49 protein-coding genes (2 of these 49 only partly in view) are annotated in these 56,963 nt (G+C 66.7%); 20 read left to right on the forward strand and 29 right to left on the reverse strand.

What is annotated here, in order from left to right; all coding sequences use genetic code 11:
* Positions 1–790, forward strand: the 3' portion of a protein-coding gene (locus WKW79_RS08450) for a sigma 54-interacting transcriptional regulator (RefSeq protein ID WP_340334695.1). The gene continues 620 nt to the left of window position 1, outside the view; only the last 790 of its 1,410 coding nucleotides appear in the window; its start codon lies beyond the left edge, outside the window; it ends in the stop codon at positions 788–790.
* Positions 791–1,183: 393 nt separating this feature from the next.
* Complete coding sequence (gene mdoH, locus WKW79_RS08455; protein ID WP_340334696.1) at positions 1,184–3,196, forward strand: glucans biosynthesis glucosyltransferase MdoH; 2,013 nt, start codon at positions 1,184–1,186, stop codon at positions 3,194–3,196.
* Between the two features lie 102 nt (positions 3,197–3,298).
* Here mdoH and WKW79_RS08460 read toward each other — a convergent pair whose 3' ends face one another.
* From WKW79_RS08460 to ffh, 3 genes are all read right to left on the reverse strand, one after another.
* Positions 3,299–4,048: a sterol desaturase family protein gene (locus WKW79_RS08460; protein WP_340334697.1), complete on the reverse strand. Its 750-nt coding sequence runs from the start codon at positions 4,046–4,048 to the stop codon at positions 3,299–3,301.
* A 124-nt stretch (positions 4,049–4,172) separates the two neighbouring features.
* Positions 4,173–4,919: a sterol desaturase family protein gene (locus tag WKW79_RS08465; protein WP_340334698.1), complete on the reverse strand. Its 747-nt coding sequence runs from the start codon at positions 4,917–4,919 to the stop codon at positions 4,173–4,175.
* Positions 4,920–5,130: 211 nt separating this feature from the next.
* Complete coding sequence (gene ffh / locus WKW79_RS08470) at positions 5,131–6,519, reverse strand: signal recognition particle protein (protein ID WP_340334699.1); 1,389 nt, start codon at positions 6,517–6,519, stop codon at positions 5,131–5,133.
* Positions 6,520–6,714: 195 nt separating this feature from the next.
* Here ffh and WKW79_RS08475 point away from each other — a divergent pair, with 195 nt between their 5' ends.
* The 8 genes from WKW79_RS08475 to WKW79_RS08510 all read left to right on the forward strand — a co-directional run bounded on the left by WKW79_RS08475 (position 6,715) and on the right by WKW79_RS08510 (position 17,011).
* Positions 6,715–7,512 (forward strand): cytochrome C assembly family protein, encoded by a 798-nt coding sequence (locus WKW79_RS08475; RefSeq protein ID WP_340334700.1) that lies wholly within the window; start codon positions 6,715–6,717, stop codon positions 7,510–7,512.
* Positions 7,509–7,757, forward strand: a complete 249-nt coding sequence (locus WKW79_RS08480) for a PP0621 family protein (protein WP_340334701.1) — start codon at positions 7,509–7,511, stop codon at positions 7,755–7,757. Before WKW79_RS08475 ends, WKW79_RS08480 begins: the two co-directional genes overlap by 4 nt.
* The gene (locus WKW79_RS08485; RefSeq protein WP_340334702.1) at positions 7,754–9,454 is read left to right on the forward strand and encodes a two-component system sensor histidine kinase NtrB; all 1,701 of its coding nucleotides are present in this window, start codon (positions 7,754–7,756) and stop codon (positions 9,452–9,454) included. Before WKW79_RS08480 ends, WKW79_RS08485 begins: the two co-directional genes overlap by 4 nt.
* 4 nt (positions 9,455–9,458) lie before the next feature.
* Positions 9,459–10,994 (forward strand): sigma-54-dependent transcriptional regulator, encoded by a 1,536-nt coding sequence (locus WKW79_RS08490; RefSeq protein WP_340334703.1) that lies wholly within the window; start codon positions 9,459–9,461, stop codon positions 10,992–10,994.
* Complete coding sequence (gene ampD / locus WKW79_RS08495) at positions 10,991–11,626, forward strand: 1,6-anhydro-N-acetylmuramyl-L-alanine amidase AmpD (protein ID WP_340334704.1); 636 nt, start codon at positions 10,991–10,993, stop codon at positions 11,624–11,626. The genes WKW79_RS08490 and ampD overlap by 4 nt, the downstream gene beginning before the upstream one ends.
* A gap of 432 nt (positions 11,627–12,058) precedes the next feature.
* A complete protein-coding gene (locus WKW79_RS08500; protein WP_340334705.1) occupies positions 12,059–14,983 on the forward strand; it encodes a ribonucleoside-diphosphate reductase subunit alpha in 2,925 nt (974 codons plus the stop codon).
* 141 nt (positions 14,984–15,124) lie between these two features.
* Positions 15,125–16,363 (forward strand): ribonucleotide-diphosphate reductase subunit beta, encoded by a 1,239-nt coding sequence (locus WKW79_RS08505; RefSeq protein ID WP_340334706.1) that lies wholly within the window; start codon positions 15,125–15,127, stop codon positions 16,361–16,363.
* A 192-nt stretch (positions 16,364–16,555) separates the two neighbouring features.
* The gene (locus WKW79_RS08510; protein ID WP_340334707.1) at positions 16,556–17,011 is read left to right on the forward strand and encodes a histone H1-like DNA-binding protein; all 456 of its coding nucleotides are present in this window, start codon (positions 16,556–16,558) and stop codon (positions 17,009–17,011) included.
* A 69-nt stretch (positions 17,012–17,080) separates the two neighbouring features.
* Here WKW79_RS08510 and WKW79_RS08515 read toward each other — a convergent pair whose 3' ends face one another.
* The 7 genes from WKW79_RS08515 to WKW79_RS08545 all read right to left on the reverse strand — a co-directional run bounded on the left by WKW79_RS08515 (position 17,081) and on the right by WKW79_RS08545 (position 23,401).
* The gene (locus WKW79_RS08515; RefSeq protein ID WP_340334708.1) at positions 17,081–17,983 is read right to left on the reverse strand and encodes a carbohydrate kinase family protein; all 903 of its coding nucleotides are present in this window, start codon (positions 17,981–17,983) and stop codon (positions 17,081–17,083) included.
* A 50-nt stretch (positions 17,984–18,033) separates the two neighbouring features.
* On the reverse strand, positions 18,034–19,374 hold the full coding sequence (locus tag WKW79_RS08520) for a DUF3426 domain-containing protein (RefSeq protein WP_340334709.1): 1,341 nt from the start codon (positions 19,372–19,374) through the stop codon (positions 18,034–18,036).
* Between the two features lie 61 nt (positions 19,375–19,435).
* The gene (prmA, locus tag WKW79_RS08525) at positions 19,436–20,317 is read right to left on the reverse strand and encodes a 50S ribosomal protein L11 methyltransferase (RefSeq protein WP_340334710.1); all 882 of its coding nucleotides are present in this window, start codon (positions 20,315–20,317) and stop codon (positions 19,436–19,438) included.
* 12 nt (positions 20,318–20,329) lie between these two features.
* On the reverse strand, positions 20,330–21,679 hold the full coding sequence (gene accC, locus WKW79_RS08530; RefSeq protein ID WP_340334711.1) for an acetyl-CoA carboxylase biotin carboxylase subunit: 1,350 nt from the start codon (positions 21,677–21,679) through the stop codon (positions 20,330–20,332).
* A 6-nt stretch (positions 21,680–21,685) separates the two neighbouring features.
* Positions 21,686–22,147, reverse strand: a complete 462-nt coding sequence (accB, locus tag WKW79_RS08535; RefSeq protein WP_340335172.1) for an acetyl-CoA carboxylase biotin carboxyl carrier protein — start codon at positions 22,145–22,147, stop codon at positions 21,686–21,688.
* 100 nt (positions 22,148–22,247) lie between these two features.
* Positions 22,248–22,802, reverse strand: a complete 555-nt coding sequence (locus tag WKW79_RS08540; protein WP_340334712.1) for a TlpA family protein disulfide reductase — start codon at positions 22,800–22,802, stop codon at positions 22,248–22,250.
* Positions 22,799–23,401: a hypothetical protein gene (locus WKW79_RS08545; protein ID WP_340334713.1), complete on the reverse strand. Its 603-nt coding sequence runs from the start codon at positions 23,399–23,401 to the stop codon at positions 22,799–22,801. Before WKW79_RS08545 ends, WKW79_RS08540 begins: the two co-directional genes overlap by 4 nt.
* A 69-nt stretch (positions 23,402–23,470) precedes the next feature.
* Between WKW79_RS08545 and mpl the strand changes: the two genes are divergently transcribed.
* Together mpl and WKW79_RS08555 are read left to right on the forward strand one after the other, a co-directional pair.
* Positions 23,471–24,952, forward strand: a complete 1,482-nt coding sequence (gene mpl, locus WKW79_RS08550) for a UDP-N-acetylmuramate:L-alanyl-gamma-D-glutamyl-meso-diaminopimelate ligase (RefSeq protein ID WP_340334714.1) — start codon at positions 23,471–23,473, stop codon at positions 24,950–24,952.
* 5 nt (positions 24,953–24,957) lie between these two features.
* Complete coding sequence (locus tag WKW79_RS08555; protein ID WP_340334715.1) at positions 24,958–25,458, forward strand: cupin domain-containing protein; 501 nt, start codon at positions 24,958–24,960, stop codon at positions 25,456–25,458.
* A 42-nt stretch (positions 25,459–25,500) separates the two neighbouring features.
* Here WKW79_RS08555 and WKW79_RS08560 read toward each other — a convergent pair whose 3' ends face one another.
* The 6 genes from WKW79_RS08560 to WKW79_RS08585 form a co-directional block, all read right to left on the reverse strand.
* The gene (locus WKW79_RS08560; protein ID WP_340334716.1) at positions 25,501–26,622 is read right to left on the reverse strand and encodes a 3-deoxy-7-phosphoheptulonate synthase; all 1,122 of its coding nucleotides are present in this window, start codon (positions 26,620–26,622) and stop codon (positions 25,501–25,503) included.
* Positions 26,623–26,827: 205 nt separating this feature from the next.
* On the reverse strand, positions 26,828–28,288 hold the full coding sequence (tldD, locus tag WKW79_RS08565) for a metalloprotease TldD (RefSeq protein WP_340334717.1): 1,461 nt from the start codon (positions 28,286–28,288) through the stop codon (positions 26,828–26,830).
* Positions 28,289–28,333: 45 nt separating this feature from the next.
* Positions 28,334–29,644, reverse strand: coding sequence for a serine hydrolase domain-containing protein (locus WKW79_RS08570; protein WP_340334718.1), 1,311 nt, complete (start codon positions 29,642–29,644; stop codon positions 28,334–28,336).
* Positions 29,645–29,737: 93 nt separating this feature from the next.
* On the reverse strand, positions 29,738–30,892 hold the full coding sequence (gene rodA, locus WKW79_RS08575; RefSeq protein WP_340334719.1) for a rod shape-determining protein RodA: 1,155 nt from the start codon (positions 30,890–30,892) through the stop codon (positions 29,738–29,740).
* A gap of 40 nt (positions 30,893–30,932) precedes the next feature.
* Positions 30,933–32,759, reverse strand: coding sequence for a sensor histidine kinase (locus tag WKW79_RS08580; RefSeq protein WP_340334720.1), 1,827 nt, complete (start codon positions 32,757–32,759; stop codon positions 30,933–30,935).
* Positions 32,759–33,502 carry a response regulator gene (locus WKW79_RS08585; protein ID WP_340334721.1) on the reverse strand — a complete coding sequence of 248 codons (744 nt, stop codon included), beginning with the start codon at positions 33,500–33,502 and terminating at the stop codon, positions 32,759–32,761. Before WKW79_RS08585 ends, WKW79_RS08580 begins: the two co-directional genes overlap by 1 nt.
* 212 nt (positions 33,503–33,714) lie before the next feature.
* On the opposite strand from WKW79_RS08585, the gene WKW79_RS08590 reads away from it, so the two are divergent.
* The 8 genes from WKW79_RS08590 (at position 33,715) to ruvC (ending at position 41,507) form a co-directional block, all read left to right on the forward strand.
* Positions 33,715–34,311, forward strand: coding sequence for a YqiA/YcfP family alpha/beta fold hydrolase (locus WKW79_RS08590; RefSeq protein ID WP_340334722.1), 597 nt, complete (start codon positions 33,715–33,717; stop codon positions 34,309–34,311).
* A gap of 118 nt (positions 34,312–34,429) precedes the next feature.
* Entirely contained in the window at positions 34,430–36,481 is a 2,052-nt protein-coding gene (locus WKW79_RS08595) for a ribonuclease catalytic domain-containing protein (protein ID WP_340334723.1), read from the forward strand.
* A complete protein-coding gene (locus WKW79_RS08600) occupies positions 36,478–37,332 on the forward strand; it encodes an energy transducer TonB (RefSeq protein ID WP_340334724.1) in 855 nt (284 codons plus the stop codon). The genes WKW79_RS08595 and WKW79_RS08600 overlap by 4 nt, the downstream gene beginning before the upstream one ends.
* A gap of 46 nt (positions 37,333–37,378) precedes the next feature.
* Positions 37,379–38,218, forward strand: a complete 840-nt coding sequence (gene aroE, locus WKW79_RS08605) for a shikimate dehydrogenase (RefSeq protein WP_340334725.1) — start codon at positions 37,379–37,381, stop codon at positions 38,216–38,218.
* Between the two features lie 9 nt (positions 38,219–38,227).
* Positions 38,228–38,977 carry a monofunctional biosynthetic peptidoglycan transglycosylase gene (gene mtgA / locus WKW79_RS08610; RefSeq protein WP_340334726.1) on the forward strand — a complete coding sequence of 250 codons (750 nt, stop codon included), beginning with the start codon at positions 38,228–38,230 and terminating at the stop codon, positions 38,975–38,977.
* Positions 38,978–39,013: 36 nt separating this feature from the next.
* Positions 39,014–39,766 (forward strand): lysophospholipid acyltransferase family protein, encoded by a 753-nt coding sequence (locus WKW79_RS08615; RefSeq protein WP_340334727.1) that lies wholly within the window; start codon positions 39,014–39,016, stop codon positions 39,764–39,766.
* A gap of 18 nt (positions 39,767–39,784) precedes the next feature.
* A complete protein-coding gene (locus tag WKW79_RS08620; protein ID WP_340334728.1) occupies positions 39,785–40,819 on the forward strand; it encodes a phosphatidate cytidylyltransferase in 1,035 nt (344 codons plus the stop codon).
* Between the two features lie 145 nt (positions 40,820–40,964).
* On the forward strand, positions 40,965–41,507 hold the full coding sequence (ruvC, locus tag WKW79_RS08625; RefSeq protein ID WP_340335173.1) for a crossover junction endodeoxyribonuclease RuvC: 543 nt from the start codon (positions 40,965–40,967) through the stop codon (positions 41,505–41,507).
* Between the two features lie 77 nt (positions 41,508–41,584).
* Here the strand turns inward: ruvC and WKW79_RS08630 are convergent, their stop codons facing one another.
* The 13 genes from WKW79_RS08630 to WKW79_RS08690 all read right to left on the reverse strand — a co-directional run.
* Positions 41,585–41,761 (reverse strand): hypothetical protein, encoded by a 177-nt coding sequence (locus WKW79_RS08630; RefSeq protein ID WP_340334729.1) that lies wholly within the window; start codon positions 41,759–41,761, stop codon positions 41,585–41,587.
* A 19-nt stretch (positions 41,762–41,780) separates the two neighbouring features.
* Complete coding sequence (gene lpxC / locus WKW79_RS08635; RefSeq protein WP_340335174.1) at positions 41,781–42,704, reverse strand: UDP-3-O-acyl-N-acetylglucosamine deacetylase; 924 nt, start codon at positions 42,702–42,704, stop codon at positions 41,781–41,783.
* Between the two features lie 308 nt (positions 42,705–43,012).
* A complete protein-coding gene (gene ftsZ / locus WKW79_RS08640; protein ID WP_340334730.1) occupies positions 43,013–44,224 on the reverse strand; it encodes a cell division protein FtsZ in 1,212 nt (403 codons plus the stop codon).
* Positions 44,225–44,412: 188 nt separating this feature from the next.
* Positions 44,413–45,642, reverse strand: a complete 1,230-nt coding sequence (ftsA, locus tag WKW79_RS08645) for a cell division protein FtsA (RefSeq protein ID WP_340334731.1) — start codon at positions 45,640–45,642, stop codon at positions 44,413–44,415.
* A gap of 21 nt (positions 45,643–45,663) precedes the next feature.
* Positions 45,664–46,461, reverse strand: coding sequence for a cell division protein FtsQ/DivIB (locus WKW79_RS08650; protein WP_340334732.1), 798 nt, complete (start codon positions 46,459–46,461; stop codon positions 45,664–45,666).
* 1 nt (position 46,462) lies between these two features.
* Entirely contained in the window at positions 46,463–47,434 is a 972-nt protein-coding gene (locus WKW79_RS08655) for a D-alanine--D-alanine ligase (RefSeq protein WP_340335175.1), read from the reverse strand.
* 2 nt (positions 47,435–47,436) lie between these two features.
* Positions 47,437–48,888 (reverse strand): UDP-N-acetylmuramate--L-alanine ligase, encoded by a 1,452-nt coding sequence (murC, locus tag WKW79_RS08660; protein ID WP_340334733.1) that lies wholly within the window; start codon positions 48,886–48,888, stop codon positions 47,437–47,439.
* Positions 48,885–49,943, reverse strand: a complete 1,059-nt coding sequence (gene murG, locus WKW79_RS08665) for an undecaprenyldiphospho-muramoylpentapeptide beta-N-acetylglucosaminyltransferase (protein WP_340334734.1) — start codon at positions 49,941–49,943, stop codon at positions 48,885–48,887. The genes murC and murG overlap by 4 nt, the downstream gene beginning before the upstream one ends.
* Entirely contained in the window at positions 49,940–51,232 is a 1,293-nt protein-coding gene (ftsW, locus tag WKW79_RS08670) for a putative lipid II flippase FtsW (RefSeq protein ID WP_340334735.1), read from the reverse strand. The genes murG and ftsW overlap by 4 nt, the downstream gene beginning before the upstream one ends.
* Positions 51,229–53,355, reverse strand: a complete 2,127-nt coding sequence (murD, locus tag WKW79_RS08675) for a UDP-N-acetylmuramoyl-L-alanine--D-glutamate ligase (RefSeq protein WP_340334736.1) — start codon at positions 53,353–53,355, stop codon at positions 51,229–51,231. Before murD ends, ftsW begins: the two co-directional genes overlap by 4 nt.
* 7 nt (positions 53,356–53,362) lie before the next feature.
* The gene (mraY, locus tag WKW79_RS08680; RefSeq protein ID WP_340334737.1) at positions 53,363–54,541 is read right to left on the reverse strand and encodes a phospho-N-acetylmuramoyl-pentapeptide-transferase; all 1,179 of its coding nucleotides are present in this window, start codon (positions 54,539–54,541) and stop codon (positions 53,363–53,365) included.
* A gap of 18 nt (positions 54,542–54,559) precedes the next feature.
* Positions 54,560–55,987: a UDP-N-acetylmuramoyl-tripeptide--D-alanyl-D-alanine ligase gene (locus WKW79_RS08685; protein ID WP_340335176.1), complete on the reverse strand. Its 1,428-nt coding sequence runs from the start codon at positions 55,985–55,987 to the stop codon at positions 54,560–54,562.
* Positions 55,987–56,963: the 3' portion of a UDP-N-acetylmuramoyl-L-alanyl-D-glutamate--2,6-diaminopimelate ligase gene (locus tag WKW79_RS08690; protein WP_340334738.1), read on the reverse strand. 523 nt of this gene lie beyond the right edge of the window; only the last 977 of its 1,500 coding nucleotides appear in the window; the start codon falls outside the window, past its right edge; the stop codon is at positions 55,987–55,989. The genes WKW79_RS08685 and WKW79_RS08690 overlap by 1 nt, the downstream gene beginning before the upstream one ends.

Raw genomic sequence — 56,963 nt, forward strand, 5'->3', positions numbered from 1 at the left:
GGCGCTGCTCGAATCCGAACTGTTCGGCCACATGAAGGGCGCCTTCACCGACGCCGTGGCCAACCACAAGGGCCTGTTCCAGCAGGCCGACGGCGGCACCCTGCTGCTCGACGAGATCGGCGACATGCCGCCCGCCCTGCAGGTCAAGCTGCTGCGCGTGCTGCAGGAACGCGCAGTGCGGCCGCTGGGCGGCAGCCAGTCGATCGCGGTCGACGTGCGGATCATCTCGGCCACCCACCGCGACCTCGACGCGGCGATGGAAGCCGGCCAGTTCCGCGAAGACCTCTACTACCGTCTCAACGTCGTGACACTCACGCTGCCGCCCCTGAGCGCCCGGCGCGAGGACATTCCGTTGCTCGCGAACCACTTCCTCAACCGCCTGTCGGCCAAATACGGCAAGCGGCTGTCGGGATTCGCGCCCGAGGCGCTCAAGGCGCTGACCACCTCCGCCTGGCCCGGCAACGTGCGCCAGCTCTTCAACGTGGTGGAACAGGTCTGCGCCCTGTCGACCTCCCCGCTGATCCCGCTGGCGCTGGTGCAACGTGCGTTGCGCGTGCCGACGGTAGAGGTGCAGACCTATGCCGAAGCCAAGCAGCGCTTCGAGCGCGACTACCTGGTCGGGCTGCTGAAACTGACCGACGGCAACGTGGCCGATGCGGCCCGCATGGCCGACCGCAACCGGACCGAGTTCTACCGCCTGTTGCAGAAGCACGAGCTGACGCCCGGCCTATTCAAGTCGGATGCAACAGGAGGCTCCGGAGAGCCTGTCGCCGAGGAGCGACGCCCCTAAGTCGTTGATTTCATTCGGTTTACAAAGTTGACCGGCGGAGCTTGTCGCCGCGTGGCGACAAAAACGATGGTTTTCACCCCTCCGGGGGCCTAAATCTCGGGTAAACCCCATGTAAACCTGCGCAAGTCGTTGATGCGCAAGAGGATTTGCAGCCTGGCACAGGGCTTGCCCCTGTACTGGCATGACTGCACATACCAGCCCCCTCTTCGCACTGCGTTCGCAGCGCGACGGCCTCCGTCAAAAGCGCGTTTCGCTCTCGCGTCCCCGTAGCGCGGGCCTTCCGCACGCGGCGCACGATGCGACCAGCGGCGCGGCGCCTGACTGTGTGTTCAAGCGCTTTCCGGCGATCGGCGACACGCCCGGCTCTGCCAAGCAACACTGGTAAGCCGCCGCATGAAGCCAAGCAACTACTCACAGCTGAGCACGCTTCAGGCGCTGGTTGAAAGCGCCCCGGCGCGCAGCCCGCTGCGCGAAGAGCGCCATCCGAACTCCGTCACGGCCCCGCCGGTGAACCGCGGCTCCATGGCGCCCCGGCCGTGGCGAGGCTTCTGGAACAGCATCGGTACCGCCGCGCTCGTGCGCCTCGGCGCCGGCGGTGCGCGCCGTTCGACGACCGCCGTCGCACCGAAGAAGGAAGCGTGGCAACGCGCCGCCGAACAACGCCGCCTCGCCTTCATGGCGCTGACCCTGCTCAGCACCGTGATCGCCGCGACGCTGTTCGCCAGCATCCAGCCGGACTACGACAACGTCTGGCTCGAATACGGCCAGATCGGCCTTTATGCGCTGCTGTCGGGCTGGGTCGTGACCGGCTTCGTGACCGCGCTCATGGGCTTCTATGTTTCCGTGCGCGGCGACAAGCATGCGCTGTCGGTCAAGCAGGTGGCGGGCCATGCGATGAACCCGGAAGCCCGCACCGCGATCATCATGCCGATCTGCAACGAGGACGTGGCCACGGTGTTCGCCGGCTTGCGCGCGACCTGCGAATCGGTCGCCTCCACCGGCAACGCGAAGCACTTCGACGTGTTCGTGCTGTCCGACACCTACAACCCCGAGACCGCCGCCGCCGAGCGCGCCGCCTGGGAAGACCTGCGCGCCGCCCTGGCCGCCAGCCCGAACCAGCCGCAGGTCGAGGTCTACTACCGCCTGCGCACCCGCCGCACGCACCGCAAGGCCGGCAACGTCGCCGACTTCTGCCGCCGCTGGGGCAAGGACTACCGCTACATGGTCGTGCTCGACGCCGACTCGGTGATGAGCGGCGACTGCCTGAGCTCGATGGTCAAGCTGATGGAAGCGAATCCGACGGCCGGCATCATCCAGACCGCGACGCAGGCCATCGGCCACGTCACGCTGCACGCCCGCGCCCAGCAGTTCGCTTCCCGCGTGACGGGTCGCCTGTTCACGCTCGGCATGCAGTTCTGGCAGCTCGGCGAATCCCACTACTGGGGCCACAACGCGATCATCCGCGTCAAGCCCTTCATGGACCATTGCGCGCTGGCCCCGATCAAGGGCACCGGCGGCATGTCGGGCGGCATCATGTCGCACGACTTCGTCGAAGCCGCGCTGATGCGCCGCGCCGGCTATCACGTGTGGCTGGTGTCCGACCTGGTCGGCAGCTACGAGCAGCAACCGCCGGACCTCTTGGCCGAACTGACCCGCGATCGCCGCTGGTGCCAGGGCAACCTGCAGAACGCCCGCCTGATGGCCGAACCCGGCATCCACCCGGTGCACCGCGCGATGTTCGTGACCGGCACCATGGCTTATGTCTCGGCACCGCTGTGGCTCGCCTTCCTGACGCTGGGCACCGCGCTCTGGCTGAGCGGCACCAGCCTGCTGGGCCAGTGGGACGTGCTGCCGGCGGAACTCGCCGGCCTGTGGATCTGGACGCTGTGCCTGCTGTTCCTGCCCCGCGTCCTCGGCATCGCCGCCGTGATGATGCGCGGCGAGCAGAACCAGTACGGCGGCCTGTGGGGCCTGGTCAAGAGCGCGATGCTCGAAAGCGCACTCGCCATCGTGCAGGCTCCGGTCCGCATGATCGCCCACTCGCTGTTCGTGGTGGTCGCCCTCACCGGCCTCAAGCTCGACTGGAAGTCGCCCCCGCGTGAAGCCGCCGCCGTGCCATGGCGCGATGCGGCCTCGACGCTGGCGCCGATGAGCCTGGTCGTGGGCGCGCTGGCCTTGGGCATTGCGCTGATCGATCCGAGCGCGCTGATCTGGCTGATGCCTGTGGGCCTGCCACTGCTGCTGGCGATTCCGCTGACGGTGCTGACCAGCCAGATCGGCCTGGGCACCAGTTTGCGTGAGCGAGGCTTCCTGCTGATTCCGGAAGAGTCGCGTTCGCCTGCGGTGCTGCGCCGGGCGTGGATGCATGCGGTGCGCTTGGCGCGTCCTGCGGCGCTGACGGCCTGAGACTGCTTCACCCGATGAGCGCCCCCACGGGGGCGCTTTTTGTTGGGCGGCTACTTGTGAGGATGAGCGCGCCGGCGGCGCACAGTTGGTCTGCTCAGGCCATCAAATCCCGATCACCAACCGCCCCAGCGGCACCGTCTCCGGAATCCCGAACTTCAGCGCCGCCGAGTCCACCGCCTTTGGGCTCCTGTAAGTGCCGAACATCCTGTCCCACACCGACAGCAGCACGCCGAAGTTGCTGTTGTAGTGCGCCGGGTTGTCGCTGTGATGGATCTCATGCGTTCGGGGCGTGACCAGCAGCCAATCCAGCCAGCCCAGCTTCCAGCGCACGTTCATGTGCATCCACGCATTGGTCAGCGCATTGAGAATGAACAGGGCGCTGACCATCCACCACGGAGACGTGCTGATCAGCGGACCGGCCAGGATGTAAGGCACGTTGAACAGCGCCTGTTGCAGGATCGAACCCCGGTTCCCCGCCAGCCAGTACATGTGCGTCGGCGAATGGTGCCAGCGGTGCACGCGCCACAGCACACCGATGTGCACGAGCCGATGCATCCAGTAGGCCCCGAAATCCGCGACCATCAGGTAGAGCAGCAGCCGAACCGGGAAGGGCCAGGCCTCGATGGCTTCAGGCCATGGGGCGCCCTGCACATGGAGCCACAGGTTCAGGTGGAACGCCGCCTTGGCCACCACGAACGCGCCGAACACCTGGGCCACCAGGTCGCGAACCAGCACCTTGCGCCATTCGATCTGCCGCGCGGCCCAGAGCCATTCGAGCAGTCCGAAGAGCATCACCAGGAGCAGGAACAGGGAGATCTTGAAGGCGAGGGGATGGGACAGCAGGGCCGACACTGGAATTCAAAGGCGACGAGGTTCGCCCCGGAGTGTCCATGCAGCGACGGCGCCCCGAAGAACTCGAGGCCCGGATTCGTCCATTTGCAACACACGATCCGTGAATTCCGCCACGTCGTGAACATCAGATACCGATCGCCATCCGCCCGATTGGCACCGTCTCCGGAATGCCGAACTTCAGCGCACCTGAATCAACATCCTTCGGACTCCTGTAGGTGCCGAAGATCCGGTCCCACACCGAAAACAGCACGCCGAAATTGCTGTTGTAGTGCGCCGGGTTGTCGCTGTGGTGGATCTCATGCGTGCGCGGCGTGACCAGGATCCAGTCGAGCCAGCCCAGCTTCCAACTCACGTTCATGTGCATCCACGCATTGGTCACCGCGTAGAGGACGAACAGGCCGCTGGCCAGCCACCATGGCGAGACGTTGATCAGCGGGCTCGCGAAGATGTAGGGCAGGTTGAACAGCACCTGTTGCAGGATCGAGCCCCTGCTGCCCGCCAGCCAGTACATGTGCTTGGGCGAGTGGTGCCAGCGATGTGCGTGCCAGAGCACGCCGACATGCACGAGCCGATGCATCCAGTAGGCGCCGAAATCCGCGACGAGCAGGTAGATCAGCAGTCGCACCGGAAAGGGCCAGGCGCCGATGGCCTCCGGCCAGGGCCCGCGCCAGTAGATCCACAGGTTCAGGAAGAAGGCCGCCTTGACCACCACGAAGGCATAGAAGGCCTGGGCCACCAGGTCGCGCCACAACACCCGACGCCATTCGATCTGCCGGGCGCCCCAGCGCCACTCGAGCAGCCCGAAGAGCGCCACCATGAACAGGAAGACGGAGATCTTCAGAGCGAGCGGATTCGTCAGGAGGTTGGACACGGAATTTCAACGGCGAATGGGTTGGCTTCGGAGTGTCCGCGCAGCAGCGGCGCCCCGGCACGCCGCCGGTCGGATTCGGTGTCTTGTGACCGGCGATCCGTGGAATGTGCCACGTGTCCCGGATCGATGCAGATCTCAAGTCGATGTGGCTTTGCCATCTCGGCTGGTCCCCCGCGGGAGGGCGGGCCGGGCTTGCCCCGGCCCTGGGGGCTCAAAACCGCGGCATGCCGCCGCCACCGCCCATGCCCGGCGGCATGCCCTTCATGCCGCCCATGCGCTTCATCATCTTCATGAGGCCGCCGCCCTTCATCTTCTTCATCATCCCCTGCATCTGCTCGAACTCGTTGAGCAGCCGGTTCACTTCCTGGACCTGCACACCGGCGCCGGCCGCGATGCGGCGCTTGCGCGTGGCCTTCAGCAGCTCAGGCTTGCGCCGCTCCAGCGGGGTCATGCTGTTGATGATGCCTTCCTTGCGGCGGATGTCGCGCTCGGCGCGGGTGAGGTCGGCCTCGGTCGCCTTGGCGGCCATCTGCGAGGGCAGCTTGTCCATGATGCTGGAGAGCCCACCCATCTGCTTCATCTGCTGCAACTGGCCGAGGAAGTCGTCCAGGTCGAAGCCGCCGCCGCTCTTGACCTTGTTGGCCAGCTTCTGCGCCGCCGCGACATCGACGCCGGCCGTGACCTGCTCGACCAGCGCGACGATGTCGCCCATGCCGAGGATGCGGCCCGCATGACGTTCGGCATCGAACACTTCCAGGCCGTCGATCTTCTCGCTGGTGCCGGCGAACTTGATCGGCACGCCCGTCACCTGCCGCACCGACAGGGCCGCGCCGCCGCGCGAGTCGCCATCGGTCTTGGTCAGGATGATGCCGGTCAGGGGCAGCGCGTCCTTGAAGGCCTTGGCGGTATTGACCGCGTCCTGGCCCTGCATCGCATCAACGACAAACAGCGTCTCGACCGGGTTCAGCGCCGCATGCAGCTGCTTGATCTCGGTCATCAGCACTTCGTCGATCGCGAGGCGGCCGGCCGTGTCGACCAGCAGCACGTCGAAGAAGTGGCGGCGCGCATGGTCGATCGCGGCGCGGGCGATGTCGAGCGGCTTCTGGTCGGGGGTGCTCGGGAACCATTCGGCGCCGGCCTGCTTCGTCACCGTCTTCAACTGCTCGATGGCGGCCGGGCGGTACACGTCGCCCGACACGGTCAGCACCTTCTTCTTGCGCTTCTCGATCAGGTGCTTGGCCAGCTTGGCGGTGGTCGTGGTCTTGCCCGCGCCCTGCAGGCCGGCCATGAGGATCACCGCCGGCGGTTGCGCCGCGAGGTTGATGTCCGACACGCCCTCGCCCATCGTCGCGGCGAGTTCGCGGTTGACGATGCCGACCAGCGCCTGGCCCGGCTTCAGCGAACCCAGCACTTCCTGGCCCAGCGCCTTTTCCTTCACGCGCGCCACGAAGTCGCGCACCACCGGCAGCGCCACGTCGGCCTCCAGCAGCGCCATGCGCACTTCGCGCAGCATGTCCTGCACATTGGCTTCGGTGATGCGGGCCTGGCCGCTGACCTGCTTGACGAGGCGCGAGAACTTTTCGGAGAGAGCGTTGGCCATGAAGGGATGCCTTGTTGCCCGCTGCCGCGAGCCGAATGGAAGACGAAAGAATGCAGGACAGTATCGGTGAGCCGGCGACCGCGTGGAATGCCGCGGAGCCGGTGGTGCCGGGCCGCCCGGCGAAGGGCTGCAACCCTGCGAAACACGGGCCAACCCTTGGGCTGGTGACAATCTCCAGCGCATTAAACTCGGCCCATGATTTTAGCGAGCCCCTCCCCGCTCGGCGTGGCACTGGGCATCGTCGCTGCGTCGGCCTACGGCGTGACAGCGGTCGCGGCCTCCCGCCTGAGCCGCTCGGCCACGCAATGGTTGCTCATCCTTGCGTGGGTGCTGCACGGTGTTGCGCTGGTGCAGGGCCTGGTCGGTGCGCAGCCCCGCTTCGACTGGGGCCCGGCACTCTCCGTGACGGCATGGCTGGTGCTCACGGTCTATGGCATCGAAAGCCGCATGTATCCCCAACTCACCGTGCGCCGCGCACTGGCCGTGCTGGCCGCCGCCACGGTACTGGTGGCCACCTTCTTCCCGGGCAAGCCGCTCGACGTGTCCGCATCGCCCTGGCTGCCCTTGCACCTGGCGCTGGGCATCGCGTCCTACGGGCTGTTCGGCGCGGCCGTGGTGCATGCCTGGCTCATCACGCGCGCCGAGAAGCAGATCCGCCGCGCCAACGATCCCGAGGCCGGCGTGCCGCTGCTCACGCTGGAGCGCCTGACCTTCCGCTTCGTGACCGCCGGCTTCGCGCTGCTGTCGGCCACGCTGCTGGCCGGCTTCCTGTTCAGCGAGACGCTGTATGGCCGCGCCTGGAAGTGGGACCACAAGACCGTGCTGTCGGTGCTGGCCTGGCTCTGCTTCGCGGTGCTGCTGGCCGGACGGGCGCGTGTCGGCTGGCGCGGTCGCACCGCGCGGCGCGTGCTTTACGCGGGTGCCGCGCTGCTGGTGCTGGCCTATGTGGGCTCGCGCTTCGTGCTCGAAGTCATGCTGGACCGCGTCGCATGAAGTACCTGATCGTCCTGTTCGTGGTCGCGCTGGCGATCTGGCTCTGGCGCCGCAATCGCCGCGAGGAGATGGAGGAGGCCGCGCGCGTCGCCAAGCCGGCCACCGCCCCTCGGCGCGCGGGTGAGCCGCAGGAGATGGTGCGCTGCGCCCATTGCGGCTTGCACCTGCCGGCCAGCGATGCCATCGCCGGGCCCGGCGGTGGCGTCTATTGCAGCGTCGCGCACCGCCAGGCTGCGGCCGGATGAGTTCCCCGCTGCTTTGGTCGCGCGGCGAGCCCGGCAGCGAATGGGGCAGCCTCGACACCACGCCGCATCCCGACAGCCCGGCACTGCAGCGCCTCTGGCGCGGCTTCATGACCGCGCGCAGCTTCGTCGCTGCGGTGCTGGTGATGCTGCAGGGGGTGAGCGTCGGCATCAACCAGGCGATCCATCCAACCGCGCTGATCATCTCCATCCTGTACCTGGCGGCGGTGCTCGGCGCGGCGCGCTATGTGCGCTTCCGCCCGCCTCTGCGCGGCTTCCATGGCGCATGGCTGGCCTCGATCGGCATCGACCTGGCGACCTTCACCGCGCTGCAACTGGTGCAGTTGCCGGGCAGCATCAATTACACGCCGCTGTTTGCCCTGCCGGTGCTGATGGGCGCGGTGCTGGGCACCGCCTCGGTCGGCCTCGGCACCACCGCCGCGGTCACGCTGCTGCTGCTGGGCGACGCGGGCTGGCAATGGCTCGATCATTCTGGCGATCCTTCCACACGTTTCCTGCAAGCCGCGCTCACGGGCACCGGCCTGTTCGTCGTTGCGCTGCTGGCGCACCAGTTGGCCTTGCGGCTGGCTCGCGAGGAAGCCCAGGCCCTGCGCAGCCGCAGCACCGCGCAACTGCATGCGCAGGTGAACGACCTCGTCATCGAAACCCTGAGCGAGGGCGTGCTGGTGATCGATGCCGAGGGCCGCGTCCATTCGGCCAATCCGGCCGCCGACGCGATCCTGGGCCGAGGCCTGGCGGCGATGGCGCTGCCCTTCGAACTCGATGCGCATCCGGCCTGGCACTCGCTGGCGGTGCTGGCCGAGGAAACCTTTTCGCATCGCCAGCCGCAGTCCCAGGAAATGCCGATCGCCCAGGCCGGCGGCGCCCCACGCGAGGTCCGGGTGCGCACCCGCCTCACGCCGGCCACCGACCGGCGCATCGACAGTTTGTGCGTGATGTTCCTGCAGGACCTGCGCGAACTGGAGGCGCGCATCCGCACCGAGAAGCTGGCCGCCATGGGCCGCATGTCGGCCGCGGTGGCGCACGAGATCCGCAATCCATTGGCGGCCATCACGCAGGCCAGTGCCTTGCTTGGCGAGGACCTGGTCGACCCTTCCCACCGCCAGCTCACGGCGATGGTGCAACAGAACGCCCAGCGCCTCGCACGCATCGTGGACGACGTGCTCGACGTCTCCCGCGCCCGCCAGCAACGCTCGCTGCCGCTGGGCGACCTGGTCGCGCTGGATGCCACGGTGCGCACGCTGGCCGAGGAATGGGTGCGCCAGACCCGGCGCCAGGGCGTGCTGCTGGCGCTGGATGCCGGTGGGCGCGACGTGCGCTTCGAGGTCGAGCACCTGCGCCGCATCCTGGTCAACCTGCTGGACAACGCGGCGCGCTATGCGGGCGATCGCGACGGCTCGATCCAGGTCACCACCGCGACCGGGGCGCGTGGCCGCGCCACCCTGCAGGTCTGGAGCGACGGCATGCCGCTGGAATCGGCCGTGCAGCGCCACTTGTTCGAGCCCTTCTTCTCGTCGGAAAGCCGCTCCAGCGGGCTGGGCCTGTTCATTTGCCGCGAACTTTGCGAGCGGCACGGTGCCACCATCGGCTACGAACGCCGGGCGCTGTCGGCGGCCGGGCCCGAGGGCAATGAATTCTTCGTGGTCTTCGCCTCGGCGGAGACGCGGCTGACACAATAGCAACGTGAGCACCCACCACCCCACCGCCGTCCTGCCGGCACAGATCCTGGTCGTCGACGACGAACCCGACCTGCGCACGCTCTACGAACTGACGCTGCTGCGCGAAGGCTATCGCGTCGAAGCGGCGGGCAGCCTGTCCGAGGCGCGGGAGCATCTCGACGCCGGGCGCTTCGACGCGGTGATCACCGACATGCGCCTGCCCGACGGGCTCGGCATGGAAATCATCCAGCGCATCCAGAGGGACCAGCGCAGCGAGCGCTGCGTGGTCATGACCGCCTACGGCTCGGCCGAGAACGCGGTCGAGGCGCTCAAGGCCGGCGCCTTCGACTACCTCACCAAGCCGGTCGACCTCAAGCAGTTCCGCGCGGTGGTGGCCTCGGCCGTGCAGCGCCAGACGCAGGAAGCCGTGCCGGCCACCAGGCCTGTGCAGGCTGCCGCCAACCCAGCCGCCACCAGCGATGGCCGCGCCCCCGCCACCGCCACGACGCTGGCCGAGAAGGCGCTCGAACGCCTGGTCGGCGAATCGGAGCCGATGCGGCTCATCAAGTCGCACATTGCCAAGGTCGCGCGCGGCATGGCGCCGGTGCTGGTGCGCGGCGAATCGGGCACCGGCAAGGAACTGGTCGCCCGCGCCGTGCATGCCTGCAGCCAGCGCAGCGACGGCCCCTTCGTCGCGGTGAACTGCGGCGCCATCCCGGAGAACCTGCTGGAGGCCGAATTCTTCGGCGCGCGCAAGGGCTCCTACACCGGCTCCGCGGCCGACCGCGACGGCTACTTCCAGGCGGCACGCGGCGGCACACTCTTCCTCGACGAGATCGGCGACCTGCCCCTGGCCATGCAATCCAAGCTGTTGCGCGCGATCCAGGAGCGCAGCGTGCGGCCGATCGGCTCCACGCAGGAAGACACGGTCGACGTGCGCATCGTCAGCGCGACGCACAAGGACCTGCATGCCGAAGTACAGGCCGCGCGCTTTCGGCAAGACCTGTTCTATCGGCTCAACGTCATCGAGATCTCGGTGCCCCCGCTGCGCGACCGCCGGGAAGACCTGCCGGCACTGTGCAACGCCCTGCTGTCGCGCATCGCGCAGGACGCTGGCATGCCGGTGCCGCGCCTGACCGCCGACGTGGTCAAGCGCCTCGCGGACCATCCGCTCGAAGGCAACGTCCGCGAACTCGAGAACATCCTGCACCGCGCCGTCGCCCTCAATGACGGCGACGAGCTGCACCTGGACTTCATGAGCAGCGGTCCGGCGCCCTTGGAGCCCATCGCCGCGTCCCTGCCTCCCGCGGAGGCCGTCGCGCCGGTGCGGGAGCGCCCAGCGACGCGGCCGGCAATGCCTTCGGACCTGCAGTCCTACCTCGACCAGCACGAGCGCGAAGTGCTGGTCCGTGCACTCCAGGAAAGCGGCTTCAACCGCACCGCCGCGGCCGCGCGCCTGGGCCTGAGCCTGCGCCAGATCCGCTACCGCATCGCCCGGCTGGGCATCAGCACGCCGCACGGCGATGACGGTGGCGTCGGCACGCTGGACGACGGCGGATGAGTGCCGCCCGGCCGACCGAGGGCGCTGGCACCGCAGCGCGCAGCGCGGAGTTCACCCTGGATGCGCCGTCGGACGCCAGCCTCTGGCAAGCGGGCTGGTACCGATTCGCCCGGCGCCTAGCCTCCCCCAACTTCGGCCCCCGCCCCGCCGGCGCGCAGATCGACCTGATCGTCCTGCACTCGATCAGCCTGCCGCCCGGCGTCTACGGCGGCCACCAGGTGCAGGAACTCTTCACCAACCGCCTCGACTGGGATGCCGACCCGTACTTCGACCGCATCCGCGGCATCGAGGTCTCCAGCCACTTCTACGTGCGCCGTGACGGCGAGCTCTGGCAGTTCGTGAGCTGCGACGCGCGCGCATGGCATGCCGGCGCCTCCAACTGGCGCGGCCGCGCCAATTGCAACGACGACTCGATCGGCATCGAGCTCGAAGGCCTGGAGGGCCAGCCCTTCGAAGACGCACAGTACGAGACCCTGGCCAGCCTGTGCCCCGTTCTTGCGCAGCACTATCCAATCGCCTTCATCGCGGGCCATGAGCACATCGCGCCGGGCCGCAAGCAGGACCCGGGCAGCGGCTTCGACTGGCGCGCCTTGCAAGGTGCGTTGGCCTGGCCGGACACGATGTTTCCTTGAGGGCTCCAACAGGGCCGGGCCCCTCGACGCCAGCGCATCCGCGCCCGCTTAATTTTCTCAATCGCGAAAGCCGCCGCGATGGGCCGAGATCCGACGCCCTTTCACAGGGAAAATCAACGCCCCCGTCCAGCAACCATGCGCCCTGCGGGCCCAAATCGCCCCGCAACCCGCATCAAGACTGGGTCGTGACACAGTAGCGTAGTAACCACGGGCGCTGCCGCGCGACATCCAGAAAAACCCGCGGGATGTGGCGTTTGAGATTCATGACAAACACTACATCTAGTGGCTTGTAGCCCCTCAGGACACTAGATATAGTGTGCCCTCAGCCGGACATATTCCGTTACAAATACCTTACATTCTTGCGGCGGCGCGCACGGCTTGCGTGCCCCGAGCGCCGCCCTTCACAACAACAGTCGCTAACCGAGGAACCGAATGCAGACAGCCCTGAACACCCCCGCCACGCCACGCCCCTCGTCCTCCACACCTGCTGCCAGCAGCCAGCCGCGCGACGTCGCCGGCACCCTGTCGGCGGATGCGCTCGCGCACTACCAGATCATCCGCCGCAACGGCGCGGTGGTCTCGTTCGAGCCCAACAAGATCGCCATCGCGCTGATGAAAGCCTTCCTGGCCGTGCACGGCACCCAGGGCGCGGCTTCGGCCAGCGTGCGCGAGACCGTCGAAGGACTGACCCAGGCCGTGGTGCGCGCGATGGTGCGTTCGCGTCCGGGCGGTGGCACCTTCCACATCGAGGACGTGCAGGACCAGGTCGAACTCGGCCTGATGCGCGGCGGCCACCATGAGGTCGCCCGCGCCTACGTGCTCTACCGCGAGCGCCGCACCCAGGAGCGCGCCAGCCAGAACGAGCCGGCCGCACCCGCCGCCGTGCCCACGCTGCATGTGCTGGACCGCGGGGAACGCGTCGCGCTCGACATCAACGAACTCAAGGGCCTGATCGAATCGGCCTGCGAAGGCCTCGGCGCCACCATCACGGCCGCGCCGATCCAGGCCGAGACCATGCGCAACCTCTACGACGGCGTGCCGCTCGACGAGGTCTACAAGGCCTCGATCCTGGCCGCCCGCACGCTGATCGAGAAGGACCCCGACTACACCTTCGCCACCGCGCGCCTGCTGCTGCACACGATCTTCCGCGAGATCCTGGGCCGCGAAGTGGCGCCGGCCGAACGCGCGACCGCCTATGCCGACTACTTCCCGCACTTCATCAAGAAGGGCGTCGAGAACGAACTGCTCGATGAGAAGCTGCTGCAGTACGACCTGGTCAAGCTCGGCGGCGCACTGAAGGCCGACCGCGACCTGAAGTTCGACTACCTCGGCCTGCAGACGCTGTACGACCGCTACTTCCTGCACGTGCGCAAGACGCGCATCGAACTGCCGCAAGCCTTCTTCATGCGCGTGGCCATGGGCCTGGCGCTCAACGAGATCGACCGCGAAGCCCGCGCCATCGAGTTCTATGAAGTGCTGTCCTCCTTCGACTTCATGTCGAGCACGCCCACGCTGTTCAACAGCGGCACGCTGCGCTCGCAACTGTCGAGCTGCTACCTCACGACGGTGCCCGACGACCTCGACGGCATCTACGAGTCGATCAAGGAAAACGCGCTGCTGTCGAAGTTCGCCGGCGGCCTGGGCAACGACTGGACCCGCGTGCGCGCGCTCGGCAGCCACATCAAGGGCACCAACGGCGAATCGCAAGGCGTCGTGCCTTTCCTCAAGGTCGTCAACGACACCGCCGTCGCGGTGAACCAGGGCGGCAAGCGCAAGGGCGCGGTCTGCACCTACCTCGAAACGTGGCATCTGGACATCGAAGAGTTCCTGGAACTGCGCAAGAACACCGGCGACGACCGCCGCCGCACGCACGACATGAACACGGCCAACTGGATCCCCGACCTGTTCATGCGCCGCGTGATGGAGAAGGGCAACTGGACGCTGTTCTCGCCCTCCAGCGTGCCCGACCTGCACGACCTGTTCGGCACCGACTTCGAAAAGGCCTACGTCGCCTATGAAGAGAAGGCCGCGCGCGGCGACATCAAGCCTTCGCGCACCATCCCGGCCACCGACCTGTGGCGCAAGATGCTCACGATGCTGTTCGAGACCGGCCACCCCTGGATCACGTTCAAGGACGCCTGCAACGTGCGCTCGCCGCAGCAGCATGCCGGCGTCGTGCATTCGTCGAACCTCTGCACCGAGATCACGCTCAACACCAGCGACACCGAAACCGCCGTCTGCAACCTCGGCTCGGTCAACCTGCTGCAGCACTTGAAGGACGGCAAGGTCGACCAGGCCAAGCTCAAGCGCACGATCTCGACCGCGATGCGCATGCTCGACAACGTGATCGACATCAACTACTACGCCGTGAAGAAGGCGCGCGACTCCAACATGCGCCATCGTCCGGTGGGCCTGGGCCTGATGGGCTTCCAGGACGCGCTGTACGAACTTCGCATTCCTTATGCATCGCAAGAGGCCGTGCAGTTCGCCGACGAGTCGATGGAAGCCATCTGCTTCCACGCCTACTGGGCCTCGACCGAACTGGCCAAGGAACGCGGCAAGTACTCGAGCTACAAGGGCTCGCTGTGGGACAAGGGCATCCTGCCGATCGACACGCTCGACATGCTCGAGAAGGCACGCGGCGGCTATGTCGAAGTGGACCGCTCGGCCACGCTCGACTGGGACGCACTGCGCCAGAAGATCAAGGCCGACGGCATGCGCAACTCCAACTGCGTGGCCATCGCACCGACCGCGACCATCTCGAACATCATCGGCGTCGACGCCTCGATCGAACCCTGCTTCGGCAACCTGTCGGTGAAGTCGAACCTCTCCGGTGAATTCACCGTCATCAACCACTACCTGGTGCACGACCTCAAGCGCCTGGGCCTGTGGGACGACGTGATGGTGATGGACCTGAAGCACTTCGACGGTTCGCTGCGTCCCATCGACCGCGTGCCGCAAGACATCAAGGCGCTCTACGCGACCGCCTTCGAAGTCGAGACCACGTGGCTCGTCGAAGCCGCTGCACGTCGCCAGAAGTGGATCGACCAGGCGCAGTCGCTCAACATCTACATGGCCGGCGCCTCGGGCAAGAAGCTCGACGACACCTACAAGCTCGCATGGCTGCGCGGTCTCAAGACCACGTACTACCTGCGCACGCAGAGCGCGACGCATGCCGAGAAGTCGACGGTGCAATCAGGCCGCTTGAATGCCGTGTCCTCGGGTGGCGATGCCACGCCGAAGATGAGCGCACTCGAAGCCGCGGCCCTCGCAGCGCAAGCGCAGATGAATGCGATCCCCGCGACCGACATCGCGTTCTGCGGTGTCGATGACCCGACATGCGAAGCGTGTCAGTAATCGTTGTGTGATTTGCGCGGCATCGACTCACACGAGTCGATGCTCGCGAGCAACATAAGAACAAGATAATTGAAGCGCGATGTGAACGAGCACTTTGCATATCACATCGTTGCTCACATAATTTGAGCATTGGAATTTTCTATGTTGACCTGGGACGAAGAAGTCAAGCCCTCCTCATCGAAGGACATGCAACAAGGTTTGCAGCACTCCACGAATCACGGCGCACCGATCGGCCGCTCGATGGAAGTCCCGACTTCGCAAATTCCCCAAGCCTCACTTGCATCACGCATGCTCGATGACGGCGCAACCGTTCCTTCACGCGTGGCAGCACCAGCAACTGTTGCCAGCGCCGTACCTGCCGCACGCCGCGTGCGTGCCGCCGACAAGCGCATCATCAACGGCGAGACCGACGTCAACCAGCTCGTCCCCTTCAAGTACAAGTGGGCCTGGGAAAAGTATCTCGCCACCTGCGCCAACCACTGGATGCCGCAAGAGGTGAACATGACGCGCGACATCGCGTTGTGGAAGGACCCGAACGGCCTGACCGAAGACGAGCGCCGCATCGTCAAGCGCAACCTCGGCTTCTTCGTGACCGCCGACTCGCTGGCTGCCAACAACATCGTGCTGGGCACCTATCGCCACATCACCGCGCCCGAGTGCCGCCAGTTCCTGCTGCGCCAGGCCTTCGAGGAAGCGATCCACACGCACGCGTACCAGTACATCGTCGAGTCGCTGGGCCTGGACGAGAGCGAGATCTTCAACGCCTACAACGAAGTGCCGTCGATCCGCGAGAAGGACCAGTTCCTGATCCCCTTCATCGACGCCATCAGCGACCCGAACTTCCACACCGGCACGCACGAGACCGACCAGACCCTGCTCAAGTCGCTGATCGTCTTCGCCTGCCTCATGGAAGGCCTGTTCTTCTACGTCGGCTTCACGCAGATCCTCGCGCTCGGCCGCCAGAACAAGATGACCGGCGCCGCCGAGCAGTACCAGTACATCCTGCGCGACGAGTCGATGCACTGCAATTTCGGCATCGACCTGATCAACCAGTTGAAGCTCGAGAACCCCGGCCTCTGGACCGCGGAATTCAAGGCCGAGATCAAGGCCCTGTTCCTCAAGGCCGTCGAACTCGAATACCGCTACGCCGAAGACACCATGCCACGCGGCGTGCTCGGCATGAACGCATCCATGTTCAAGGGCTACCTGCGCTACATCGCCAATCGGCGTGCACAGCAAATTGGCCTTGAGACACTCTTCCCGAACGAAGAGAATCCGTTCCCGTGGATGAGCGAAATGATCGACCTGAAGAAAGAGCGAAATTTCTTTGAAACCCGCGTGATCGAATACCAGTCGGGTGGTGCTCTTTCCTGGGATTGAGACGTTCTCAGAACAACAATGCATTCAAGAATTGCCATCGGCGCACATCGCACCAAAGAGTGCGGCGACTGACAGGCGACGGTGTTCATGGTGCTGGAGCTTGATATCCAACACCATGAATCGCTTCACGTTCACAAGCGAGCGTGGAGTGCTTCAAGAGGTTGATTTTTCAACTTGATCAAGGAGAAAGAAATGGCAACTGCAAAGAAAGCGCCGGCGAAGAAAGCCGCAGCAAAGAAGGCTCCGGCAAAGAAGGTCGCGGCAAAGAAGGCACCGGCAGCGAAGAAGGCTCCGGCAAAGAAGGCCGCTGCGAAGAAGGCGCCGGCGAAGAAGGTCGTCGCGAAGAAGGCAGCACCGGCGAAGAAGGCCGCTGCAAAGAAGGCAGCACCGGCGAAGAAGGCCGCTGCGAAGAAGGCACCGGCGAAGAAGGCCGCTGCGAAGAAGGCGCCGGCGAAGAAGGCCGCTGCCAAGAAGGCCCCTGCCAAAAAGGCTGCGGCCAAGAAAGCAGCGAAGAAGCCTGCTGCCAAGCCTGCCGCCAAGAAGGCTGCGAAAGCACCCGCCAAGGCCGCCGTCGCCCCTGCCCCAGCTGCACAGACGACGCTGAATCCTCAAGCTGCATGGCCGTTCCCGACGGCCAGCAAGCCCTGAGTCATTCAGAGGCCCTGAAAGGCAAAAACCCGGCACCGCAAGGTGTCGGGTTTTTTTATGCCTCGTCGATCAGAGGCCGAGAGCCTGGCGGTCGACCGTGTAGTTTTGCGGACCGCGCTGCGCGATCTTGAGCGCACCGATCTGGTTGCCCAACGCGGCGCATTTCGCGAGCGGCCAGCCTTGCTCCAGGCCGAACAGCAGCGCACCTCGCCATGCGTCGCCGCAACCCGTGGGGTCGACCACGGCGGCCGGCTTGACCGCGGGCACATGCGACATGACTCCGTCGATCCAGACCTCGCATCCTTCGGCACCCAGCGTGACGACCAGGCCCTTCACGCGGCGCGAGATGTCGGCGCTGCTCCAGCCGGTGCGCTCGCTGAGCATCTTGCCTTCGTAGTCGTTCACCGTGACCCAGTCGGCCTGCTCGATGAAGTGCGACAGCTCGTCGCCGTTGAACATCGGCAAGCCCTGGCCCGGATCGAAGACGAAGGGAATGCCGGCGACCTTGAACTGCTCGGCATGCTGCAGCATCCCGTCGCGACCATCGGGCGAGATGATGCCGATCTTCAGGTCCGCGCGCGCCGCGATGTGCGAGATGTGCGCCTGCTGCATGGCGCCGGGATGGAAGGCCGTGATCTGGTTGTTGTCACGGTCGGTCATGATCATCGCCTGCGCCGTGTAGGCATCGTCGACGGCGCGGATGAACTCGGTGCCCACGCCCAGCTCCTCGAGCCGCGCCACATAGGCGGCGCCATCGCTGCCGACCGTCGCCATCGGCAGCGCCTTGCCGCCGAGTGCATTGAGGGCGTACGCGATGTTGCCGGCACAACCGCCGAAGTCGCGCCGCAGGCTCGGCACGAGGAAGGACACGTTGAGGATGTGCAACTGGTCCGGGAGGATCTGGTCGGCGAACCGGCCCTCGAAATTCATGATCGTGTCGAACGCGAGGGAACCGCAAATCACTGCTGCCATGTTGAGCCGTTGGATGTTGGAAGGGTTGGATGGGAGCGCGCGACGCGTGCTCACGGATAGAAGGCGACGACCCGGTAGCCCGCGACCGGCGACAGATCGGCGGCATCGGGGCCGGTGAGTGCGAGCGGCAACGAGGCGCTGCGTTCCGCCTTGGGCCCGAGCACCGCGGGCGCGCCGAAGTCGGCCGGCATCAGCACGCGCCGCACCAAGGTGCGCTCCTGCGTGTCGAGCAAGGACAGTTCGACGGCCGGCATGGCAAGAGGCGTAGTCGCGCTGCTGCGCAGGGTGAAGTCGAGGCGATAGCCATCGCCGGTCTTGTCACGCGCAAACGATGCGCCATCGATGGTGATCGCAGCGATCTGTCGCAGCGCCGAGATCTCGCAGCCCGTGAGCTTGCACAGGCCTTCCAGCGCCGGCCGCAGGGAGGGCTCGCGCGCGACCAGCGCGTCGCGTTCGTGACGAGCCCACTGCAGGGCAAGCAGCACGACAAGAAAGACCAGCACGATAACGATGCGGCGGCCGGGCGTGCGCTCGCCACGGGCCGCCACGGGCGCTTGTGCGAAGGGAGGCAAGGCCGCCGACGATTCGGCAGGCGCTTCGATGATGCTGGCGGCCGTGACCACGGGCGCGGGCAGAGGCGCGTCATGCGCGTCCTGCGCCTCTGGCACTATCGCAGCGGCCGCCCTGCGCGCACGCGCATTGCGCACGGCCTCGACGCGCGCCAAGCGCAAGGCCTTTTGCAACTGCGCGTTGCTGGATTCATCGACGAACGCCGAAAAGTCGTCCAAGGCCTCGATGGAACTGCTGAGCGAATGCTGCGCCAGTACCGGCATGGGCTCGCCTGGCAGGGCAATGGCCGGTGATTCAACTCGGGGCGGCGCCGAGCTTGGCGCAGGCCACGGATCATCGGCGTCCAGGTCGAGCGAGGGCCAGTCCGCGGGCGGTACGAACGCGGCCGCATCGAAGGTCTGTGGCGCCGCCGCCGACTGCACCTCCGGCTCGGGCTCCGAATCTTGCTCCGCCTTCGGTCCCGATTCCAGCCCCGCATCCGCCTCGGCCTCTGCTTCGAAGACCTTTCGCGTCAGATCCAATCGTGCGGGCTGGGTCTCCGGCGCCTCGATCGGAAGGTCGATCTCGATCAGGGGCTCGTCTTGCGCTTCGGATGCCGCGGATGCAACGGCTTCCTCGGAGGCCGCCGGCATGCTGACCGCATCGGGTGCCTCGCGCAAGTCCAAAGTCGCATCGAACACATGGCTGCAGCGCCCGCATCGCACCCATCCATCCGATATCCGAAGCTGGTCTCGGACCACCTTGAACGTGGTTTCACAGGAAGGGCAGCGGGTGACGAGACTCATTGGGCGGGCATTGTAGGTGGCAGGCCCGCGCGCCATGCTTCAAGCGCCGGGCGCCATGCGCACCAGTTCCAACGCAGGGAAGCGTGTGAACAAGCCCTCAGACTGTGGCCGTCATGAGGATCCAACCGTCCTCGCTGTCGCTGACCTGCAGGCGCGCATAGGGCGCATAGGCCTCTTTCAACTCGTCCGCCTGGCGCTCGAGGATGCCGGCCAACACCAGCGAGCCGCCGGGCGCGACGTGGCCGCACAGCAAGGGCGCCAACAGTTTCAGCGGTGTCGCCAGGATGTTGGCCAGCACGGTCTGGTAGCGTCCCTCGGCCTTGTCGGGAAGGCCTGCATTCAGTTGGACGGCATTGGCCTCGGCATTGAGGCGCGTCGATTCGACAGCGGCTTCGTCGATGTCGACCGCGTCGATGCGCGCTGCGCCATATTTCGCCGCGCCGATCGCCAGGATGCCGGAACCGCAGCCGTAGTCGAGCACGCGCTGGCCTTCGAGTCCGTGGGTCGCGATCCAGCGCAGGCACATGCGCGTGGTCGGATGCGTGCCGGTGCCGAAGGCCAGGCCCGGGTCAAGCCGGATCACCTGTCTGGCTTGCGCGGGTGGCTCATGCCAGGTCGGCACGATCCAGAACTCCGGCGTGACCTCGACCGGCGCGAACTGCGATTGCGTGAGCCGCACCCAATCCTGCTCCGGCACATTCGCCACGCCGAGGATGCTGCAGCCATTGAAGAAGTCCTGGAACTCCAGCACGGTGGCCGCCTCCCGCGCGGCCGGCTCGGTGGGAAACAGCGCGATCACGCGCGAGCGCTGCCAACCCTCCTTCGGCGGCGGCATGCCGGGCTCGCCGAACAGCGCCTGCTCCGCATCGGTGTGCGCGTCCGCGTCCTCGACGGAAACGCTCAGTGCGTCGAGCGCGTCCAGCGCATCGCTGACGTTCTCGACGTTGTCCTCGGGGACCAGCAGGCGAAGTTCGAACACCGGCCGAACCGTTCAGCGCTTGTGCGCCGCCAGCCACTCTTCGAGGTAGTGGATGTTGGTGCCGCCAGCCATGAACTTGGCGTCCACCATCAACTCGCGGTGCAGCGGGATGTTGGTCTGGATGCCCTCGACCACCGTCTCGTCCAGGGCGGTCCGCATGCGCGCCATGGCCTGCTCGCGCGTGTCGCCGAAGCAGATGATCTTGCCGATCATCGAGTCGTAGTTCGGTGGCACGAAGTAGTTGGTGTAGACGTGCGAGTCGACGCGCACGCCAGGGCCGCCCGGCGGATGCCACATCGTGATGCGGCCCGGCGACGGTGTGAACTTCCAAGCGTCTTCCGCATTGATGCGGCATTCGATCGCATGGCCGCGCATCTCGATCTGGCGCTGCGTGAACGGGAGCTTTTCCCCCGCCGCGACCATGATCTGCGTCTTGACGATGTCGATGCCGGTGGTGAACTCGGTCACCGGATGCTCGACCTGCACGCGCGTGTTCATCTCGATGAAGTAGAACTCGCCGTCTTCATAGAGGAACTCGAAGGTGCCGGCGCCGCGGTAGCCGATCTTCTTGCAGGCTGCGGCGCAACGCTCGCCGATCTTCTCGATCAGCTTGCGCGGAATGCCGGGCGCCGGCGATTCCTCGATCACCTTCTGGTGGCGACGCTGCATAGAGCAGTCGCGTTCACCGAGGTAGACCGCGTTCTTGAACTTGTCGGCAAGAACCTGGATTTCGATGTGGCGCGGGTTCTGGAGGAACTTCTCCATGTAGACCGCCGCGTTGTTGAAGGCCGCGCTGGCCTCCGCCTTGGTCATCTGGATCGCATTGACCAGTGCCGCCTCGGTGTGGACCACGCGCATGCCGCGCCCGCCACCGCCGCCCGCCGCCTTGATGATGACCGGGTAGCCAATCGCCCGCGCAATGCGCTTGTTGGTGGCCGCGTCGTCCGAGAGTTCGCCCTCGGAGCCGGGCACGCAGGGCACGCCGGCCTTGATCATGGCCTGCTTGGCCGAGACCTTGTCGCCCATCGTGCGGATGTTCTCGGGCGTGGGCCCGATGAACTGGAAGCCGCTCTGCTCGACGCGCTCGGCGAAATTGGCGTTCTCGCTCAGGAAGCCATAGCCGGGGTGGATCGCCTCGGCGTCCGTCACCTCGGCCGCCGAGATGATGGCCGGCATGTTGAGGTAGCTCAGCGACGACGGTGCCGGCCCGATGCAGACCGCTTCCTGGGCCAGCTTGACGTACTTGGCGTCGCGGTCGGCCTCGGAGTAGACCATGACCGCCTTGATACCCATCTCGCTGCAGGCGCGCTGGATCCGCAAAGCGATCTCGCCCCGATTGGCGACCAGGATCTTCTTGAACATGCGCTGTTACTCGATGATGAACAGCGGTTGGCCGTATTCGACGGCCTGGCCGTTCTCGCCGAGGATCTGCGTGATCGTGCCGGACTTGTCGGCTTCGATCTCGTTCAAGATCTTCATCGCCTCGATGATGCAGATCGTGTCGCCTTCCTTCACCTGGCTGCCGACTTCGACAAAAGCCGCGGCACCGGGGCTGGAAGCACGATAGAAGGTACCGACCATGGGCGACTTGACCGTATGGCCGGCGGGCGCCGCAACCGGAGCAGGAGCGGCCGCCGGTGCTTCAACAGCCTGGGCGGGCGGCGACGCCGGAGCGGCTTGGGGCGCGGCTACGGACTGCACATATTGCACAGGCGCCGACGCGCCGGCCTTGACGATGCGCACCTTGCCTTCGGCTTCGGTGATCTCAAGTTCGGAAATATTGGATTCAGACACGAGATCAATCAGTGTCTTGAGTTTGCGAAGATCCATGGGCCTCCAAGCGCCAGCTGTGCTGGTCATAGGTATCAACTCGCCTGAAAATCGGCGATTGTTGGCGTTTATGCGCCAAATGCCGCGTTATGGGCGCATTCTAGCCGTGAACGAAGGCTCGCCGCCAAGCGTCGAGATCGGCCGGCTCGAGTTTGCCCATCTTACGCGCCGCCACTGCGCCTTCCGCGTTGACAACCATTGTGAACGGAAGGCCGCCGCCTGTGTTGCCGAGCTGTCGCACGAGTTCCGTGCCTTCCAGCCCGGCCAGGCCGACGGGAAAGGAGACCGGCGTGCGCTCCAGGAACTTGCGCACCGCACTCGGCTGATCGATGGCCAAGCCGACGACTTGCCAACCGTTGGCAGCTTGATCGCGAAAGAAACGATCAACCATTGGTAATTCTTCGATGCACGGCGGACACCATGTTGCCCAGAAATTGACCAGCAACGGCTTGCCACGCAACGACGCGAAATCCAGCTCTCCACCCTCCGGCCGATCGAATCGCCGGGCCCAGAATGTCGGATCCAGCGCCTCACCGCCGCCAGTCGCGCTGGAACGCCCTTTCCACCAGGCTCCGCCGGCACCGGCCGCCGCGGCCACCACTGCCACGCCGCCAAAGAGCCAGCCGCGCCGGGTGGGCTTCGCACCGTCGCTCATGACTTGCCCGCTCTTTCCTGCTCGATCAGCCGCCGCAACGCCGTCAGGTCGCCACGCGGTGCCCTCCCCTGCGCGTCGGGCTTGAGTGCGCCGCGCAAATCGTCCAGGTCGTAGACAAGGAGGTGCACGCCGATTTCCTCGCCCAAGGCGCGGCAGGGGGCATGCACGCTCAAGGCCTCGACCTGCTCGCCATGGAAGCCGGTGACCATGCGGGGTTCGTAGTCGACATGGTGGTCGATCAGCGAAATCTCGGCCGACTTGGAGTCGTCACAAAAAAGCTGGATGTAGACGTCGGACAGCCGTGTCGCTGTGCCATGCCACACCGCGCCGCCGACATGCGGCCGAAATGGTGCCATGCGCTCCATCCATTGCAGGGCCAGTTCGCGCAGCGCCCGCAACTCGGCCGGCTGGGTGTCGGCGCAATAGAGCGCGATGTAGTCGCGGACCTCGGCCTCGACCTCGTCGTTGTTGGGCAGGGCGGTGCGCTGCGGCAGCCCCAGATCGCGCAGCGCGCGGCGCTTCGCGGGCCCGTATTCGAGCCCTTCCTCGACCACGAGGCGCGCGGCGGCAGCGGCGATTTCACGCTTGGACATGTCCATGCCGGCATTCTGCCCGCAAGGCGGCTTGCGCACAGGGGTCGTGGTCAGGCGCATCCCTAAAATCGACCGATGCATATTCATATTCTGGGCATCTGCGGCACCTTCATGGGCGGCGTCGCGGCGCTGGCGCGCGAGGCCGGCCACAAGGTCACGGGCTGCGATGCCGGCGTCTATCCCCCTATGAGCGATCAGTTGCGCGCATTGGGCATCGATTTGATCGAGGGCTTTGGCGCGGACCAGTTGGCGCTCAAGCCGGATGTGTTCGTGGTCGGCAACGTCGTGTCGCGCGCGCGGCTGGACGACGGCACCCCCAAGTTCCCGCTCATGGAAGCGATCCTCGACGCCGGCCTTCGCTACACCAGCGGTCCGCAATGGCTGGCCGAGGAGGTGCTGCAGGGGCGGCACGTGCTGGCGGTGGCCGGCACGCACGGCAAGACGACGACCACTTCGATGCTGGCCTGGGTGCTTGAAGCCACCGGCCGGGCGCCGGGTTTCCTGGTGGGTGGGGTGCCGTTGAATTTCGATGTCTCCGCACGAATGGGTGGAGGCGGCCCGAGCGCCGCGCCGGGCCGCCCCAAGCAAGCGAGCGCCCCCTCGGGGGGCAGCGAAGCACACGCAGTGGCGAGCGTGGGGGCACCATTCGTCATCGAGGCCGACGAGTACGACACCGCCTTCTTCGACAAGCGCAGCAAGTTCGTGCACTACCGGCCGCGGACGGCGGTGCTGAACAACCTCGAATTCGATCACGCGGACATCTTCGACGACCTCGCCGCCATCGAGCGGCAGTTCCATCACCTTCTGCGGACGGTGCCGGCCAGCGGCCGCGTGGTCGCCAACGCCACCGAGGACAGCCTGCGCCGCGTGCTGGCGCAGGGCTGCTGGAGCGAGCTGTCGCGCTTCGGCGCCGGTGGCGAGTGGCAGGCGAGCGGCACGCACGATGCCTTCGACGTGTTACGGCAAGGCGAAGTGGTCGGGCGCGTGGAGTGGACGCTCTCGGGCCTGCACAACCAGATGAACGCGCTGGCGGCCATCGCGGCGGCGGATCATCTGGGCGTGCCCCCGGCAGAGGCGGCGGCGGCGCTCGCGAGCTTTCGCAACGTGCGCCGGCGCATGGAACTGCGCGGCACCGTCGCGCGCAACGGCGGCAAGATCACGGTATATGACGATTTCGCGCACCACCCGACCGCCATTCACACCACGCTCGACGGCCTTCGCCGCCAGCTCGATGCCCAGGGGAACCGGCCCGACCGCATCCTGGCCGTGTTCGAGCCGCGCAGCAACACGATGAAGCTCGGCGCCATGGCCGCGCAATTGCCGTGGAGCCTGGAACGGGCCGACTTGGCCTTCTGCCACACGGCCGGCTTGGGCTGGGACGCGGCCGCCGCGCTGGCGCCCATGGGCGCACGCGCACAGGTCGCCGGCGAAATCGCGCCGCTGGTCGCGCAGGTGGTGTCGGCGGCGCGCCCGGGCGACCACATCGTCTGCATGAGCAATGGCGGCTTCGGCGGCGTTCACGAGAAGCTGCTGTCTGCCCTGAACGGGGCACGCTGAGCACCATGCGCGCGCAGGAGTTGATCGACATCCTTCGCCTGCAACGGCACCCCGAGGGGGGTTGGTACCGCGAGGTGTTCCGGTCGGCGGCGCAGGTGGATCCGCTTCTGGATCGCCCCAAGCGCGACGCGCTGACCAGCATCTATTTCCTGCTCGAGGCGGGACAGCAGTCGCGCTGGCACCGGGTGCTGTCCGACGAGGTCTGGGTCCACCTCGAAGGCGCGCCGATCACGCTCTGGACCTGGGACGCCGTGCTGCGAACCGCGCCGGTGAGCACATGCCTGGGCCCGGTCGACGCTGACGGCACGCGACCGCAGCACGTGGTGCCAGCCGGCCAGTGGCAAGCCGCCCGTCCGATCGCCGCGCACGGCAGTGGCGACTTCAGCCTGGCCGCCTGCATGGTCGCACCGGGCTTCGACTTCGCGGACTTTTCATTCATGACGCCCGGCGGCGAGGAGGGCGCCGTCCTGCGCCAGCACTGGCCGGAGCTGGGCGAGCTCATTTGATCGCCCCCGAACGCGCCGGGGGGCGCTTCGGAACAAGGAGACTCAGCCGCGGCGCTGCTTGACCGCCTGCGACAGCGTCTCCAGCACGCTCGCCGAATCGTCCCACCCGATGCAGGCATCGGTGATGCTCTTGCCGTATTCGAGCCCGGCGATCTTGTCCTTGCCCGGCGTGAACTTCTGCGCGCCGGCATTCAGGTGGCTCTCGATCATCACGCCGAACACGCTCTTGCTGCCACCGCCGATCTGCGCCGCGATGTCCTTCGCCACGTCGATCTGCTTCTGGTGCTGCTTCGAGCTGTTGGCGTGGCTGCAATCAACCATCAAGGTCGGCGGCAGCTTGGCCGCGGCGAGGTCCTTGCACGCTTCGGCCACGCTGGCCGCGTCGTAGTTGGGCGCCTTGCCGCCGCGCAGGATGACGTGGCAGTCCTTGTTGCCGTTGGTCTGCACGATCGCGACCTGGCCGTTCTTGTGCACCGACAGGAAGTGATGCCCGCGCGCCGCGGCCTGGATCGCATCGGTGGCAATGCGGATGTTGCCGTCAGTGCCATTCTTGAAGCCGATCGGCGCCGACAGGCCGGAGGCCAGCTCGCGGTGCACCTGGCTCTCGGTGGTGCGCGCGCCGATCGCGCCCCAGGAGATCAGGTCGCCGATGTACTGCGGTGAGATCACATCGAGGAACTCGCTGCCCGCCGGCAGACCGAGCCGGTTGATGTCGATGAGCAACTGGCGAGCGATGCGCAGGCCTTCGTCGATGCGGTAGCTCTCGTCGAGGTACGGGTCGTTGATCAGGCCCTTCCAGCCGACCGTGGTGCGGGGCTTCTCGAAATAGACACGCATGACGATCTCCAGCGAGTCGGCGTACTTCTCGCGCTCGACCTTGAGGCGGCGCGCGTAATCGAGCGCGGCAGCCGGGTCGTGGATGGAGCACGGGCCCATGATCACCAGCAGCCGATCATCCTTGCCGGCCATGATGTTGTGGATCGCGCGCCGCGTGCCGGTGATCAGCTTCTCGACCGGCGTTCCGCGGATCGGGAAGAAGCGGATCAGATGTTCGGGTGGGGGCAGCACGTTGATGTCCTTGATGCGTTCGTCGTCGGTCTGGCTGGTCTTTTCGACGTTCGCATACCAGCTGTCGCTGGGCTGCTGGGCGTGGGGAGGGGTCATCGTGTAGCTCCTGGTTTGAAATCAAAAGGGCATAAAAAAACCGCCGGGGCGTGAGCGCCGGCGGTCTTGGGGGGGTGTGCGTTTGTTTTACGCGCTCGCCTCTGGGCCGCCGGGGGTCCGGAACCAAAAGTACGAAAAAAAGAAAACTGCGCGCAACGACATGGGTTGCGAATGTAGCACAGGACCTTGCGCGACGATGTAACGATTAGGCGGTGCCGCCGACCGTCAGGCCATCGATGCGCAGGGTGGGCTGTCCGACACCCACCGGCACGCTCTGCCCTTCCTTGCCGCAGGTGCCCACGCCGGAATCGAGCGCCATGTCGTTGCCGATCATGGTCACGCGCGTCAGCGCATCCGGGCCGTTGCCGACGATGGTCGCGCCCTTCACCGGGTACTGGATCTTGCCGTTCTCCACCCAGTAGGCCTCGCTCGCCGAGAACACGAACTTGCCGCTCGTGATGTCGACCTGCCCGCCGCCGAAGTTGGTCGCGTAGAGGCCCTTCTTGATGCTCGCGACAATTTCCTTCGGGTCCTTGTCGCCGCCGAGCATGTAGGTGTTGGTCATGCGCGGCATCGGCACGTGGGCATAGCTTTCGCGGCGGCCGTTGCCGGTGGGCTTGACCTTCATGAGGCGCGCATTGAGCGCGTCCTGGATGTAGCCCTTGAGGATGCCGTCCTCGATCAGCACGTTGCGCTGACTGGCATTGCCCTCGTCGTCGACGTTGAGCGAGCCGCGGCGGTCGGCGATGGTGCCGTCGTCGAGCACCGTGACGCCCTTGGCCGCGACGCGCTGGCCGATGCGGCCGGAGAAGGCGCTCGAGCCCTTGCGGTTGAAGTCGCCTTCCAGGCCGTGGCCGATGGCTTCGTGCAGCAGGATGCCGGGCCAGCCCGGGCCGAGCACCACGGTCATTTCACCAGCGGGTGCGGGGCGCGATTCGAGGTTGACCAGCGCGGCGCTGACGGCCTGCTCGACGTATTCGGCAATGTGGGCATCGTCGAAGTACGCCAGGCCGAAACGACCGCCGCCGCCGCCGGAGCCCATTTCGCGGCGGCCGTTCTGTTCGGCGATCACCGTGACGGAGAGGCGCACCAGCGGGCGAACGTCAGCGGCCAAGGTGCCATCGGCACGGGCCACCAGCACGACGTCGTATTCGCTCGCGAGTCCAGCCATCACCTGCGACACGCGCGGGTCGCGCGCACGGGCCAGCTTCTCGACGCGGCCGAGCAGTTCGACCTTGGCGGTGCTGTCGAGCGTGGAGATCGGGTCGATGCCGTTGTAGAGCGAGCGGCTGGAGGCGATCTTGCGCACCGGCGCCTTCACGCGGGCCGAGCGGCCGGCTGACGAGATCGAGCGCACCGTGCGCGCCGCATCGAGCAGCGAGGCTTCGGAAATGTCGTCGGAATAGGCAAACGCCGTCTTCTCGCCGCTGACCGCGCGCACGCCGACACCCTGGTCGATGCTGAAGCTGCCGGTCTTGACGATGCCCTCTTCCAGGCTCCAGCCTTCGCTGCGCGTGTACTGGAAGTAGAGGTCGGCGTCGTCCACCTTGTGCGAGGCGATCTCGGCCAGCGCACGCGACAGGTGGGACTCGTCGAGTCCGAAGGGCGTGAGCAGGAGGCTTTGCGCCGTGGCGAGGCGCTCGATGGTGGGTTCGCGGGAGATCATCGGGGCATTATTGCTCGCCCCGATGATCACCGTGGATGTGTGGGGTCAGCGCACCGTATCCGCGATGGCCTGGAACGCGCGCATGTGCAGGCCATGCAGGGGGCCGTTCCCCGCGGTGGGTGTCGAGCCAAGCCTGACGATCACCACTTCGGCCTTCGGGTTCACATGGACGTACTGGCCGTGGATGCCCGAGGCCTCGAAGGCGCCGTCGGCGTTGTGCAGGATCCACCACTGGTTGCGGTACGAGTAGCCCGGTCGCGCCGCCTGGTTGCCAGCCTTGAACTTCTCGCGGTCGCCGCCGGCGCGGATCATGTCGACGGCCGCCTTCGACACCAGTTGCTGCCGGCTGAAAATGCCGCCGACCTGCCCGTCATTGCGCAGCATCTCGCCGAACCGGGCCAGGTCGCGCGCGGTGGCGTTGAAGCCCGAGCCCATCGACTCGAAGCCGAGGCGGTCGATGTTGATCGACGCGTCGTTCTCGGCGCCCATGCGCGTCCAGATGCGCTCGCTGAGGTTCTGCGAGAAGGGCTTGCCGGTGACGCGGTGGACCAGCCAGCCGACGATCTCGGAATGAACCGTCTTGTACGAGAAGCCGGCGCCGTGCTCGCCCTCCTTCTTCAGCGTCTTCAGGAAGGTGATGGTGTCGCGCGGGCCGGTCCAGGTCGGCGGCGTCGGCACCAGGCCGGAGGACATCGCGTACTGCATGACTTCGGAGGTCGGGTCGGCATAGTCCTCGCGGAACTTGACGCCGGCCGTCATGTCGAGCGTCTGCTGCACGGTGGCGTCGTCCCAGGCGGTGCCGGCGAGTTCGGGGATGTAGCTCGACACCTTCGCGTTCGGGTCGAGCTTGCCTTCGGCGATGAGTTGCGAGGCCAGCACGCCGGTGAGCGACTTGGTGACCGAGAACACCGCATGCGGCGTGTTCGGCGTCATGCCGCTCCAGTAGCGCTCCAGCACCACGCGGCCCTTGTGCAGCACGACGATGGCGTCGGTGTAGCTGCGCTCGGCATAGGCATCGATGCCGACCTTCTGGCCCCGGTCGTCGGTGAAGGTGAAACCCGACCAGTCGCGCTCGGCGCGCGGCAGTTCGAAGGCCGCGCCGGAGCCGCGCCAGACGTTGCGGCTGGGCACGATCTCGCGCATGTGCTGCAGGGTCCAGCGGATCTGCGGGAACTGGCCGCCGTTCTGGAAGGTGACCTGCTTGTCGGCCGGCGGCGGCGAGCCCTGCATCCAGCCGAGCTTGACGGGGTCGCTGTCGGTGGCCGAGAGCGGCGCGGGAGGTGTCTGCGCCATGCTGAATGCGCTGGCCGCGGCCAGTGCGATGCCAGCGCTCGCGCGGGCGATGAGGAACGCCATGTCTTGTCTCCGTTGATGTGTTGTCGTGCCCACCGATTGAAGCCGGTGACGGAACCCGAGACTATCGCGCCGGGGACATGAGCTCCACTGAACCTACGACTGCATCAACCGCCGCGCACGCGAGATCGACATCAGGATCCCCAGCGCCAGCCCCAGCGTCACCATCGCGGTGCCCCCATAGCTGATGAAGGGCAAGGGCACGCCCACCACCGGCAGGATGCCGCTCACCATGCCCATGTTCACGAAGGCATAGGTGAAGAAGATCATCGTGACCGCGCCGGCCAGCAGGCGCGCGAAGAGCGTGGGTGCGTCCATCGCGATGGCCAGCCCGCGAAAGATCAGGAAGACGAAGGAGACGATCAGGAACACGTTGCCGACCAGGCCGAATTCCTCGGAATAGGCCGCGAAGATGAAGTCGGTGGTGCGCTCGGGCACGAACTCCAGGTGCGTCTGCGTGCCCTGCATGAAGCCCTTGCCGCCGATGCCGCCCGAGCCGATGGCGATCATGCCCTGGATGATGTGGAAGCCCTTGCCGAGCGGGTCCTTGGTGGGGTCGAGCAGCGTGCATATTCGCTGCTTCTGGTAGTCGTGCAGCACGCGCCAGTCGAAGCCGTCGGCACACAGCGTCGATTCGTAGCCGACGATCAGCGCCACCGCGACCAGGCCGATCACCACCGGTGGCACGATCAGCTTCCACGACAACCCCGCGAAGAAGATCACCGACATGCCCGCCGCCAGCACCAGTAGCGCGGTGCCGAGGTCGGGCTGCTTCATGATCAGGCCGACCGGCACGCCCAGCAGGATGGTGGCCACGATGAAATCGAGCGGCCGCAACTGGCCTTCGCGGCGCTGGAACCACCAGGCCAGCATCAGCGGCATGGCGATCTTGAGGATTTCGCTGGGCTGGATCACCACGCCCACGTTGATCCAGCGCCGCGCGCCCTTCTTGGTGATGCCGAACACCGCCACCGCGATCAGCAGCGCCACGCCGACCGTGTAGAGCGGCACCGCGAACGACATGAGCCGCTGCGGCGGTACTTGCGCCACCACGAACATGATGAACGCCGCCAGCAGCATGTTGCGGCCGTGGTCCATGAAGCGCGTGCCATGGTCGAAGCCGGACGAATACATGGTCACCATTCCGGCGCAACCCAGCAGCACCACGGCGAAGGCCAGCAAGCCATCGAAGCCCTGGAAGATGGGCGCGATGCGGCGCGCGAGAGAGGGTTGCTGGAAGACGGCCGACATGGGGCGCAATTATCGCCTCGCGAGTGTGACCTGCCGCTCCTCAAACGAACGCCAACTGCACCACCGTCCGCCCCGGCTGGCTTTCCAGTGCCAGTTGCACACCGATGGCCTGCGCGCGCTGGCGCAGGGCGCGCGGCAGCTGGCTGGCGTCGAAGCCGCGGCCGTTGTCGACGGCCCGCAAGCGCAGCACGCCCTCATGCATCGCGGCCTCGATGCGCAACACGCTGGCCTCGGCATGCTGCAGCACGTTCGAGATGACCTCGAACAGCAGGAACTGCAGTTGCCGCATGGCCGGCCCGTCGAGGCGCGACACGGGTTCGATCTCCTCCACCGCCCACTCCAATCCCACGCTGGACGCGGCCAGGCGCGGCTCCAGGCGATAGCGCAACGCGGCCAACAGCGCACCCACGTCGCCGGGCGGCATGTGGATCGCGTCCATCGACAGCTTGAGTTGGTCCAGCGAATCGCGCAGCGTGCGCAGCAGTTCCGTCGGCCGCGCCTGGCCGGACTGGAGCTGGTGGATGGCGGCGCTGATGTGCGAGCCGACGCCGTCGTGCATGTCGCGCAGGATGCGCTCGCGCTCGTGCGTGCGCGCCTGCTCGCGGCTTGCGTCTTCGAGCCGGGCGTAGGTCGAGGCCAGTTCACGCTCGCGGTCGGCGACGCGCGCGGCCAATGTGCCGAGCAATTCCTTGGCCTGCGTGCTGGCGGTGTGGAAGCGCTCCAACACGATGGCCAGCAAGGCGATGCCGAAGAACACCGAGGTGTAGCGCACCCAGGTGGTTTCGCCGTAGCTGTCGCTGAGCCGGATCACGGCCCAGTCGCGTAGCGCGACCACGACGGTCAACACCGCGGCCGAGCCGACCAACACGCGCGCCGTGTCCGGGCGCCGCACCGTGGCCGCGGCAAACACGCCGATGTAGCCGAACACGCCGACCAGTTCCAGCGCCAGCCATCCGGTCAGCCAGCGCGGGTCGGCCTGGCTCAGCGAGAACCAGCAGCAGGCGATGGAGCCGAGGAACATGACGGCCATGGCTCGCCACATCCAGTGCATGCGCGGGTGCCGGTCCCAGCCCGCGACATGGTGGCAGAACAGCATCGCCGACACGGCCCAGCCTGAATAGCAGGCGGTCATCAGCGTGCCCCAGCCCACCCAGCCGATCGGCGGGGTGACGATGGCGGCATCGGCCACGCGCAGGGCCCAGCAGAATTCGGCCAGCGCGGCCCAGAAGTAGACGGCCTCGCGCCGGCGCCCGCCGGTCGCCCTGTTGCCGGACTGGGTCAGCCACAAGGCCAGCGCGATCGCGCCGACGACCACGCTGAAGCCCACCAGCAGCACGGACCCGGTGAAGCGCGAGGCGTAGGCTGCGCTGTAGATGGCCAGCACGTCGTCGGCGGGGCCGATCAGGACCGGCGACAAGCCTGCACGGCGGCCGGAATCGGCCCGCAGCCGGATCTCAAGCAGGTTGGGGCCGGCGCGCAGCAACTGCGCCGGGACCATCAGCGACCGCGGCGATTTCGCGTAGTCCGCGCCGTTGCCGCGCGACAGGTCGCCGTGCACGCGCAGCAATTCGCCGTTGAGACGCAGCTCGAAGGTATTGCCGACGCGCTGCATGTACACCGCCCAGGGGCCGTCCGGGCGCTGCGGCAGCGTGAAAGGCAATTCGAAACGGGCCGTGCCGGGCTGTGCATGCTGTTCATGGTCCCAGTTGTAGGGCAGCACCAGCGGCGCCGTCGCGGTCTGCCCGTGGATCGTGGTGCTGACACTGCCCTGTCGCAACTCCAGGACGGCGGAGCCCGTTTGGGCGGACGCGAAGGCGCAGGTCCACCACAGCAGCAGCCCGACGAACGCGCTGCGCCAACCGCGCATCAGGCCGCGCCCGGATGCTGCAGCAGGCCGAGGCGCATGGCCTCGAAGACCGCCTCGTTCTTCGAATGCACCGCCAGCTTGCCGTAGAGGTGCTTGATATGGGTCTGCACCGTGTGCACGCTGAGGCCTTGCAGCCGGGCGATCTCGGCATACGAGAAGCCGCGGGCGATGAGCGTCAGCACTTCCTGCTCGCGGGGCGACAGCAGGGCGCGCGCGGTGGCGTCCGGGCGTTGCGGCGGTGTGGCGGGCGCCGCATCAGGCTCGGAGCGGCCACTCGCCTGCAACAGCCGATAGCGGGCCAGCACGCGCCGCGCGATCATGGGCGAGATCGGCGAAGCTCCGGCCTTCATCTCCAGGATGGTCAGGGCGATGTCCTCGGGCGCGGCGTCCTTGTGGATGTAACCAAGTGCGCCGGCTTCGATGCTCGCGAGCACGCTGTCCTCGTCGCCGAAGACCGAGATCACCAGCGGTTCGCATTGCGGGTAGCGGGCCACGGCGGCGGAGATCACGTCGAGCCCGCTGCCGTCGGGCAGGCCCAGGTCGACCAGCAGCACGTCCGGGATCACGGCGTCGCCATCGAGCCAATCCAGCGCCTCGCGCACCGAGGCTGCGCCGCCAAGCCACTGCAAGCGGGGGCTGCGCCGCACGCTGGCCTCGAAGAAAGCGCGCGCATGGTCGTCGTCCTCCACCACCAGGACGCCCCAGGGTGGGGGCGGGGGCAAGGTCGGTTCAACGGCGGGCATGTCGGAAGCATATAGCTAGTAACAGTTAATACACATTGTTGAATGCCAAATTCATGGGATGCATGGCCGGGCGGAGTGCCCCGACACTTGTTACAAACTAGCTTGGCCGGTTCCCACCGGGATCCGCCCGACCGCCTACGATGGCTTACCTCGAGAAAAAAGCACCCCGTAGCGGCCGTGCAGCCTGCACAGTCCGCTATCAATTTCATAGCATGCGACAAGTTCCCACGACCCACCTGCTGTATTTGCACGGTTTCCGCTCCTCCCCGAATTCGACCAAGGCGCAGGTGATGGCGCGTAGCGTCGCCGCATCGCATCCGGAGGTGCAGTGGTGGTGTCCGCAGTTGCCGCCTTCGCCGCGCGAAGCGATCGACATGGTGATGCGCGGCATCGCGTCCTGGCCGCGGGATTCGATGGCCGTGGTGGGGTCTTCGCTCGGCGGCTTCTATGCGACCTACGTGGCTGGCATGACCCGGTGCCCGGCCGTGCTGCTGAACCCTGCGGTGGATCCTGCGCGCGACCTGGCGCACCACATCGGGACGCAGGTCCAGTGGCACGACCCATCGCAGCAATTTTATTTCCGCCCGGAATACATCGGTGAACTGAAGGCGCTGGAAGTGGGGCAGTTGCCGCGGCCGGAGCGCTGCCTTGCGATCGTGGCCAAGGGCGACGAGGTGCTGGACTGGCGCGAGATGTCGGCGCGCTATCCCGGCAGCCGCATCAAGCTGCTGGAGAAGGGTGACCATGCGCTCTCGGATTTCGAACGGGCGCACCTGGACGAGGTGATGGCCTTCCTGCATCTCGCTTAGCGGCATGACCCTGGCGCGGCGCCCTCCCCGGTGAGTGCCCACACACGGACAATTCCGCGGCTTCCATAGGTGTGAGCCCCCGGGAAGCGGGCTGCGGGCCCATGGGACAATCGTCACCATGTTTGTATTGTTTGAAGAAGCCGGCAAGTACCTTGGCGGACGCGTGCTGTCGGAGGCGGAAGCCTCGGCCCAGGTCGAGCTCGACACGGGCAAGCGCGTCAAGGTCAAGGCTGCCAACATCGTGCTGCGCTTCGAGAAGCCCGGCCCGGCCGAGTTGATCGCCGAGGCGCGCGCCCTGGCCACGACCATGGACCTCGACTTGGCCTGGGAGTTTTCGCCGGAGGGCGAATTCGGTTTCGCCGACCTGGCCGCCGACTATTTCCAGGACAAGCCCACGCTGGCGCAGCAGGCCGCCGCGCTGTTCGGGCTGTTCGATGCGCCGCACTACTTCCGCCGCGCCGGCAAGGGCCGCTTCAAGAAGGCGCCCGCCGAGATCGTGCAGCAGGCGCTGGCCGCCATCGAGAAGAAGAAGCAGGTCGCGGCGCAGATCGCCGAATGGGCGAAGCAGTTGGTCGAGGGCGTGTGCCCGGCGCCGGTCCGCGACCAGCTCTACAAGATCCTCTTCAAGCCCGACAAGAACGCGCCCGAATACCGAGCCGTGGTCGATGCCTCGCGCGCCTCGCAGCGTCCGCCGCTGGAGTTGCTGGAACGCGCCGGGGCGATCGATTCGGCCTACCAGTTCCACTGGAAGCGTTTCCTGTTCGAGAACTTCCCCAAGGGCACGGCCTTCCCTGCGCTGCAGGCTCCCGCCATCACCGATGCGCTGCCGCTGGCCGAAGGCGTGGAGGCCTTCTCCATCGACGATTCGCAGACCACCGAGATCGACGACGCGCTGTCGGTGCGCGGCCTCGGCAGCGGCACGGTCGTGGTCGGCATCCACATCGCCGCGCCCGGCCTGGCGCTGGTGCCCGGCAGTGCCATCGACCAGGTGGCGCGCAACCGCATGTCGACGGTCTACATGCCGGGCTACAAGATCACGATGCTGCCGGACGACATCGTCAATGCCTACACCTTGCAGGAGGGGCGCGACTGCCCTGCCGTCTCGCTCTACGCGACCTTCGATGAAGCCTCGCTGGAACTGAAGGGCACCGAGACGAAACTGGAGCGCGTGCCGATCGTCGCCAACCTGCGGCACGACCAGCTCGATGCCTTCGTCAGCGAGGAATGGCTGACCGACCCGAGCGTGCCGAACGGCGATGCACCGCCGGTGGCCGTTCAAGTGCGCGAGCCGCTGACCTTCCTGTTCCGCCTGGCGCGCAGCCTCAAGGCGCAGCGCGAGGTCGTGCGCGGCAAGCCGGAGAACTTCAACCGTCCCGACTACAACTTCCGCCTGGAAGGCAACGTCGGCGAGCCGTCCGGTGAAGAAAAGGTCAGCATCAGCACGCGCCGCCGCGGCGCCCCGCTGGACCTGATCGTGGCCGAGGCCATGATCCTGGCCAACAGCACCTGGGGCAGCTGGCTCGGCGAGTTCGGCGTGCCGGGCCTCTACCGCAGCCAGGCCAGCCTGGCGCCGGGCGTGAAGGTGCGCATGGGCACCAAGCCTGCGCCGCATGCCGGCATCGGCGTCAAGAGCTATGCCTGGAGCACCTCGCCGCTGCGCCGCTACACCGACTTGGTCAACCAGTGGCAGATCATCGCGGCCGCGCGCCACGGCAAGACCGCCGCACTGGCCGCCCCCTTCAAGCCGAAGGACGCCGACCTGTTCTCGATCCTCTCCGGCTTCGACGCGGCCTACAGCACCTACAACGGCTACCAGGCCGGCATGGAGCGCTTCTGGACGCTCAAGTACCTGCAGCAGAACGGCATCACCGAACTGGACGCGACCGTGATGAAGGACTTCCCGAACGGTGCGCTGGTGCGTGCCGACAACCTGCCGCTGGTGTTCCCGGTGGCCGGCCAGCAGGAGCGCGGCGCACACGTGCGGGTGAAGCTCGGCGACATCGACGAGATCTCGCTCGACGTGCACGGCACCGTGCTGGCACGGCTCGATGCGGCGCCCGATGCGGACATCGAGGATGAGGGCGGCGACGAAGAGGAAGTCGCCGGACCGATCGCCATCGCCGTGGACCTGGCGGACAGCGAGGCCACGCCGGACAACGTGCCCGCATGAACCTGCGCGACTTCAGCGTCCTTCAGATCGCGCTGGGGATCTCGATCCTCGCCCACGGTGTGTTGCTGGCCGTGCGCTTTGCCGATCCCGAAGCCTTCGACCGCGCGTTCAAGGAGACCGCGCTCGAAGTCATCCTGGTCAATGCGTCGACCAACGAGAAGCCTGACAAGGCACAGGCCATCGCGCAGCGCTCGCTGGCGGGCGGTGGTGACCTGGAGCGCGGCCGGGCCACCAGCCCGCTGCCTCCCTCCGCCTTCACCGCGGTGGGCGATGCGTCCGAGGATTCGCAGCGCCAGGTCGAATCGATGCAGGCGCAGCAGCAACTGTTGCTCGCGCAGATCCGGCAGCAACTCGCGACCATGCCGCTGCCCGATCCGCGCAATTCGGGTGACCCGACGCAAAGCAGCGACCGCGAGGAACAACGCCGGCAGTTGCTTGAACTGCTCGCCGAGATCGAGAAGCGCGTCAACGAAGAGAACGCGCGGCCCAAGAAGCGCTACATCAGCCCCGCCACGCGCGAGGCCGCCTACGCGATGTACGTCGATGCCCTGCGCCGCCGCATCGAGGCGCGCGGCACCGAGAACTTCCCCGAGGCCGCGGGCAAGAAGCTGTACGGCGCGCTGACCATGCTGGTCACCATCAACTTCGACGGCAGCGTGGTCGGCGCCGAGATCGTGGAGAGCTCGGGCAACACCGTGCTCGACAAGCGCGCCCAGGCGATCGTGCGCAGCATCGGCAACTTCGGCAAGTTCACCGACGCGATGCGCCGGCAGGCCGACCAGATCGTGCTGCCCTCGCGCTTCCGGTTCACCCGCGACGAGACGCTCGAGGCGCGCCCCTCCGCACCCTGACGGCGCTTCAAGTCGCGACTTTGCAAGAGACAAGAGGGAGAAGGCCATGGACCTGTATTGCGTGATGGGCAACCCGATCGAGCACAGCCGCTCGCCGTGGATTCACATGCGCTTCGCCGAACTCACCGGGCAGACGCTGGACTATGGCCGGCGCCTCGTGCCGATGGGTGGCTTCGCGCAGGCGGTGGCCGCGTTCCGAGCCGACACCGCGGGCACGGCGCGCGGCTGCAACATCACGGTGCCCTTCAAGTTCGATGCCGCTGCCATGGCGCAGCACGTGACGCCGCGCGCAGCACTGGCGCAGGCGGTGAATCAATTGAGCTTTCGTGACGACGGCGTCCATGGCGACAACACGGACGGTGCCGGCCTCGTCAACGACATCACGCGCAATGCCGGCGTCGAGATGCGAGGCCGCGATGTGCTGCTGGTCGGTGCGGGCGGCGGTGCGTCAGGCGTGCTGGGTCCCTTCCTGGAAGCCGGTGCGCGACGCGTCGTGGTGGCCAACCGCACGCTGGGCAAGGCGGTGACGCTGGTGCAGCGGCATGCGGCGCTGGCCTTGTCGCACCATGCCGAGATCGAGGCGCAGGAGCTCGACACCGTCAGCGGCAGCTTCGACGTGATCGTCAATGCCACGGCGTCGAGTCTGAGCGGCGGCGGCGTGCCCGTGGCCGCGAGCGTGTTGAAGCCTGGTGCGCTGGCGGTCGACATGATGTACGGGCCGGCGGCGCAAGGCTTCCTGGACTGGGCGCGCGACAACGGCGCCGTGCCGCGCGATGGCCTCGGCATGCTGGTCGAGCAGGCGGCCGAAGCCTTCGCGACCTGGCGCGGCGTCCGGCCGCCATCGGCCCAGGTGCTGGGCGAGTTGCGCGCGCTGGTCGCAGGCTGACGAACGACGATGCGTGCGGTGTTCCGTTGGGTGCTGTGCCTGCTGGTGGCAGGGCTGGCGTTGCAACTCTTCTTTGTCGCGCGGATCGCGATGATGGCCGCGATCAATCCCGAATCGACCGCGTTCCAGCGTTCCGAGGCTTGGCAGATCGCCACGAAAGGCCGAGCCAATGGCGGGCGCGAATGGCAGCAGGATTGGGTCCCCTACGCGCAGATCTCGGAGACGCTCAAGCGCGCCGTGATCGCCAGTGAAGATGGGGAATTCATCTACCACCAGGGCGTGGAATGGGAAGCCATCGAGAAGGCCCGCCAGCGCAATGCCAAGGCCGAGGAACTGGCCGCCAAACGCGCGGCACAGGCCGCGGCGGCCGGCAAGCCGGTGCGCCCGCCAAAGCTGCGCGGCGGCTCGACCATCACGCAGCAACTCGCGAAGAACCTGCTGCTGTCGGGCGAGCGCACGCTGCTGCGCAAGGGCCAGGAACTGGTGCTCGCGACGCTGCTGGAATTGATGCTGAGCAAGCAGCGCATCCTCGAGATCTACCTGAACAACGTCGAATGGGGCGAAGGCGTGTTCGGCGCCGAGGCCGCGTCGCGGCACTACTTCAACAAGTCGGCGTCACGACTGAATGCCAACGAGGCGGCGCGACTCGCGGTGATGCTGCCGAGCCCGAAGTTCTTCGAGCGCCGGCCGACCTCCGCCTACATCATGGGGCGCAGCGCGACGATCGTCGCGCGCATGCCGTCGGCGGACCTGCCCTGAGGCGGATCGGGCCGGCGCGCCCGTATCATCGCCGCCATGTTGGCAAAAATCGTGGGATGGATATTGCTTGGGGTGGTGCGCTTGCTCACCGGCTCCCAGGCACGTTGGTATGGTTGTCCGCCCAAGGCCGAGCAGCGCATCTACTTCGCGAACCACCAGAGCCATGCCGACATCGTCATGATCTGGGCGGCGCTGCCCGAGGAACTGCGCGTGATCACCCGGCCGATCGCAGCGAAGGACTATTGGGCCAACACCCCGGTCAAGCGCTGGATCACGACTGAGGTGTTCCATGCGGTGTATGTGGATCGAGGCCAGGCGGCCGCACCGCCGGCCCCACCTCCCCCGCCGCCCGAACGTGTCGAACCCTCGATGGAGCCGGTCGGCGCAATCCAGCTGCCGCTGGTCCCGCCGGAGGAACCCGCGCCCCAGCCTGAAGCCGCGGCACCTGCGGCACCTTTGGACAGCAGCGACCCGCTGACGCCCCTCGTCGATGCACTCAAGAGCGGTGACTCGATCATCATCTTTCCCGAAGGCACGCGCGGCAACACCGGCGAACCGCAGAAGTTCAAGTCGGGCCTCTATGCACTCGCCAAGATGTTCCCGGAAGTGGTGCTGGTGCCGGCCTGGATCGACAACATCCAGCGCGTGATGCCAAAGGGCGAAGTGGTGCCCGTGCCGATCCTCTGCTCCGTGACCTTCGGCGCGCCGATACAGGTGGAGGAAGGCGAGCAACGCCGGCCCTTCCTGGAACGCGCCCGTGCCGCCGTGCTCGCGCTGCGCGACGTCTGAAATGAAGAAGCTTCGTTCATGAACCAAACCTTGCGCAGCATGACGCCGGAGCACCAGGTCGGCTTGCTGTTCCTGATCGTCTTCGGCATCCTGGCAATCGTCAGCATCGCGACATTGATCATCGGCCTGCGAGAGCGCCGCAACCACGACCGCGGCGAAGCGTGGTTGCAGGACTTCAACGACTTCCGTCGGCTGCTGCGTACCAGTTGGGGCATGGCGGTGTTGTTCTGGACCGGCTGGGTGCTGGGGCCGGGCGCCGCGACCTTCCTGTTCGGCCTGTTCGCGTTCCTGGCGCTGCGCGAGTTCATCACGCTGTCGCCGACGCGGCGTGGTGACCACCGCAGCCTGATCCTGGCCTTCTTCGTGGTGCTGCCGTTGCAGTTCATCCTCGTGGGCACGGCGCACTTCAACCTCTTCACCGTGTTCATCCCGGTGTACGTGTTCCTTGCCATTCCCACGGTCAGCGCGCTGGCCAACGACCCGAGCCACTTCCTGGAACGCAATGCCAAGTTGCAGTGGGGCATCATGGTCTGCGTCTACGGCATGAGCCACGTGCCTGCGCTGCTGATGCTGTCCTTTCCGGGCTTCGAGGGCAAGAGCGCGTTCCTCGTGTTCTTCCTGGTGTTCGTGGTGCAGGCCTGCATGGTGGTCCAGCACGTGATCGCGCGGCACTTCGTTTATCCGCCAGCCGAAGGCACCAGCAAGCTGCGGCGCTGGCTGACGCGCCCGCCCTTCGCGCCGAACGTGAGCCGAAGCTTCAACTGGGCCAGCTGGAGCGCCGGCATGGCCATCGGCACCGTGGTGGGCGGCCTGATGTCCTTCATCACGCCCTTCAAGTATGGGCAGGCGATGGCGATGTCCTTGATCGCCTGCGTGGCGGGCTCGATGGGCCACCTGGTGATGAAGGCGCTCAAGCGTGACCGAGGGATACCGCACTGGGGGCAGAAGGGCGTGGGCGTGACCGGGGCCGCGGGCTTGCTGGACCGGGTGGATGCGCTGTGTTTTGCGGCGCCGATCTTCTTTCATTCGGTCCGCTGGTACTTCGGGGTTTGAGGCTGCGCGCTTGCGACGGTCGCATTCGCTCAAGCCTGCAATCTCAGCACCGCCGATCACCTGTCCAGCACACGACTGGCCGCCTCCGCGTGCCTCAGCGGCGCGGCATCCACTACAGTCCTGTTCAATGTTCTCCCCCACTCAAATGCGCATCCTCGGCATTGACCCCGGCCTGCAGACCACCGGCTTCGGCGTGATCGATGCGGATGGCCATTCGCTGCGCTACGTGGCCAGCGGCACCATCAGCACCAAGCACATGGTCGGCGGCGAACTGGCGCTGCGGCTCAAGGTCCTGTTCGATGGCATCGGCGAGATTGCCGAGCGCTACCAGCCGACCGCCGCGGCCGTGGAGATCGTGTTCGTCAACGTCAACCCGCAGTCCACGCTGATGCTGGGCCAGGCACGCGGCGCCTGCCTGACGGCACTGGTGGTCAACAAGCTCAGTGTGGCCGAGTACACCGCCCTTCAGATGAAGCAGGCCGTGGCCGGCCACGGCAACGCGGCCAAGGCGCAGGTGCAGGAGATGGTGAAGCGGCTGTTGAACCTGCCCGGACTGCCCGGCGCAGATGCGGCCGATGCGCTGGGCATCGCGATCACGCATGCGCATGTGGGGAAGTCGATGGAGCGGCTGGGGGCTGCCGTGACCAAAGGCTCAGGCGGTGGGTATCGGCAGGGGCGGACGCGCTGAACTGAGCCTGCGCGCGCCACTATCGTGAATGCGGGATCGGACTTGACCGCATTCGACGGCCTCCGATCAACCAAGGATCAGAACCCGCGCTCCGCAATCAGCACCGCGAAGAAGCCGAACGCCGCCAGGATCGTCCACTTGAGCACGATCCAGCCAAAGCGCCGGTACTTGACCTGGCCGGTGCCGGCATAGAAGGCGAAGGACACGCCGGCCACCAGCAGCAACAGCAGGATGGCCCAGCGAAAGAGAAGCATCGAGGGTTGCGGCGCTGCGCTACCAGGCGCGCGCGACTTCGGCGAAACCGGCAGGGGCGCGCTTCTCATCGTCGAAGCTGACGATTTCCCAGGCGTCGGGTTGCTGCATCAGCGCGCGCAGCAGCTTGTTGTTGAGCCCGTGCCCGGAGCGGAACGCGCTGTACGCTGCCAGCAACGGACGGCCCACCACATAGAGGTCGCCCATCGCATCGAGGATCTTGTGCTTCACGAACTCGTCGTCATAGCGCAGTCCGCCGGCATTGAGCACCTTGGTGTCGTCCATGACCACGGCGTTGTCGAGCCCGCCGCCGAGCGCGAGCCCCTTGCTGCGCATGTACTCGACTTCCTTGGTGAAACCGAAAGTCCGCGCCCGTGCGATGTCGCGACTGTACGAACCGCTGCCCAGGTCGAATTCGAAGCGCTGCCCGGTCGAGCTCACCACGCGATGGTCGAAGTCGATCTCGAAGCTGAGCTTGTAGCCGTGGTACGGGTCCAGCCGCGCCCACTTGGCGTCATGGTCCTTGCCCTCATGCACCTCCACCGGGCTGATCACCCGGATGAAGCGCTTCGGCGCGGCCTGCAACACGATGCCCGCGCTTTGCAGCAGGAACACGAAGGACGAAGCCGACCCGTCCAGGATCGGCACCTCGTCGGCCGTGATGTCGATGCGCAGGTTGTCGATGCCGAGCCCGGCGCAGGCCGACATCAGGTGCTCGATGGTCTGCACCTTGGCGCCATTGGAAGAAATGGTCGAGGCCAGGCGCGTGTCCGTCACCGCCTCCGGCGTCATCGCGATATCGACCGGCTCCGGCAGGTCGACGCGACGGAAAACAATGCCGGTGTCCACCGGCGCAGGCCTCAGCGTCAGCTCGACGCGTTGCCCGCTGTGAAGCCCCACGCCGACCGCGCGCGTGATGGCCTTGAGAGTTCGTTGTTGCAGCACGGCCGTGATTTTAGGAGCCGGCGGCCCCGACCGCACCACCCGCCGGGCTATCGCGCCAATAGCCGACATCGCGCCCTCCTGGCCCGATGGCTCCACCCCGGCCCGATTGATGCGGCCGACAGCGCAGCGAGCGCCCCGGGGTTGGGCCAAGCAGCACAGCCGCAAATCAGCACGGCAGCACCCCGGCCCGACTGATGTGGCAGTGAGCGTAGCGAGCGCCCCAAGGTCGCGCCGAGCAGCGCAGCCGTACTCCTGTACGGCGAGCAGCGCAGGCGCGAGATTGGGGTGCGCAGTAGCTCAATGCCATATCAGTCAGCTTGGCGGCGGAGGAAGGCGGGGATCTCGATGTCTTCCATGCCGCCCGACGACAGCGCATCCACCTTCGCAGTGGCCATCGTGCGGTTGGTGCGCCAGACGCTAGGTACCGACATGTTGTCGTACTTCGTATTGCCGGGTCCGCCATGCCCGGTCGCGCCGGTGTTGAGCGTCGGCAAGCTGAAGCCCACGTTGTCGGTACCGGTGCGGCGGATCACTTCCAGCTCCGGCTTGCGGCTGACACCTTGGCGCGACAGGCCGGTGGCAACCACCGTCACGCGCATTTCATCGCCGAGGTTCTCGTCATAGGCCGCGCCGTAGATCACATGCGCATCGGGCGAGGCGTAGGCACGGATCGTGTTCATCGCGAGCTTCGATTCGGCCAGCTTCAAGGAGCCCTTCGATGCCGTCACCAGGACCAGCACGCCCTTGGCGCCCGACAGGTCGATGCCTTCCAGCAGCGGGCAGGCCACGGCCTGCTCGGCGGCGATGCGCGCGCGGTCCGGGCCGCTCGCAGCCGCCGTGCCCATCATGGCCTTGCCGGGCTCGCCCATCACGGTGCGCACGTCCTCGAAGTCGACGTTCACGCCGCCGTACTCGTTGATGATTTCCGAGATGCCGCCCACTGCGTTCTTCAGCACGTCGTTGGCATGCGCGAAGGCCTCGGCCTGGGTCACGTCGTCGCCCAGCACTTCCAGCAGCTTCTCGTTCAGGATCACGATCAGCGAGTCGACGTTCGCTTCCAGCTCGGCCAGGCCGTTGTCGGCATTGCTCATGCGCTTGCCGCCTTCCCAGTCGAAGGGCTTGGTGACCACGCCCACGGTCAGGATGCCCATCTCCTTGGCCACGCGTGCGATCACGGGCGCCGCGCCGGTGCCGGTGCCGCCGCCCATGCCGGCGGTGATGAACAGCATGTGCGCGCCGTCGATGGCCGCGCGGATCTCGTCGATGGCCGCTTCCGCCGCTTCACGACCCTTGTCCGGCTTGCCGCCCGCGCCCAGGCCGTTGATGCCGAGCTGGATCAGCTTGGGTGCGTTGCTGCGTGACAGCGCCTGCGCATCGGTGTTCGCGCAGGAGAACTGCACGCCCTGCACGCCGCGCTCGATCATGTGCGCGACCGCATTGCCGCCACCGCCGCCCACGCCGATCACCTTGATCTGCGTGCCCTGATTGAACTCTTCCATTTCGATCATTTCGATGGTCATCTTTGACTCCTTCAATTTGCAGTTGCCGTTATTTAATGAGTGAATTTCTTGTTGTCTGACGCAGTGACGGTTGGCTCCCTATGGCGGTGGCCCGGTGCGTCGCCATCGCTCGTTGTAATGACGACAGGGTCCGGCGCGCGCGTGATGGAACTGGTGACCCGCGGCGTTCAATATGGCGATGGGCATGATCAGAAGTTCCCCACGATGAAGTCCTTGAAGCGCCCGAACGCGGTCTTTACCGAGCCGTTCTTCTGGGCCACCTTGAAGCCACGCATGCGCGCGAAGCGGGCCTCTTCCAGCAGGCCCATCACCGTCGCGGCACGGGGCTGGGCCACCATGTCCGACAGCGCGCTCGAATACTTGGGGATGCCGCGCCGCACCGGCTTGAGGAAGATGTCCTCGCCGAGTTCGACCATGCCGGGCATCACCGCGCTGCCGCCGGTCAGCACCACGCCGGAGGACAGCACCTCCTCGAAACCCGACTCACGCACCACCTGCTGCACCAGCGAGAAGATCTCCTCGATGCGCGGCTCGATCACGCCGGCCAGCGCCTGCTTGCTCAGCATGCGCGGGCCGCGGTCGCCGAGGCCCGGCACTTCCACCTGGGTTTCCGGGTCTGCCAACAGTTGCTTGGCAAAGCCGTTCTCGACCTTGATGTCTTCCGCGTCCTTGGTCGGCGTGCGCAGGGCCATCGCGATGTCGCTGGTGATCAGGTCGCCGGCGATCGGGATCACGGCGGTGTGGCGGATCGCGCCGTTGGTGAAGATCGCCACGTCCGTCGTGCCGGCGCCGATGTCGACCAGGCACACGCCCAGTTCGCGCTCGTCCTCGCTCAGCACCGCCTGCGCGGAGGCCAGCGGGTTCAGCATCAACTGGTCCACTTCCAGGCCGCAGCGGCGCACGCACTTGATGATGTTCTCGGCCGCGCTCTGGGCGCCGGTCACGATGTGCACCTTGGCTTCGAGGCGCATGCCGCTCATGCCGATCGGCTCCTTCACGTCCTGGCCGTCGATCACGAACTCCTGCGGCTCCACCAGCAAGAGGCGCTGGTCGCTGGAGATGTTGATGGCGCGCGCCGTCTCGACCACACGGGCCACGTCGGCCGGCGTCACTTCCTTGTCCTTCACCGCGACCATGCCGCTGGAGTTGATGCCGCGGATGTGGCTGCCGGTGATGCCGGTATAGACGCGGCCGATCTTGCAGTCGGCCATCAGTTCGGCTTCCTTGAGCGCCTGCTGGATGCTCTGCACGGTGGCATCGATGTTCACCACGACGCCGCGCTTCAGGCCATTGCTCGGCGCCACGCCGAGGCCGGCCAGCTTCAGCTCGCCATTGGGCAGCACCTCGGCCACGACCACCATCACCTTGGCGGTGCCGATGTCGAGTCCGACAACAAGGTCTTTGTATTCTTTGGGCATGCGTGAAAGTCCTTGGGTTCTCTATTTCTTCTTGGGGTCGGTCTTCTTGGGATCGTTGACCACCGTGGTGACGCCGCGCATGCGCAGCGCATAAGCATCCCGGTGCCGCAGGTCGGCACCTTCGACGTAGGACAGGCTGCGGCCATACTGCTGGGCCACCGCTGTCACTGATTTCAGGAACACCTGCAGGCGCAACGCAACCTGGTCGGCGTTGCCGCGGCCGAGTTCGATGATGGCGCCGGTGTTGAGCGTCACCTTCCAGCTGCCGCGTCCCGAGAGTTCCAGTTCGTCGATCTTGAGTTCATAGGGCTGGAAGATCGGCGCCAGCACGCGGTACATGCCGAGCACCTGTCCGGCCTGGTCGACCGGGCCGTCGAGCCGCGGCAGGTCGTCGTCGACCTCGGCCACGTTGGCTTCGAAGACTTCGCCGAAGTTGTTGACCAGCTTGGACGCGGCCTCGTCGCCCCAGTGCGCCACCGGCACCTGCTCGGTCAGCGTGGCGCGCAGACGGTTCGGGAACTCGCGTCGCACGACGGCCTTGCGCACCCATGGCACCGACTCGAAGGCGGCTCGCGCCTTGGCCAGGTCGACGGTGAAGAAGTTGCCCGACAGTTGTGGCGCGACGTTGGCCCGCAAGGTGATCTCGTTGTTGTGCGTCACCTGGCCGTCCACGCGGATCGCGGCCAGCGGAAAGAAGGGTTGCCGCAGCACCCACCAGCCCCCCGCCGCCAGCAGCACGAGCGCACACGCCACGAACACCAGGTTCGCCGTGATGTTCATCAGCCTGACGTCGAAGGGGACGGGGATGCTGTCTGCCATGTCAGGCCTCTGCGCTCCGCCCCGCGGTTGAATCCAGTGCCGCGGACGCCAACACCTTGAGGCAAAGATCCTCGTAGCTCGTCCCCGCCGCACGCGCCGACATCGGCACCAGCGAGTGGCTGGTCATGCCGGGCGACGTGTTCATCTCCAGCAGGAAGGGCTTGCGGTCGCTGGCGCGGATCATCAGGTCGGCGCGGCCCCAGCCGCGGCAGCCGAGCGTGTGGTAGGCGGCCAGCGTGATGTGCTGGATGGCGCGCTCCTCGGCTTCCGGCAGGCCGCTCGGGCAGTGGTACTTCACGTCGTCGGTGAAGTACTTGTTCTGGTAGTCGTAGGCGCCTTCGGGGGCGGCGATGCGCACCACGGGCAGCGCCACCGCACCCAGGCCCTGGCCCAGCACGGCACAAGTCACTTCCTCGCCCTCGATGAATTCCTCGCAGAGCACATCAGCGTCGTACTTCGCGGACAGCGTCACTGCGTCCTGCATCTGCGAATAGCCCTGCACCTTGGTCACGCCGATCGACGAGCCTTCGCGCGGCGGCTTGACGATCAGCGGCAGGCCCAGCACGTCGGGCACGGCGCGGATCTGCTCGCGGCTTTGCTGGTCGTGCGCGAGGCGCACGTACTTGGGTGTGGGCAATCCATCGGCCTGCCACAGCCGCTTGGTCATGACCTTGTCCATGGCCAGGCTCGATGCCAGCACGCCGGAACCGGTGTAGGGGATGCCGATGAGTTCCAGCGCGCCTTGCACCGTGCCGTCCTCGCCGTGTCGGCCATGCAGCGCGACGAAGCAGCGCGCGAAACCTTCGCGCTTGAGATCGGCGAGATCGCGCTGCGCCGGATCGAAGGCATGCGCATCGACGCCGCGCGACTGCAAGGCCTGCAACACGCCGGTGCCCGACAGGATCGAGATTTCGCGCTCGGCGGAACTGCCGCCGAACAGCACGGCCACCTTGCCCAGGGATCTCACGTCGATGCTCACAATGCCCGCCCTTCGCGCGTTCCGCGCTCCAACTTTTCCGCCGCCGCGCCGCCGAGTTCCACCACCCGGGCCGGCACGGCGCCAATCGAACCTGCACCCATGCAGATCACCACATCACCATCGCGCGCGTTGTCGAGAATCGCCTGCGGCATGGCCGCGATGTCATCGACGAACACGGGCTCCACCTTGCCGGCCACTCGCAACGCACGCGCCAGCGAACGGCCATCGGCTGCCACGATCGGCTGCTCGCCGGCCGCGTAGACCTCGCCAAGCAACACCGCGTCGGCGTTGCCGATGACCTTCACGAAATCCTCGAAGCAGTCGCGCGTGCGGGTGAAGCGGTGCGGCTGGAAGGCCAGCATCAGGCGACGACCCGGGAATGCGCCGCGCGCCGCGGCAATGGTGGCCGCCATCTCGACCGGGTGATGGCCGTAGTCGTCGATCAGCGTGAAGCTGCCTTCGGACTGTTTTGCAGCGACTTCGCCATAGCGCTGGAAGCGACGGCCCACGCCGGTGAACTCGGCCAAGCCGCGCTGCACGGCTTCGTCCGGCACGTTGAGTTCGACGCCCACCGCGATCACCGACAGCGCATTGAGCACGTTGTGCTCGCCGGGCAGGTTCAGCACGATGTCGAGGTCGGGCAGCGTGACGCCGTTGCGGCGCTGCACCGTGAAGTGCATCTGCCCACCGACCGCACGCACATTGACGGCGCGCACCTGCGCGCCTTCGTTGAAGCCGTAGCTCGTCACCGGGCAGGACACCTCGGGCACGATGGCACGCACGGCCGGATCGTCAGTGCACAGGATCGCGACGCCGTAGAAGGGCATGCGGTGCAGGAAGTCGACGAAGGCCTTCTTCAGCTTGCCGAAGTCATGGCCGTAGGTCTCCATGTGGTCGGCATCGATGTTCGTGACCACCGCCATGATCGGCAGCAGGTTCAGGAAGGACGCGTCCGACTCGTCGGCCTCGACCACGATGTAGTCGCCGCTGCCCAGTTGCGCATTGGCGCCGGCGCTGTTGAGGCGGCCGCCGATGACGAAGGTCGGGTCCAGGCCAGCCGCGGCCAGCACGCTGGCCACCAGGCTGGTGGTCGTCGTCTTGCCGTGCGTGCCGGCGATGGCGATGCCCTGCTTGAGGCGCATCAGCTCGGCCAGCATCATGGCGCGCGGCACCACCGGGATCTTCTTCTCACGGGCCGCGAGCACCTCGGGATTGCTGCCGCCCTGCACCGCCGTCGAGGTGACGACCGCATCGGCACCGGCGATGTTGGCCGCGGCATGGCCCACATAGGTGTGGATGCCCAGGCCCGCGAGACGACGCAGCGTGGCGCTGTCGGCCAGATCGGAACCGGAGATCGTGTAGCCGAGATTGAGCAGCACTTCCGCAATGCCGCTCATGCCGACGCCACCGATGCCGACGAAGTGGATGTGGTGAATCGCGTGCTTCATTGGGCGAGCTCCTCACACGCGCGGACGACTTCGTCGACCGCTTCTGTTTTCTTCATCGTGCCCGCCTTGAGGGCCCGTGCGACGAGTTCGTCGCGGGATGTCTTCTGTAGCAAATCAGCCAACCATTCAGGCGTCAGTTCGGTCTGCTGCACCAGCCAGCCGCCGCCCGCATCCACGAGGAAGCGGGCGTTGGTGGTCTGGTGGTCGTCGACCGCCGAGGGAAAAGGAACAAACAGCGTGGCAGCGCCCACGGCTGCGATTTCTGTGACGGTGCTGGCGCCGGCGCGCGCGACGATGAGGTCGGCGTCGGCATAGGCGCTGGCGGTGTCTTCGATGAAGGGCGTCAGGTTGCCTTCGACGCCGGCCGCGGCGTAGTTGGCGCGCAGCTCGTCGATCTGCTTGCTACCGGCCTGGTGCGTGACGGCGGGACGCATCGCGGGGGCGATCAAGGCCAGCGCCTTGGGCACCACGGCATTGAGCGCCTTGGCGCCGAGGCTGCCGCCGACGACGAGCAGCTTGAGCGGCCCGCTGCGCCCGGCAAAGCGCTCCTGCGGACCCGGCTGCGACAGGAACGCGGCGCGCAGGGGATTGCCGACCCACTTCGCGTTCTTCATGACATTGGGGAAGGCGCTGAACACGCGGTCCGCCACGCTGGCCAGCACCTTGTTGGCCATGCCCGCGACCGAGTTCTGCTCATGCAGCACCAGCGGCTTGCCGAGCAGCACGCTCATCATGCCGCCCGGGAAGGTGATGTAGCCGCCGAGGCCGATCACGACATCCGGCTTCACGCGACGCACCACCGCGATGCTCTGCATGAACGCACGCAACAGCTTGAGCGGCAGGAAGACCAGCGTCATCGGCCCCTTGCCGCGCACGCCGCCGAACTGCACCGGCTCGAAGGCGAAGCCGCGCGGAGGAACCAACTGTTGCTCCATGCTGCCCGGCGCGCCGAGCCAATGCACGCGCCAGCCGCGCGTGCGCAACTCTTCGGCCACAGCCAGGCCCGGGAAGATGTGCCCGCCCGTGCCGCCTGCCATGACGAGTGCCGTCTTCATACCCGGCCTCCTCGCATGAGGACGCGGTTCTCGTAGTCAATGCGCAGCACCACTGCCAGCGCAATGAGGTTCATCAGGATCGCCGACCCGCCAAAGCTCATCAATGGCAGCGTCAGCCCCTTGGTCGGCAATGCGCCCAGGTTCACGCCCATGTTGATGAAGGTCTGGAAGCCGATCCAGATGCCGATGCCTTGCGCGACCAGGCCCGAGAACACGCGGTCCAGCGCAATCGCCTGGCGGCCGATGTGCATGATCCGGCGCGTCAGCCAGAAGAACAGCGCGATGGCCAGCAGCACGCCGACCAGGCCGAACTCCTCGCCGATCACGGCCATCAGGAAGTCGGTGTGCGCTTCAGGCAGCCAGTGCAGCTTCTCGACGCTGCCACCGAGGCCCACGCCGAACACCTCGCCACGCCCGATCGCGATCAACGAGTGCGACAGCTGGTAGCCCTTGCCGAGCGCGTTGGCTTCACCGAACGGATCGAGGTACGCGAAGATCCGCTCGCGCCGCCAAGGCGACGAGGCCACGATCATCCCGAAGGCCACCACCACCAGCATCGCGATCACGAAGAACATGCGCGCGTTCACGCCGCCCAGGAACAGGATGCCCATCGCGATGATAGCGATCACCATGAAGGCCCCCATGTCGGGCTCTGCCAGCAGCAGCATGCCGACCACCACCACGGCCACGCCCATCGGCAGCACGGCACGGAAGAAGCGCTCCTTGATCTCCATCTTGCGCACCATGTAGCTGGAGGCATAGAAGACCATCGCGAGCTTGGCCAGTTCCGACGGCTGGAAGCTCATGAAGCCGAGCGGAATCCAGCGGCGCGCGCCGTTCACGCTGCGCCCCACATGCGGGACCAACACGGCCACCAGCAACAGCAAGGCAGCAATGAAAAGCCACGGCGCCGCGCGCTCCCAGGTCTTCATCGGCACCTGGAAGGCCAGCAGCGCCGCCACGAAGGCCACGCCGAGGAACAGGGCATGCCGCAGCACGAAGTAGTACTGGCTGTAGTTCATGCGCGAGAAGCGCGGGTTGTCGCCCAGGGCGATGGAGGCCGAATAGACCATTACCAGACCCCATGCCAGCAGCGCCAGCGTGACCCACAGCAAGGCCTGGTCGAAGCCGAGCACACGCATCGGCGTGGCCTTGGTCTGGGAGATGTCTGCGCCGCCGAGGCGCACCGGCAGGTGCATCGGCAGCGCGTCGATGCCGGTCTTGGCGCGACGAAACCAGCCGCTGAAGCCACCGCCTTCGCGCGGGGTGTTGGAGACGGCCTGGGTCATTCGGCGTCTCCTTCCGCAGGCAAGTTCGCGAGCTCTTGCACGGCCTCGCAGAACACGGCGGCGCGGTGCGCGTAGTCCTTGAACATGTCGAAGCTGGCGCAGGCCGGCGACAGCAGCACCGCATCGCCGGGATTGGCGCGCTTCGCGGCCGCTTGCACCGCTTCTTCCATGGAGCCCGCATGCACCAGCGAGACGCCCGTGCCCGCCAAGGCTTCCTCGATGATCGGCGCGTCGCGGCCGATGAGCACGACAGCGCGTGCGTACTGACGAACCGGTGCGGCCAGCGGCGAAAAGTCCTGCCCCTTGCCCTCGCCGCCCAGGATGAGCACGATGCGCCGGTCCACACCCAGCCCGATCAGTGCCGCCACGGTGGCGCCGACGTTGGTGCCCTTGCTGTCGTCGAAATACTCGACGTCATGCACGATGTCGACCGGCTCCACGCGATGCGGCTCGCCGCGGTATTCACGCAGGCCGTAGAGCATCGGGCCCAGCGGGCAACCTGCGGCACTGGCCAGCGCCAGCGCGGCCAGCGCGTTGAGCGCGTTGTGCTGGCCGCGAATGCGCAGCGCATTGGCCGGCAGCAGGCGCTGCACGAAGATTTCTTCTTCCACCTGCGCTGCGCCGCGCTTGCGCTTCTGCGTTTCGTCCGCTTCCAGCGCACGCACCAGCCAGGCCATGCCGTTGACGCGCTCGATTCCGAAGTCGCCCGGGCGAAGCGGCATGCCCGCGCCGAAGCTGATGTACGTGCGGTACTGCGGGCGTTGCAGCTTCACGCGGATGGGTGCAGGCAGCATCTTCATCACCGCGTCGTCGTCGCGGTTCAGGACCAGCAGGCCCTTGCTGCCGAAGATGCGTGCCTTGGCCGCGCTGTACGCGGCCATGTCGCCGTGCCAGTCGAGGTGGTCCTGCGTCAGGTTCAGGACCGTCGCGGCCGTGGGCTCGAAGCCCTGCACGCCGTCCAACTGGAAGCTCGACAACTCCAGCACCCAGACTTCCGGCAGCGTGTCGGCGTCGATGTGGGCGCTGAGCGTGTCCAGCAGCGTCGGGCCGATGTTGCCGGCGACGGCGACGGTCTTGCCTGCGCGTTCGACCAGTTGGCCGGTGAGCGAGGTGACGGTGGTCTTGCCGTTGGTGCCGGTGATGGCGAGGACCGAGGGCGTGTAGCCCTTGGGTGCCTCGGGTGCTGCGACCAGCACCGGCTTCGGTGCTGCTTCCTCGGGCACGGTCAGTGCGACGGGGACGGAGAGTTCCGCAATGCGCGCGACGAATTCGGCCGCTTCCTTGGCCGCGGTGCGGACGTAGGGCTTGCCAGGCTGGTGCGTCGGTGCGCTGATCCTTGGCGCAGCGGGTTCACTGGACACAGGTGTGTCTTCGGCGGACTCGGACGAGAGTTCGACTGGTGCTTCCGAGGACTCGGCTGGCACGCTCGACAGAGTGCCGTCTTGCGGCGCTTCCTCACCCTGCTCCGCATCGACAATTGGCGCCGGGCCTGCGTCCATCGCTGCGTCAATGGGCTCCACTTCAGCAAGTGACTCCGGCACCGTGGCGAGTGCCGGTGCGACAGGTTCCGCTTCGATGATCGGCGCAGCAGCCGCTTCAGGCTGCGCATCGATGGCGACCGCTTCGGCGGCTGGCAGCGGCTCGATCGCGGCGGGGGCCTGCATCTCGTCACTCGACGATGCGACAGAAGCCACGGGCTCCGCAGCCGCCTCGAAAGGCAGGCCCGCCTGCCCGTCCGACTCAGCCGTCGAAGCCTCCGCAACCACCGGCACATCCACCGTCCGCAGGTCCAGCAGCGCCCGCGCGAACAGGTCCAGCTCTCCGCCCACGGCGAGCCCCATTGCCCGCGCCGCATCCACGACCGGCGCAATGGTCGCCGGCGACAGACCCGGCGAGCGATACACCGCGCGAATCGCCGTGCCTTCCACCAGCCCGGCCACGAAGGCCCCGCCGACAAACCCCACGTCCGGCATTTCCTCGCGCAGTTGACCCAGCAACGCCGGCGCCTCGCGCGTATCCGCCACCGTCACCCGCGCACCGTTGCGCACGCACCAGCGCGCCATCGCCATCCCCGAGGCACCAAGGCCGAGGATCAGGACGGGCAGGTCTTTGAGATGCTTCACGCTTGGCTCACCTCAGCTTCAGCGTGGACAGACCCACGAGGCACAGCAGCATCGTGATGATCCAGAAGCGCACGACGACCTGCGTCTCGCGCCAACCGCTCTTCTCGAAGTGATGGTGCAGCGGCGCCATCTTCAGGATGCGCCGGCCTTCGCCGAAGCGCTTCTTGGTGTACTTGAAGTAGCTCACCTGCATCATCACGGAGAGCGCCTCCACCACGAAGATGCCGCCCATCACGAAGAACACGATCTCCTGCCGCACGATCACCGCAATGGTCCCCAGCGCGCCACCCAGCGCGAGCGCACCCACGTCGCCCATGAACACCTGCGCCGGATGCGTGTTGAACCAGAGGAAGGCCAGGCCCGCACCGGCCATCGCCGAGCAGAACACCAGCAGTTCGCCCGAGCCCGGGATGTGCGGGAAGAACAGGTAGCGCGAATACACCACGCTGCCCGTCACGTAGGCGAACACGCCCAGCGCCGAGCCCACCATCACCACCGGCATGATCGCCAGCCCATCCAGACCGTCGGTGAGGTTCACCGCATTGCTCGCGCCCACGATCACCAGATAGGTCAGGATGACGAAGCCGATGCCGCCCAGCGGATAGCTGATCTCCTTGAAGAAGGGCACCAGCAGGTTGGTCTTCGGTGGGAAGTTCAGGTCGAAGCCGGAGCGTACCCAGGCATAGAACAACTGCAGCACGCGCCAGTTGGAACTTTCCGAAATGCTGAACAGCAGGTAGAAGGCCGCCAGCAGGCCGACCACCGACATCCACATGTACTTCTCGCGCGAGCGCATGCCTTCCGGGTCCTTGCGCACCACCTTGCGCCAGTCGTCGACCCATCCGATCGCGCCGAAGCCCAGCGTCACGAACAGCACGATCCAGACGAAGCGATTCGACAAGTCGAACCACAGCAGCGTCGCCAGCACGATCGAGAACAGCACCAGCACGCCGCCCATCGTCGGCGTGCCGCTCTTGCTCAGGTGCGTCTCCATGCCGTAGCCGCGCACCGGCTGGCCGATCTTCAGCGCAGCCAGGCGCCGGATCACATAGGGCCCGGCCGCCAGCCCCACGACGAGCGCCGTCATCGACGCCGCCAGCGCACGGAAGGTGAGGTACTGGAACACGCGCAGGAACCCGAACTCGGGTGTGAGCGTTTGCAGCCACTGGGCGAGGCTCAGCAGCATGTGTTGAAACCGAGCGTTTCAATGGTCATGACCGGTCTCCTCTTGTTGTGATGGGGTCGCGGCTTCGGCCATCGCCTGCAGCACGCGCTCCATGCGCATGAAGCGCGATCCTTTGACGAGCACGCTGCCGGCTTGCGGCAGCAGTGCGAGCACCGCCGCATTGAGCGGCTCGATGCTTTCGAAATGGCGCGCTCGGGCCGGGTCTTGGCCGAAGGCCGCGACGCTGTGGGTCGTGGCCGCGCCGAGCGCAAAAAAATGATCGATGCCGCGTTCGCGGGCCCAGGCACCCACTTCCGCGTGGAAGCGTTCGCCCTGGTCGCCCACCTCGCCCATGTCGCCGAGCACCAGCAGGCGGGGTGCGGGCAGCGTGGCCAGCACGTCGATGGCTGCGCGCACCGAGTCGGGGTTGGCGTTGTAGCTGTCGTCCACCACCGTCACACTGCGGCCATTGGCCAGTTGCAGCGCACTGGCGCGCGAACGGCCCTTGACCGGCTCGAAGGCGTCGAGGCCGTGGGCGATGTGGTCCAGCGACACACCGGCCGCGAGCCCGCAGGCCACCGATGCCAGTGCGTTCAACACGTTGTGACGACCCGCAATGCGCAGCGTGAAGCGCAGATCGCCCAACGTCGTACGGGCGCTGACCCGCCAGGCCTGACCCAGCCATTCGGCCGCCACCAGCGACACGCTGGCCGCCGCGTCTTCGCCGAAGGTGAGGCAATGGCGGCGCGCGCCCTCGCCTTCGCTGGCGAGCCGCGTCCACAGCGGCGTGAATTCATCGCCATGCGGGAACACCGCCGTGCCATCGACCGGCAGCGCGGACAGGACCGCACCGTTCTCCAACGCCACAGCTTCCACCGTGGCCATGAACTCCTGGTGCTCGCGCTGTGCGTTGTTGACCAGCGCCACGGTCGGCCGCGCGATGGCGGACAGGCGCGCGATCTCGCCCGGATGATTCATGCCGAGTTCGACCACCGCGAGCCGATGCTGTGCACGCAAGCGCAACAGCGTGAGCGGCACGCCGATCTCATTGTTCAAGTTGCCAACAGTTGCCAGCGCGTCGTCACCCGCCGCGTTGCGCAGGATGCTCGCGATCATCTGCGTGACCGTGGTCTTGCCGTTGCTGCCGGTGACCGCGATCAACGGCAGCGCGTATTGCGAACGCCACCCGGCCGCCAGTGCGCCCAGCGCGACCAGCGAATCGGGGACTTCCAGTCCCGCCAGGCCCGCGGCTTCCAGGCCACCATGCGCGATGGCCGCGGCGGCACCGCTGCCCTTGGCATCGGCCAGGAACTCATTGGCATCGAAGCGCTCGCCCTTGAGCGCCACGAACAGGTCGCCAGCCGCGAGCGTGCGCGTGTCCGTGTGCACGCGAGCGATGGGCGTGGCCGCATCGCCCACCAGGCGTGCGCCCGGAATCCAGGCCTGGGCTTGCGCGAGCGTCATCATCATGGCGCCGCCCTCCGCGCCAGCGCTTCCGCCGCATGCACGCGGTCCGAGAAGGCAATCTTTTCGCCGTCCACTTCCTGCCAGGCCTCGTCGCCCCGGCCCGCCAGCAGCACCACGTCCTGCGGCGCGGCTTGCGCGATGGTGTCGGCGATCGCCTTGGCCCGATCGGGCTCGATCTGCGCTTCCTCGGGCTGGGCCAGGCCCAGCATGATCTGGCTGATGATCGCGGCCGGCTTCTCGGTGCGCGGGTTGTCGCTGGTCACCACCACGCGATCGGCCGCCTTCTCCACCACCGCCGCCATCATCGGGCGCTTGATTGGGTCGCGGTCGCCGCCGCAGCCGAACAGGCACCACAGCTTGCCGCCGCGTTCGGTGACAAGGGGTCGCAGGCCTTCCAGCGCCTTGTCGAGCGCATCAGGGGTGTGGGCATAGTCGACCACCACGAGCGGCTGGTCCTCGACCGCGACACGCTCCATGCGCCCGGGCACGCTGCCCAGTCCGCGGCAGGCGTTCACCGCGTCGTCGAGCGAAAGTCCCAGCGCGCGCAAGGTGCCGATCACTCCGAGCAGGTTCGACACGTTGTATTGCCCGATCAGCCGGGTCGACAGGCTCTGCGTACCGCCGCCCAATTCCGTCACCGAGAAGCGCAGGCCTTCCGGCCCATAGCCGATGTCATGTGCGGCCAGTCGCGCCGGGCCGCCGGCGGCGGTGACTGTCCACACGTCGAGCGAGCCCGTGCCGCCGTCGAGGAGGTTGCCGACCAGGCTGGCGCCATGCACGTCGTCGATGTTGACCACCGCGGCGCGCAGCCCCGGCCAGCGGAACAGTTCGGCCTTGGCCTGCCAGTAGGCATCCATGCTGCCGTGGTAATCCAGATGGTCCTGCGTGAAATTGGTGAACACGGCCACACGGATCTCACAGCCGTCCAGCCGGCGCTCGGCAATGCCGATCGACGAAGCCTCGATGGCGCAGGCGC

Origin of the sequence: Variovorax robiniae (assembly GCF_037889955.1) — a bacterium.
In the GTDB taxonomy this organism is placed as follows: Bacteria; Pseudomonadota; Gammaproteobacteria; order Burkholderiales; family Burkholderiaceae_C; genus Variovorax; species Variovorax robiniae.

What these genes read in the sequence shown, in the direction of transcription:
- WKW79_RS08500 (WP_340334705.1), top strand. Translation starts at nt 12,059, where the DNA reads ATGCAGACAGCCCTGAACACCCCCGCCACGCCACGCCCCTCGTCCTCC.
- WKW79_RS08485 (WP_340334702.1), top strand. Translation starts at nt 7,754, where the DNA reads ATGAGTTCCCCGCTGCTTTGGTCGCGCGGCGAGCCCGGCAGCGAATGG.
- ftsZ (WP_340334730.1), bottom strand. Translation starts at nt 44,224, where the DNA reads ATGACCATCGAAATGATCGAAATGGAAGAGTTCAATCAGGGCACGCAG.
- WKW79_RS08560 (WP_340334716.1), bottom strand. Translation starts at nt 26,622, where the DNA reads ATGACCCCTCCCCACGCCCAGCAGCCCAGCGACAGCTGGTATGCGAAC.
- mtgA (WP_340334726.1), top strand. Translation starts at nt 38,228, where the DNA reads ATGCGTGCGGTGTTCCGTTGGGTGCTGTGCCTGCTGGTGGCAGGGCTG.
- WKW79_RS08555 (WP_340334715.1), top strand. Translation starts at nt 24,958, where the DNA reads ATGCGCGCGCAGGAGTTGATCGACATCCTTCGCCTGCAACGGCACCCC.
- WKW79_RS08585 (WP_340334721.1), bottom strand. Translation starts at nt 33,502, where the DNA reads ATGCCCGCCGTTGAACCGACCTTGCCCCCGCCCCCACCCTGGGGCGTC.
- WKW79_RS08510 (WP_340334707.1), top strand. Translation starts at nt 16,556, where the DNA reads ATGGCAACTGCAAAGAAAGCGCCGGCGAAGAAAGCCGCAGCAAAGAAG.
- tldD (WP_340334717.1), bottom strand. Translation starts at nt 28,288, where the DNA reads ATGATCTCCCGCGAACCCACCATCGAGCGCCTCGCCACGGCGCAAAGC.
- WKW79_RS08515 (WP_340334708.1), bottom strand. Translation starts at nt 17,983, where the DNA reads ATGGCAGCAGTGATTTGCGGTTCCCTCGCGTTCGACACGATCATGAAT.
- WKW79_RS08615 (WP_340334727.1), top strand. Translation starts at nt 39,014, where the DNA reads ATGTTGGCAAAAATCGTGGGATGGATATTGCTTGGGGTGGTGCGCTTG.
- rodA (WP_340334719.1), bottom strand. Translation starts at nt 30,892, where the DNA reads ATGTCGGCCGTCTTCCAGCAACCCTCTCTCGCGCGCCGCATCGCGCCC.
- WKW79_RS08505 (WP_340334706.1), top strand. Translation starts at nt 15,125, where the DNA reads ATGTTGACCTGGGACGAAGAAGTCAAGCCCTCCTCATCGAAGGACATG.
- WKW79_RS08540 (WP_340334712.1), bottom strand. Translation starts at nt 22,802, where the DNA reads ATGAGCGACGGTGCGAAGCCCACCCGGCGCGGCTGGCTCTTTGGCGGC.
- murG (WP_340334734.1), bottom strand. Translation starts at nt 49,943, where the DNA reads ATGAAGACGGCACTCGTCATGGCAGGCGGCACGGGCGGGCACATCTTC.
- accB (WP_340335172.1), bottom strand. Translation starts at nt 22,147, where the DNA reads ATGGATCTTCGCAAACTCAAGACACTGATTGATCTCGTGTCTGAATCC.
- WKW79_RS08600 (WP_340334724.1), top strand. Translation starts at nt 36,478, where the DNA reads ATGAACCTGCGCGACTTCAGCGTCCTTCAGATCGCGCTGGGGATCTCG.
- accC (WP_340334711.1), bottom strand. Translation starts at nt 21,679, where the DNA reads ATGTTCAAGAAGATCCTGGTCGCCAATCGGGGCGAGATCGCTTTGCGG.
- WKW79_RS08520 (WP_340334709.1), bottom strand. Translation starts at nt 19,374, where the DNA reads ATGGCGCGCGGGCCTGCCACCTACAATGCCCGCCCAATGAGTCTCGTC.
- mdoH (WP_340334696.1), top strand. Translation starts at nt 1,184, where the DNA reads ATGAAGCCAAGCAACTACTCACAGCTGAGCACGCTTCAGGCGCTGGTT.
- ruvC (WP_340335173.1), top strand. Translation starts at nt 40,965, where the DNA reads ATGCGCATCCTCGGCATTGACCCCGGCCTGCAGACCACCGGCTTCGGC.
- ffh (WP_340334699.1), bottom strand. Translation starts at nt 6,519, where the DNA reads ATGGCCAACGCTCTCTCCGAAAAGTTCTCGCGCCTCGTCAAGCAGGTC.
- aroE (WP_340334725.1), top strand. Translation starts at nt 37,379, where the DNA reads ATGGACCTGTATTGCGTGATGGGCAACCCGATCGAGCACAGCCGCTCG.
- murC (WP_340334733.1), bottom strand. Translation starts at nt 48,888, where the DNA reads ATGAAGCACGCGATTCACCACATCCACTTCGTCGGCATCGGTGGCGTC.
- mraY (WP_340334737.1), bottom strand. Translation starts at nt 54,541, where the DNA reads ATGCTGCTGAGCCTCGCCCAGTGGCTGCAAACGCTCACACCCGAGTTC.
- WKW79_RS08480 (WP_340334701.1), top strand. Translation starts at nt 7,509, where the DNA reads ATGAAGTACCTGATCGTCCTGTTCGTGGTCGCGCTGGCGATCTGGCTC.
- WKW79_RS08570 (WP_340334718.1), bottom strand. Translation starts at nt 29,644, where the DNA reads ATGGCGTTCCTCATCGCCCGCGCGAGCGCTGGCATCGCACTGGCCGCG.
- WKW79_RS08650 (WP_340334732.1), bottom strand. Translation starts at nt 46,461, where the DNA reads ATGGCAGACAGCATCCCCGTCCCCTTCGACGTCAGGCTGATGAACATC.
- WKW79_RS08620 (WP_340334728.1), top strand. Translation starts at nt 39,785, where the DNA reads ATGAACCAAACCTTGCGCAGCATGACGCCGGAGCACCAGGTCGGCTTG.
- WKW79_RS08590 (WP_340334722.1), top strand. Translation starts at nt 33,715, where the DNA reads ATGCGACAAGTTCCCACGACCCACCTGCTGTATTTGCACGGTTTCCGC.
- ftsW (WP_340334735.1), bottom strand. Translation starts at nt 51,232, where the DNA reads ATGACCCAGGCCGTCTCCAACACCCCGCGCGAAGGCGGTGGCTTCAGC.
- WKW79_RS08580 (WP_340334720.1), bottom strand. Translation starts at nt 32,759, where the DNA reads ATGCGCGGTTGGCGCAGCGCGTTCGTCGGGCTGCTGCTGTGGTGGACC.
- WKW79_RS08595 (WP_340334723.1), top strand. Translation starts at nt 34,430, where the DNA reads ATGTTTGTATTGTTTGAAGAAGCCGGCAAGTACCTTGGCGGACGCGTG.
- WKW79_RS08545 (WP_340334713.1), bottom strand. Translation starts at nt 23,401, where the DNA reads ATGGACATGTCCAAGCGTGAAATCGCCGCTGCCGCCGCGCGCCTCGTG.
- mpl (WP_340334714.1), top strand. Translation starts at nt 23,471, where the DNA reads ATGCATATTCATATTCTGGGCATCTGCGGCACCTTCATGGGCGGCGTC.
- WKW79_RS08630 (WP_340334729.1), bottom strand. Translation starts at nt 41,761, where the DNA reads ATGCTTCTCTTTCGCTGGGCCATCCTGCTGTTGCTGCTGGTGGCCGGC.
- WKW79_RS08685 (WP_340335176.1), bottom strand. Translation starts at nt 55,987, where the DNA reads ATGATGACGCTCGCGCAAGCCCAGGCCTGGATTCCGGGCGCACGCCTG.
- ampD (WP_340334704.1), top strand. Translation starts at nt 10,991, where the DNA reads ATGAGTGCCGCCCGGCCGACCGAGGGCGCTGGCACCGCAGCGCGCAGC.
- ftsA (WP_340334731.1), bottom strand. Translation starts at nt 45,642, where the DNA reads ATGCCCAAAGAATACAAAGACCTTGTTGTCGGACTCGACATCGGCACC.
- WKW79_RS08475 (WP_340334700.1), top strand. Translation starts at nt 6,715, where the DNA reads ATGATTTTAGCGAGCCCCTCCCCGCTCGGCGTGGCACTGGGCATCGTC.